We start from the raw sequence: 57,671 nt of genomic DNA on the forward strand, positions 1-57,671 counted from the left end.
AAAGAGGTGATGAACAATGGTTGTTCATCACCTCTTCTAGATCATGCGTTGCATAGATGCTCAAAGAGACAAATATCCCGTTAAATAGGTCATTTGTTTTGAGTGTGCAGATACAAAAAATCCGTACTTTAACAAGCACGGATTTTTTCACGAGCACTATGCAAGAAGATCGCAAATTGTGTACGATAACCGTTTTTGTTCTTAACCGTCTACATGTACACACTTAAATAAACCTCCATTTAGGTAAGTTTTTTAAGCTTATTCATGTAGATGAAGTATTTACTTCGTTAGTTAAGAACAGAAACCCTCACAAAACACATCTCCTAAACTGTAATTACTTTAAAAATACCAGAGTTGGAATATAATGTCAAGGACTAAATGACACGTTACAGCCCATTTCGAATATCTGTGACACTTTTCCCACCTCGAAACGCATGGCCAACCTTTATGGTCAAAATCGTATCAAAGCCTGATTTTTTGTAAACCTTCTCTACTCTTTCACTAATAGGAAGCACCCATAAACGCTCAACTTGTTTCTTTAGCATGTCTTCTTGAATATGGTGAATAAGCTGGCCAATTAGTCCTTTCCCTCTGTAATCTTCTAATGTGGCTACACTTTCTATTCTTGCATCTTGTTCAAATAAAAATACGCACGCAGTGGAACAAGGAATTCCATTATATTTTAGTATATAATGAACATAGCAATCTTGGGAAAACTCTTCCTTAAAGGCTTGTTCACGAATGGCCCCGCCAAGTTCATGGATTTGACACTCGATATCAATGGCATCCTGCATATTTTCAGCCGTTACCTTCTCAAATGTCACAAGTGGATTTGGCTCTATATCAATTTTTCGTGTCCACATTTGAATGGGGCTTTCAAATTCTTCAAAACCAAACCCTTTTTTCTTAAGCTTGTCAACAAATTTCTCTTGTCCTTCGTAGTTTGAAAGATAGAATCGTGGGATGATGTTTTTTCTCTCATAAAATGCAATTACTTCATTGATGATCTCGTCGAAATCATCTCCGTAAGTGGAAATATAGGCATGATTTGCATCATAATAATTTGGTTGATTTTCATTATAAAATAGTATCCCCCAACTTCTTTCTGCCTTCTTAGCAAAGGATGACACGTACGCAATATCTAGAGCTTCAATATATTTTTCAACCATATTCGTTTCCTCGCGTTCATTTTAATTTTTCGATTATCCCACCCTCATCATAGGGATTGGAATCGACGAAAAAGACCTTCCCCACATTTTTGAAAGATTTTACCGAGTTGATCGTGCAGGAACACGACAAAACGGGGGACATGGGCTGGGTTATCTATTGCCAAATGGATCGCAGATCTTCACGATGGACAAATCAATGTGGAAAGCAAACTGTATATGACTAGTACCTTTACTGTAAAACTACCTCTCAAAAGATAACTTGCAGGCAATTGCTCTACAAGTTTTTTTGTATCAAAGCTAAATTCAAAAATTTTTTTCGGTTTTTTCATTTTATTTTTGATTCTAAGAATTTATTTTCGATTCTACTTTTTTCGACCTAATCCGCCCCATCCTCACTACCTTCATATTTCAAAATAATTTCTCTTTCTTTCTATTTTCACCGTCTTTTCACCAAACCTATTAAATTAATAGCCATAGATATTCTATTGATGTTGAAGAGGATTTTAGAAGCTTATAGTAAAAAAGAGAAATAACCAAAAAGTGCCTTTCAATCGGAAGGCACTTTTCTACTATTCCTGCACAACAACATCATACCCTTGATCTTCTATTGCATCCTTTATCGCATCTTTTGATACTTTTGAAGAATCAAGCTCAACATCAACCGTTCCATTATCCAAATCAAACTTTACCTTTGAAACACCTTCTAATTTTCCAACACTTCCTTCCACTGCATTCACACAATGGTTACAAGACATGCCTTCAACTTTTAATGTGATTGTATCCATTCTATTTTCCTCCTATTTTTTCATTAGTCTTTGCACTGTCGTTAATAATTCATCAATAATTTCTTCATCACCTTCTTGAATTCGTTCAACAACACAAGTGCGTAGATGACCTTCAAGCAGTACTTTACTAACACCATTTAGTGCCGATTGTGTGGCAGAAATTTGCGTAATCACATCATCACAATATGTATCCTTTTCGATTAATGATTTAATACCGCGAATTTGGCCTTCAATGCGATTTAATCGAGTAATTAAGTTTTTCTTCACTTTATCAGAATGGTGACTCGTTCTATGTTCATGATGGTGACACTGTTCCTGAGAATCCTGCCCTGTACTCACTAAACACTCCCCCTTAATTCTCTCATTCTTGATATCCCACTCTTAACGGGCAGTAACACCCTACCTTAAGCTTCTGTTTTTACAAAGAGGGTAGGTGGGGATAACTGTCCGTAAAGGTCCGATTGGTTCAACTAACCATCATTCGGGGATGAAGCCCCACTGATGGAAGTTTCACTTTATTTTAATATACCCCCTGGGTCTCTTCAAAATTATCGTTCACATTTGTTTTCTGAGTATATAAAGCATGTCTTACTTACAAGTTGCTTATACATAAGGTAATACCATTATTTATAGGAGCGTGTGAATCAATGCGAACTTTACTAATCTTTTTTTCTCTTTTTAGCATACTCATTTTTTTAGTTGGCTGTGGCAGTTCTATCAACCAGCATGAACAAACAGAAGCAGCTGTGGAGGATTCGATAAAAACGGAGGCTATTTATATTGGGTTAATCGATTCTCATTCAATTGAAGTGATCATCAATCAAACACCAACAGCCATCCAAATATCTGAAGTACAATACAAAACTCTAGAGTTACTGGAAACAAATACACCTGTTACCATCACATACTACGTTCAAAAAAGCACCTCACAAAACATCTTAGAAAAAATCGAAATAACTGATTAACAATGAAAAGAGGAACAGTCTTAAACGTGAAACTGTCCCTCTTTTCCCCTAAATCTTTGTTTTCAACTGCTTGTCTAAATAAAATGTTCCTAATGGAATAAAAGCTAAAAATACTGCCCATACCGCCCAAAAGAAAGACCACCGTTTTGTAAAAAAGACAATGGCCACCATGATCACATAAGCAACAAATAGCATCCCATGCATTGCACCGACAATTGTGACCGCTAAAGGATAATCTAAAAAATACTTTAAAGGCATTGCAATTAGCAACAAAACCAAATAAGATATCCCCTCTAAATTTCCTGTAAACCGAAGTATTCCAACCGATGTATAAAACATCTTCTCACTCCATTTTTTATATCAATACTTCTATTATACAGGCTTGCTCTTTTTTGAAAACGATTAACTTTGACAATTTCATAACACTGTTACTTTGGAATAAATGATTCCTTTACTTTCCATACTAAAGAGGGAGGTGTACTTCTATGGAGTTTTTACATAAATACGGAGTTGAGCGGCAAGAGGATGGAGTCATCCTTACTCTTTATGTCTCTGATTTTGATACTGAATTTGCCAATGAACTAGGAACAAAAGTGACGTCTTCTCATCAAGAGGCAATCTGTGATTATGCTACTAGGAGATTTCCCCATTTAAAAATTAAAACTGTAAAAATAGTCTGTGGAGGAATAATGATTGGGATGTGCGCTTTTAAAGCGTTGGCACAACAAAAATCATCGGCAAATGCACCACCGCCAGAGCAAACATTCCAAACAACATTGCTTAATAAGCATGATTACTAATAGTCTCCATAAATCAAAAGGCAGAACCATTGGCCGGAATAAACGGAGTAAGAAATAAAAGGGGGGTAACTGCCCCCTTCCTTTCATGAGTACCAACTATACCTAAAAACCGAATCCTGTTCCCTAACCAGGGCCATAAGTACATGCTTCTACAATGATTAATAGGATAAATAATACAACTAATAAAGCAAAACTGCTGCCATGTTTATCACTCATTTCTATCACTTCCAAGGTCAATTACCCTAATACAGAATGTAAAAGCTTTAAGAAAGTGATATAGGCATTCTTTTCAGGTGAATTCATCGAACAGTCAACTGATTATTCATTTACCTTAAATTTGTTAATCGTTTCCTCCAATTCTATAATTGTTTTGGAAAGGGTTGATGCTAAATCTCCCAGCTCTTCAGCAGCTGCTGCTTGTTCCTCAGTTGTTGCGGTTACTTCTTGCGTTGTGGCTGAAGACACCTCTGCCACATCCACCATTTCACTTATGGCCTGCTCAACTTTTTCTTTGTTCATATTAATCTTACCGATCGAGGCTTCAATATAATCAATTTCATGAATAATGGAATTTGTTCCTTCTAAAATATTTTCAAATGCCTGCTGAGTATCATTTATGGAAGTTGATTGTTCCTTGAAAAGTGCAATGGTGGTTTTGACGAGCTCAACAGATTTTTTTGTTTGTGTTAAAATACTTGCAATAACCGTTTCAATTCTCATTGAGGAGCTCTTTGTTTGGTCAGCAAGCTTTCGGATTTCTTCAGCTACAACAGCAAAACCTCTTCCAGCAGCACCTGCTCTCGCAGCTTCAATGCTTGCATTTAGTGATAACAAATTTGTTTCTTCACTTACACTTTTAATCATTTTAACAATATCTTTGATTTGGACAATTTCTACATTTAATTGGTCCATTGTTGAATCAACCTGACTAATATTTGTCCCCATTTCTTTATTTTTTTCGGTTAGTACCTTTATTGTTTCGATAGATTGACTACTTAGCTTTTTGGTTGTCTCTGTAATGGCAGATACCTTGACCATATTACCCGCGACCTCATTGATTTCACTTGAGAGCTCTTTCATTTCACGGTTTGTTCTTTCAGAATAGTCGACTTGGCTAACAGCTCCCTTTGCCACCTCATCGATGGCGGTTGCGATTTGTTCTGATGCACTAGCTGATTCAGCGGAAATTCTCTTAAGCTCATTTGCACTATTCACTGCATAAGTCGAAACCTTCTTATTTTCTCGAATCATCAAGGTTATATTATCTATCATATGATTAAAGCTTTTCCCTAACTGACCTACTTCATTATTATATAAATCATTTGCTCTATGAGTTAGATCACCTTTTTCTGCTTCCTTCATAATTGCGACAATTTTATTAATTGGCTTAGTCATACTTCTTGCTAAAAAAATGCTGACAGCAACAGATAACAACATAAAGCCAAGAATAATCAAATAAACTAAATAAATAACGTTTTGAATTTCCTTCATTAAAAAGGATTTAGAAGTTGAAACAGCTACTTTCCAACCATTCTCTGTTTCTTTTACTGAAACAAGGTTGTCCACCGTATTCTTATGATCTTCAAACTTCATCCCTACTAATTCTGGTTTATTACTAGAAATGATCACTCCATCTTCATTATAAATCGAAATCTCTCTTGCCGAATTGTCTTGACCATTTTCATAAACCTCTTGAAATACTTCACCGTTTGCAACAAGAATAATTGTTCCAATCCGATCAAATTTTCGAAACAAATAAATATTCTCATAGTTGTTTTCGATCCCTGTTTTCCATGAAATGACACCTTTGGCGTTTTCAACTTCCTTACCATAAGGAGAGTTGTTGAAATCATCTAGAAAATAATCTTCCAGATTTTGTTCCCCATACACCGTATTCTCTCTATTGACAAAAAACATTGCTTTTGCGTTTTTATTTGAAAATGTAATATTAGAGAAAAACTCTGAGGCTGTTCGATCCTTTGTAATTTTTTCAAAGTCAGATAACCCTTCATTCGTTCGCAATGTTTCCATCAGGTCAATGTTTGAAAAAGGTACTAATGTTAAGTTATCCAGCTCTCTGAGAGCATTATTTACATTTTTGGTTACTTGAATAGTTATCTCCTGGTTCATTGTTGATACTTTATTTTCAATTGTATTTTTTGATACAAAATATACGACATTACCAATAATAATGCTTGGAATAAGAGTAAATAATAGCAAAAATAGAATAATCTTTGACTTAAGTGTCATTGCTTCTATATACCTCGGTACTTTTAACCTAAATCTTTTTCTTTTCTGAGATTCCGATTTTATTGGAACCCGTTTTTTCTGTCCTTTCAACCGTTTCGACACTGTTTCCGTCCCCCTTATAGTAAAAACAAATGAAGTCTAAACCTCCACATTTTGTCCTTACGTCGTAATCCCTTGATCATCCTCTCTGTGTATCCGTTTTCAATTATACAATATTTCCGACCAAATTCTTCATTTAATTTTAATTTTTTCAAATATTATAGTAAATTTATCACTTCTATTTTTTAATAAAAATCAAATCATTAGTTCTTTATACCTATACATTCCATTAAACTTAAGGTGGGTATTAACCTAATAATGATCTACAGTAAATAATTCTTACGCGTGCATTAATAGTATCCTAGCCGTAAATTAGTCGGACTCAAAAAAAAGACACCTTTCAAATTTGAAATGTGTCTTTTTTTTTCTTTTAACTTCTAACTTTTATTATCGAAAGCTAAAAAGATTTTCTTCGACTAAACCAATGACCAAGTAAATACAATCCAGTTAATATAAAAAATGAGTATGTAAGTTGCCAATCAATTTTCTTATATAAGTCAATCGTTTCTAATATTGGGAGACCCACATAAGCCCCAAATGCACCGTAAAAAACCGCTTTTATAAATGGATTAAATTGCGGCTTAAACTGTAACAAAAGCATAAATATTACTGGTAAAACAGATAATCTCAATGAAAAGCTTATAGTGGCTATTGGTATCACTTTTATTGGATATGCCCATTTCCCAAGACCAACTCCAATTACATCAAGAATTTCGGATATAACCATCAAAAGTAATCCTGCCGAAAATAACCGGGCAGAATCTTCCCGTTTACGAAATAATGCCCAGACAATCCAAGGAACAATAATCATTGCGAGTGCAATCCACCATTGCCATGTGAATAAAAAAGCATCCATGACTGCTTCAATCGTTAACTGTGTTGCATCACTGATTTTCTGGGTCGCTTTATCTATTTGATCTAGTCCTTCTTGATAAGTCATTGAAGCCACCTTCTTAAAGTTTAGATTATATATTAGTCTACACGTTGACTTTTGAACTATACTTTCAGTTAATCAAAAACTTTACTTAATAAGAAATGCTTAAAACGCCGAGTAGTTTTTACTCGGCGTATCTCATTTCATCTTTATGCACCACTAAAAAACTTATTTCTATCATCAAACAGCCATTGTCTTTTCTTGCTGCTCTTTTAATTCACGCTGCTTCTTTGATTTTCTAAAGTATAACAGTTCATACACAACGGGAATGACAACAAGTGTTAAAAGTGTCGCAACGCTTAATCCACCTATGACAACCACGGCTAAACTTGCAGATACTAAGTTACCCGCTTCAGCTTCTTTAAATAATAGTGGAAGCATGGCTGAAATTGTGGCAACAGCGGTCATGATGATCGGTCTCATTCGAATGGTTGCCGCTTCGACAATTGCATCACGAATCATCATGGTTTGTTCATTTTGTTTGACTCGATCTAGTAACACAATCGCATTTGTCACAACAATTCCGATTAGCATTAACGCTCCTAGTAATGCTGTAACATCAACTGTAATTCCACTGATGATAATCCCTAGTATCGCTCCAATAGCCGCAAGTGGTAGTGAAAATAAAATTGCGATCGGTGCACGAATCGTTTTAAAGGTAATGACCATGATGAGGAATACTATTCCGATTGATGCCAGCATCGTCATAAACAAATCATTAAAATCACTTGCTTGATCAGCATTTGCACCGCCAATAAATACTTCTACATCCTTTGGTACCTCAATGCCCTCTTCATCTTTACTTCCGAAAATTTCACTATTTACTTCTTCTGAAATAATCGACAGTTTCTCCGGGTCAACATTTGCTGTTACTCTTATATATTGTTTTCCATCTTTATGAAATGTACTTGTTGGTTCTTCTGTTTGTGTTAATTCAGCTACATCTGAAATGGTGGTCATCCCTGTAGCTGTCATAATTGGAACTTCTGATAGTTCCTTTTTTGTCTCTGGGGTGTACACTGGTTCTAGCATAACCATTGTTTGTTGATCATTAACCTCGATTGAGCCAAGTGGTGTTTTATTTAACATAACAGACGCTTGTTGGGCAATTTGATCAGCTTTTGCCATACTTGGATCGACTACAAATGAATAAACTGTTTTTGTTTCTTCTTGGTTGGTTGTAACTTTTTCAACTCCATCAATCTCTTTGACTTTCTTTTGAATATGTTCAGAAACAGTTACAAGCTCCTTAAGGTCATCACCGATTATATCAATTGTAATCGATGTATCTCCGCCTCCCATCATTGTCGCCTCAGTAACCTCTAACGTTGCACCGGTATATTGATCCTTTTGAGCAAGAACTTTTTCGATAAACGCAGTCATATCTGCCTCATCTTTTAATATCGCCATCATTTGAGTTTCCGTTGGGTTTCCGACAGCTCCATATTTGGCCGCATCAGCTGAGTTCCCGAGCTGAAGATACATATTTTCCAATTCTTCTTGTTCCAGGATATAGTTTTCGAGATTAACTGCCCCTTCTTTTACCTTCTCAATCGGTGTCTCGTTCGGGTATTCTAATGATACAAATACATAGTCTGCTTGAGTTTTATCCACCGATCCTTTAGGAAGAGCGATATATGTTCCAATAGAACCAGCAAAAAGAATGAGCGCTGTTAAAATGACAATCCATTTATGATTTAAAGACCATGTTAAAAATGCTGAAAAACGAGCTGATGGCTTATGCTCTTTCATTTTTGAGTTTTTTAGTAATCCAGCACTCATTACTGGAACAATCGTTAATGCTACAATCAAAGATGCTAACAATGAATACGTAATTGTTAACGCAAATGGTAATAAGAATTCTTGTAATCCCCCGTTAAGCAAACCTAGCGGCAAGAAAACAGCTACTGTTGTTAATGTAGACGAGGTAATGGCGGAACCAACTTCTTTTGTTGCATCAATGACCATGTTAACTGAAAATTTCTCTGTTTGTGCTCTTCTAAAAATATTTTCAATGACGACAATACTGTCATCAACAAGGCGGCCAACTGCTACAGCAACTCCACCGAGTGTTAAAATATTTAAAGTAACACCTGATTGGGCTAATAAAAATAGCGTAAAGCCCAAAGATAATGGTATTGATACGATCGTAATCAACGTTGATCGTAAATTGCGTAAAAACAGCATTATCACGATCGTTGCAAATAAAGCACCAAGCAATACCTCTTTGATCATACTGTGAACAGAAGATTCAACCATATCAGCAGATGCTAAAATGACGGTTGTTTCTAAATCATCGTACTTCTTGTTTATTTCTTCTGATACTTTTTCTGCTTCTTTACTAATAGTGACTGCATTTGACTGGCTGTCTTTTGTGATAACAAAGGTTAGTGCATCAGCACCATTTACTTTTGTTAAATTCCCTTCCTGCTTTTCAATTGAGATTGTTGCAACATCATTCAGTGACACGTTTGGAGCAATTTCGGTATTTTCAAGATTTTCCATCGTTTTTATGTTTCCAACAACTTTTATATTTGCTGCCTTGCCATCGACTGTATTTTCAGAAATAGCCGCAGCGGTGTTCTGACCTTGAAGCATGGTCATTATTTGTTCCATTGATACATTTTTTTCTGCCATCTTCTTTTCATTTAATGTGACAGAAACAAATGAAGGAATAATACCGTTCGTTTGGATATCTGCTACACCTTTAATCTCTTTAAACTGGGGAACAATTTCATCTTGCGCATATTGAACGGTTTCAGGATTGATTCCTTTATTAAACGTCAAAGCGATATAGGAAACCGGAATCATCGAAGTGTTTAACTGAACAATATTCGGCTTCATGACATTTTGCGGAAGTGTTACATTTGAGAGCGCCTCTTCAATCTCTCGTTTTGCTTCTTTTTTATCAACACTAGATTTTAAGTGAATATCAACAGACGAATATCCATCACCTGTGGTTGAAAACACATTCAGCTTTCCATTCACACTTTCAACAGCCTCTTCAATAGGCGTTGTCACCTGGTCCTCCATTGTATTCGCATCAACACCATTCCCCATTGTCACAACAGAAATAAACGGCTGATCTGCTGAAGGCAAAAATTCCATTGGAAGTCGGAAATAACTAAGTACCCCCATTACAAGAATTAGCGCAGACATTAAGAAAATGGCTGCTTTGTTTTTAAATGACCATTTTGTAAACCATGACATTTGATATGTCTCCTTTCAAATCTAATCATTTTTTGTTTTTGATGATTGAAACTGAAAAACTCCTTTCCTTATTAGGTCAAATGATTCACTATTAGTTCATGACTACAGACCTTATTCTAATTACAAAATGTGGAAACGATAATTGTCTTAAGGTGTAAAATCATCTAAGGCTTGAGATGTATATTAAATTTGAGTGGCAGCTGGTCGACCCGGGAAGTGGTTGCGTCAATATTAAAGGGGGTTGCATCTTTTCTTAGGAGCATTGCGTCATTATTAGGGGCTGTTGCGCCGTTTTATAGGGAACATGCGTCAAAATTGTGGACTATTGCGCCGTTTTGTAGGGAGCATACGTCAAAATTGTGGACTATTGCGCCGTTTTACTGGTTCGTTGCGTCAACCTAGGAAAAGTAGATCTTTCAGCAAATAAAAAAGACAGACTCGCTGTCTGCCTTTGTCATCATATTCAACGCTTTCTAGGAATGCTAAATCCATTATTAAGGGATGTAAATCCAATTTTAGGGTAATACTCCATTGCTTCCTGTGATGCAAGTAATAGGAGAGATACTTCCTCACCAATTTCATCTTGAAGGAGTTGAACAAGCTCTTTTCCGATACCTTGTTTTTGGTGTTCTTTATCGATGGCCAGGTCTGATAAATAGCAGCAATAGTTAAAGTCAGTAATTGCACGGGCAATACCGACGACTTTATCTTCATATCTAGCCGTAATGATGATATCAGCGTTGTCAATCATACGCTGTAATCTTGGTAAGTCATCTACAGGTCTTCTGATTCCTGATGCTTTAAAGACATGAGATAATTCTGACGCATTGATTTGATCATGGACTTTGTATGTATATTCCATTTTACCCTCTCTCCTCTTCCTATTTTTTCTAGTATATAGGAAAAAGACCCCCTTCTTCAATCTAAAGAAAGAGGTCTTTATTAAAACTTATTTATTTTCTAACACTTTAATAAACTCTCTCATATAATCAGGTAAATCTGGTGGACGTCGGCTTGAAACTAGATGACCATCAACCACCACAGCCTCATCAAGCCAAGTTGCACCTGCATTTTCCATATCATCACGAATTCCAGGTGTACTTGTTACTGTTTTTCCCTGTAAAATTTTCGCTGAGATTAACACCCAGCCTGCATGGCAAATTTGTCCGATTGGCTTTTTCTGTTCTTCCATATGCTGTGTTATGTCAATCACTTCTTTAAAGCGACGAAGCTTGTCCGGAGCCCAGCCACCCGGAACTAACAATGCATCATAGTCATTAGGATCGATTTCTTTAAAGTCAAAATCTGATGTCGCCGGCACACCATATTTCCCTTTGTAGGTAAAATTTGCTTCTTCACCTGCAAGGTGAACAGTAGCTCCTTCTTCACGTAATCGATGAATCGGGTACCACAGCTCTAAGTCTTCAAAGTCTTCATGGACAAAACTTAAGATCTTCTTACCAGATAATCTCATCTCTTTCCCTCCTCATCTTTGACAATAACGTAATTTCACGGTGCAGACAACTATGATCCCATATCGGCTAATAGATTTGCTGTATGTTGATCTGTAATCAATACATTAGCATACTTGCCTTTAAGTGCTCCATAAATAGCCTCTATTTTCTTAGGCCCGCCAGCAACCAAAATTGATTTTTCCTTTTTGGCAAGTTCATGAAGCTCAATACCGATTGTGCGATTATTTAGGCTTTCTACACAAATTTCACCATTTTTATCGAAGAAACGCGAGCAAATTTCTCCTGCTGCTTTAGACTGGATAAGATGCTGATCTTCCTTTGATAAATATTCTGCTTGTAAAAGAACAGAGTCTACAACCGGCGTACCGACACTAAAGATCGCAATATTCGCTTTTTTTCCTAAATCAAGGATTTTATGAATATGTCGATCCGCTTCAATCGCTTGTTTTACAACGATGTGATCAACAATGGCTGGTAGCGGTAACAAAAAGGTTTGGGTATGGAATGCCTCACCAAATAAATGAATGATCTCAGAAGCATAGGTTTTTGTTTCTGAATGACTTACCCCGCCATTTAGTTGAACGATGGTTGTATGACTTAATGGTCTTTGCTTAAGCTTCATCGCTACCTCATAAATGGTCGTTCCCCATGAGGTAGCAATAACATCATGATCTTTTACCACTTTATGAAGGTAATTAGCAGCTACTTCACCTAGCTGTTGTTTGATATAACGATTGTCATACTCTGATAGGGAGACAACGACAACTTCCTTTAAACCAAATTTTTCTTTAAGACGCTCCGTTAATAATTCATCAGCTTCCATTGGATTATTGATCTTAATCTCGACAATTCCTGAATCCTTTGCTTGTTTAAGTAATCTGGAAACAGTTGGTCTTGAAACATCCAATTTTTTCGCAATTTCCTGCTGACTATAATCTAATTGATAATAAAGTCTTGCAGCTTCAATAATTTTATTGAGTTTATCCTTTTCCATTTACAGCACCTAATTATCGTTTTTATAGGCTATTTCTTCAAACTTTGTTGCATTGTAATAAGTGTTAAGGAAGGTTAATTGAAGCTCCAGGATGCTCATCTTAAGTGGGGCGGGCGGTGAGCCTCCTCAGCGAATAGCGCCTGCGGGGTCTTACCTGTCCCGCTACTCACACAGAAGTCTTGCACCTTCCTCTACAATTAACCAAATCAGTTCTTCCTAACAGAACTTATGAAAAACAACAATCTTCTAGAAAAGAGCCTTTTTATATGACAAACGAGAGGCTGACAGTATACGTTCGTCAGCCTCTGTTGTTTGCATATATTATTCTGCGATTAATTTTTTTACACGAGCAACTACATTTTCAACAGTGAAGCCATATTCAGCTAGGATACGATTTGCTGGAGCAGATGCACCAAATGTATTGATAGCTAAAATATCACCTTCATCTCCTGTGTAACGATCCCATCCTAGTGGAGATGCCATTTCAATTGCAAGACGTTTTTTCACTTCTTTTGGAAGAACAGAACGCTTGTATTCAACAGATTGTTTTTCGAAGCGATCCCATGCAGGCATACTTACAACAGCAGCCTCAATCCCTTCTTTAGCTAAAGCTTGTTGTGCTTCTACTGCTAATCCTACCTCAGAACCTGATGCTAGTAAAAGAACGTCTGCTGTTTCTTTTCCTGCTGGTGAAACAACATATGCACCTTTTTGAACACCTTCATAAGCAGTATCTTTTGTTCCTTTAATTGTTGGTAGGTTTTGACGAGTTAATACTAAAGCAGTTGGAGTTGATTTTGATTCAATTGCTGTTTTCCATGCTGCTGCTGTTTCATTACCATCTGCCGGACGAACAACTGATAGATTTGGCATTGCACGTAATGATGCAAGCTGTTCTACTGGCTCATGTGTTGGGCCATCTTCCCCAACAGCAATACTGTCATGTGTAAATACATATGTTACTGGTAAATTCATAAGTGCTGCTAGTCGAATAGCTGGACGCAGGTAGTCAGAGAATACGAAGAATGTACCGCCAAAAACATGTAATCCACCGTGAAGCGCCATACCATTCAATGCTGCACCCATTGCAAATTCACGAACACCAAACCAGATATTACGGCCGCTGTAATCTTCACTAGTAAAGTCACCGCTACCGCTAATTGTCGTTTTGTTAGACCCAGCTAAATCTGCTGAACCGCCAAAGAAAGATGGTAGGTTTTTCGCGATTCCATTTAATACTTCTCCAGAAGAAGCACGTGATGCAAGGCTTGTTCCTTCTTCGTATACTGGAATATCTTTATCCCAACCTTCTGGAAGCTCACCACTGATAGCATCTTTGAATTGTTTTGCAAGCTCTGGATACTCTTTTTCATATCCTGCTACTAATTCGTTCCATTCATTTTCTTTTGCACTTCCAGCTTCTTTCACTGTTTTGTTAAAGTGATCATATACTTCAGCTGGAACGTGGAAATCCTCTTCAAATGTCCAATCATAAGCAGCTTTTGTTAATTTGATTTCATCTGCACCTAGTGGAGAACCATGTGAAGCAGATTTACCAGATTTGTTTGGAGAACCATATCCAATAGTTGTTTTTACTTCAATTAATGTAGGACGGTCTAAATCCTGCTTCGCTTGTTCAATAGCATTTGAAATTTCGTTCAAATCATTTCCGTCCTCTACACGGATGACTTGCCAGCCTTGTGCAGTAAAACGTTGTTCAACGTTTTCTGAGAATGAACGATCAAGATCACCATCTAGTGAAATATCGTTTGAATCATAAAGAACGACTAAACGTCCAAGTTTTAAATGTGCCGCTAATGAAGCTGCTTCTGAAGAAATACCTTCCATTAAATCTCCATCACCGCAGATTGCATATGTGAAATGATCAACAACATTGAAAGAAGGCTTGTTATAAGTTTCAGCCAAATGACGCTCAGCCATTGCCATCCCAACAGCCATTGCAATACCTTGTCCAAGTGGACCAGTCGTTGCATCTACCCCTGGTGTATGACCGTATTCTGGATGTCCAGGAGTTTTGCTGCCCCATTGTCTAAATGATTTTAAATCATCCATTGATACATCATAACCTGTTAGGTGAAGAAGGCTGTATAAAAGCATAGAACCATGTCCTGCTGATAAAACAAAGCGATCTCTGTTAAACCATTCCGGGTTCGAAGGATTTACATTCATAAATTTTGTCCAAAGCGTATAAGCCATAGGTGCTGCACCCATCGGCATACCCGGGTGACCTGAATTTGCTTTTTCAATTGCATCAATTGATAATGTACGGATCGTTTCAATTGATAATTTTTCTACTTTAGTTAATTCGCTCATTTTATTCCCTCCGAATTTGATATTTCTTGTAAAGCCACTTTTTTATTTTTTATGATCAATTGACCTGATGGTTGGTCTGCTGCAGACCATTCAACAATTGCTCTTTTCAATTGATTTGCAAGAAGTCGGTCTAATGCAGTCGGATAGGTTCCGCTACATTGTGATTCATCGATAACAACAACCTTCCAATCAAGATCAAATTCTCTAAAATGTTCTTCCAATGCAACAGGATCAACTGCTTGATCCATCATGAAAAAGGTGTACCCCTCATTGTTTAATTCCTTTTGTTTAATATGTTGTTTTAAGCGAGTAATACTAGAGGAATCAACTTGTTCAACTACTTCAGCTTCAACTGCCAGTGCGGTATCATGTAATAATGATGATGATTGCTTCCCAGGAATTTGAACGTTAAAAACGCGTACCTTTCCGTATGATAAGGAACTAGCTGTATCTCTCACTCTTTCAATATTTTCTACAATTGAATTTAGTGCTGTATCATAGCCTAATGTGAGCTCTGAATCCTTAATATTATTGAAGATACTAATTGGTACCTGCAAAAACTTGCCTGAGAAATCGTTCACATTAACTTTTGTATCCCCTAATAAAATAACCTGATCAAGCTCTATTAATTCACTAGCAAGTACGGATAAATGATCGTTCCATATGGTAATAGGAAAAGCATTGAATAAATAAGAATCCGCACCAAATGAATGATATGTATTCCTATTAAGTTCTTTTCGATATAACTGCTTAGTTGTATCGTTCCATTCAATTCCCATGACCGTATGACCTTGAACGGAAAGTTCTTCTACAAGGGTACGAACGATCTGTGCTGTACCTGCTGAAGCACAACCAAAATGAACTACACCTATTTTCATTATCGTAACCCCTTTATACGAAATTTCGTTCATTACTCAATGAACATTTGTTACGGATTTTAGTATAACATGAAGTACTAAGAAAGATAAATAGGCAAAAACCGAAATTATTTGAAATTTTACATTACGGCTGTTTTCGCAATCCTTGTTACTATAAAATTAGTGCTGATAAAGGTTGATTTCTGCTACAGGATGCTCATCTTAAGCTGGACGTGCGTTGAGCCTTCCCGGTGCCAGCGCCTTGAGCAGCTTAGGGCAAATAAGATGCAAATGAACAGATGACGTTTGTCTTCTATTCATTTACGGCAAAGCGCTGGCAGTCTAAAACCGCAACATCCTATTGCAACAACGATTGCACTTGCATGTCCTGTGCTTCAAAGCTGGATGTCGCAGCTTATCCACAGTACATGAATTTATAATTTCCTAGACGAACACAAAAATACCGACCCCAGTTTAAAATCCAGGTCGGTTATTCTTTATTTTCAGGTAATCGAATAACAAAAGAGGTTTGATGATCATCTGATTCACAAAAAATCGTACCACTATGTTTTTCAATGATCGTTTTACAAACGAATAATCCTATTCCAGTACCAGAACTTTTGGTTGTATAAAATGGTTCAAAGATTGTTCCCTTTGCTTCTTCAGGAATCTTTGGACCATTATTTGTTATAGTAAAGGAAATGGCATGTTGATGTTTATGACAAGTGATCCATAAATTACGTTCAATTGAATTCTCTTGCTTCAATGCATCAATAGAATTTAATATAATATTAACTAATACTTGCTTTATTTCATCCTTTACGGCTGTGATTTTACAGTCAGGGTCAATAGTCGTTGATACATTCACATCACCGTCTACAATACTTGGATATAGAAATGAAATTATATCACCAAATAGGCTTTCTAAGTGGATTTCTTCCTTAAGCTTTTCTGAAGTGTCAAGCTTTGACGCATGCAAAAACTGAGTTATCCTAAACTTCAGCTGATCTAACTCGTTCTCGATCGTATCCATATATTTTAGATTAGGATGTTCACTTTTCAACAACTTCATAAATCCCATTACAGATGTTAATGGATTTCTAAATTCATGTACAAAGCTTGAGGCCATCTGGCCAAGTAGTGATAACCGATCCTTGTGTGATTGGTTGACAAAAAGCATCTTTTCTTTTATCTCACTATCTTTTAACTCTGTATATCGTGTAACAGCAAAAAAACAATATCTGTCAAATAGATCATTAATTCTATCGATGATTGGTTGAAGGTCGTGGATAGAAACACCTGATTTTCCTACATATTTAATAAGTGTACTTCGCCCAATATTCATATTGTAAACAAATTCTCCAATATTACTTTTGCTTAACACTCGTTCTTTTGCTACATTACTAGCAAGATCTTTCAATTCTTGATCACTTATTGTCTGCAGCAATGATTTCTTGACCAATAGATACATGTGATATCCATTTTGCCCTACACGATCCTTGAAGATATCGTCATGTTGTATAATGACTTTTTCTAGCCACAAAGCTAAAAAATCATCCTGTGTTTCTTCCAAAAACTTGATTACCTTATCCTCAACAGAACACATTGTCCTAGATACCGAGTTCACTACTTTTCACCACTTTCATTGTGTGAATACCTTTAATGACAATTAGACAAAAACCGATAAAAATCCTTCTTTTTTATCACTTTATTCACATTTCTATAAAATATGTTACATTTTGAATAATTCTCATAATAATTTTTACAAACTTCTAACAATTCATACATTATATGTAAAAGAGATTCTACAAAAAGAATAGTCTTTAAAACTAAAAAAAGCCATGACTAATCATAGAATGAAGGTAGTCATGGCTCTATCCTTATTTTGTTTCACGGTGTAATGTATATCTTTTTAATCTTGGGCAATATTTTTTTAATTCAATACGATCTGGATTGTTCCGTTTATTTTTTGTTGTAATATAATTGCGATCACCTGTTTCAGTGCATGCTAGTGTAATTTTCACTCTCATTCTTTTTCCTCCCAATAATTAATTTTCTGCCGTAAAGGCAGGAAGTGGATCAGTGAACTGATTCCAGTCTTGTTGCATTTCCTCATCTGTAAGTAGACATTGATTAAGGGTAGCCTCGATTTCATCCCGGTTCATACCGACACCAATCATTACGATTTCTGTCATACGATCACCGTATAGATCGTCCCACTTTTCAAGTAACTCCGGTTCTTCTTTCAAAATTTGTGCTTGTTCTTCTTTTGGATATGTCGCAATCCATTCGCCCGCACCTTGAATCGTGATGGATGGACCAGCTTGTGAAAGAAGTCCTGTTATTTTGTTTCTGGAAGCAAGCCAGAAAAATCCTTTTGCACGAACGACATCCACTGGCCAGTTTTCCAGCCAAGCCATAAATCGTTCTGGATGAAATGGCCGTTTTTGCTTGTAAACAAAAGATGAAATTCCATACTCTTCTGTCTCTGGTATATGTTCATTCATTAGTTCTTGAATCCATCCTGCAGCTTGGCTTGCTTCTTCAAAATCAAATAAATGGGTATCTAATATTTCAGCTAGTGCAACATTCGAAAAACTAGTTTCGATAATTTTAGCTCCAGGATTTAATTTGTGAATCACCGCCCTTAATTCTTTAACATCCTCACGGTCCACCAAATCTGTTTTATTTAATATTAGGATGTTGGCAAATTCAATTTGATCAATGAGCAGATCCACGACTTCTCTCTTGTCAGATTCATTTGTTGCTTCCTTGCGGTCAAGCAAAGTTTCACCAGATGCGAAATCATGCCAAAACCGGTTTGCATCAACAACCGTAATCATTGCATCAAGAAAACAAATATCTGCTAAATTAATACCGAGCTCTTCATCGATATAGGAAAATGTTTGGGCCACTGGAATCGGTTCAGAAATTCCTGTCGATTCAATAACCAGATAATCAATATCTCCTTGCTCAACAAGCTTTTTCACTTCAATGATGAGATCCTCTCGTAATGTACAACAAATACATCCATTTTGTAGTTCAACAAGTTTTTCCTCCGTTCTAGAGAAGCCCCCCTGTTTAATAAGGGATGCATCAATATTAACCTCACTCATATCATTGACGATGACTGCAATACGCCTTTCTTCTCTGTTTGTTAAAATATGATTTAATAATGTTGTTTTCCCTGCTCCTAAATATCCACTTAACACAGTAACAGGAACTTTACGATTGGTCATTCCTAGTTCATCTCCTATAAATCGTCATTATTACGATTTTCATTTGATACTACTAACTATTCTTTCTGCTGCATGCCTAGCCCCGGAAATATTTCGAGCTACAGGTCCTATTTCCAGTTCTGCTAATGGACCTGAAACATACAAATGAGGACACCATTCTAAAGATGAATTAACAATTGGGTAGCCACATTCAGCACATTGCAAGTTTTCAACCTGTACCAATTGATCAATGAGCTTTCCTCCAGGTACATCAGGTTGAAATCCTGTTGCCAGCACAATTGTCTTGGCCTTTAGCGATGTGCCTTCTTCTTTTAAAGTCAGTTCATAACCTTCTCCGGCTTCAGTAGCACTCTGGATCTCACTAATGGAAATCGTAATTTGTCCATTATTCTCCAATTTCTTCAACTTCCTGTATAGTTCTCCTGGTATTGATCCTTTATTTCTCGCACTTTTTATGATTTGTCTTCGTTCCTGAAGGTTTGATGTCCTTTGAAAACCGGCTAAATACTTTGGTCCTAACCATCCGGGGTCACTATCAAAATCTTTTATGCGTAAATTATGCCTTGTTAAAAGTGTTACTCTGCCTGGAAATACCTCTGCGAGTTTTATCGTAATATGAGCAGCAGTCATTCCCCCTCCAACTACAATAAACGGCGGATCACTCAGTTTATTTTGTTCTAATTTTGGATTAGAAATATGAAGAATCTTTGAAGGATGACGTTCAAGTAATGGGAGAGCCCAATCAGGATATAAAAACTGCCCATTAATACTAATTGTTAATACTACATTCTTTCCTTCAATAATTGATTGATCCTCTAATTCAACATGCCATCGATCCTTCAATCTCTTACTCTTCCTTACAACACCTCTATGCCAAGCTCTTTCAATTTGAATATCCGATAAGACATACTCACAATGTTCATTAAATAATTCTAGTGATGGCCTTTTATAAGGGCCAAAAAAGCTAGTTTGATGAAAGTTCTTCTTAGCATATCTTTGTAGACTATAAGGATCGACATCAATATGATGAACAGATGGAGAACGAAGATGCTTCATTCCAATTAATCTTGTTCTTTTTTTCCACTCAAATAATGGCTCATCATGTAAATCTATGATCTTCATCTTATTAATTGAGGTTATTTTATGTTTAAGTAAATATGTAGCAATTGTACAACCGTGAATGCCGCCTCCAATAATAATCCAATCGTACACACTGATCTCCTTTTTTAAAACGTAATAATTACGATTTATATTTTAGAACATGATTATGAAAATTGCAAGCTCTTTTACATTCTTATACCCAACTTGATTAAATTACTATTAATAAACTATAGGAGTAACTTGGCTTGTTGCCAAACCGGAAGCTTTTTATCGATAAAATATTTCAAGCACAAAAAAATGCTGACAACAATGTGCCAGCATTTTTTGACATATTACATATTTACGCGTACAACACGTCCATTAAATTTTTGTGCCCAGTAGCCGCTAGACATATCAGCAATAGCAACTCCAGTTGAACTTTGTGATCCTATAAATTTGCCACCGCCTACATAGATACCAACATGTCCATCTGTTTTGTAAGTGTTAAAAAATACTAAGTCACCAGGCTGCATATTGCTTGTTGAAACCTGTTTACCGGCATATTTAAGCGAGTCAGTGCTTGCACCAACGCTCACTCCGATAGTAGAAAATGCCCAGTGAACAAATCCAGAACAATCAAAACGGCCGTTTGCTATATCATAAGAATTTCTTCCGCCACCAAATACATAGACGGAGTTCCCGATATACTTATAACCTGCACGAATTAAATCATTTACCGTTCCATTCGGATTTACAGGTGTTGACTCAACAGTTGAAGAAGACGTACTTTTTGCTAATTCAACAGATCCCGATGTTGAATTATTAGTAGAACCTTGAGTACTTGATGAGCTTTGATTATTTGTTGAGCTTTGTGCAGCAGCAGCTGCAGCTTCTTGAGCAGCTATATTTGCCTCTTTTTGCTTAAGGCTATTAATTGCCGCTAATTTCGCTGTTTCTTCATTTTTTAATTGTTCTCTTAATTGATCATTTTCACTTTTTTGTGAAAGAATATGCTCTTGCATTCCTTCTAATTCAGATTTCATCGCTTCTAAATCTGAAAGCGCTTCAACTTTTGAAACCTTCTTTTCATTTAATTTCTGCTCGTCCGCTTCTTGTTGCTGTATCATTGCACGGTCAGCTTCTACAATCTTTCCAACTGCCATTGCACGATTGACGAAATCGCTGAAGCTGGTAGATCCAAGTAATACATCCATATATTCTACATTACCGCCACTATGTTGGTAAGAAATAGCACGTTGTTTTAAAATTTCAGTTCTTTCTTTAATAGCTTGTTCTAGTTCAGCTATTTCACTGTTCATTGCTTCAATATCACTTTGAGTTGTTTTTATTTTTGATTCAGTTTCTTCTATTTTTTTTGTATTATCATTTATTGCTGCTTCAACATTTTCACTTTGCTTTTTTAATTCTTCCAACTCTTGTTGAATTTTCTCAACATCTTGAGTAGCGTCTTTAATATTTTCCTGAATTTCTGTACGCTCTGTGTTTTCAGCGTTAGCCGAAGGAATAGCAAATGAACTTCCTAATCCTATCATGACTGCTAAATTCATGATAACTAGTTTCTTTTTCGACATTCTCTTCCCTACTTTCGTTTCTCTCGTACAATCAGTATTTTTGCCTATGTATCTATTAAAAGTATTACTTTTTACTTACGTTTGTCACAATTAGTAGTATATCATCAAAAAATGACAAAAGTATGTATATAATATTACAGTTATGTTTCAAATATAACAAAAGACCTTATTATTCTACTAAAAATGGCACTTTTTACACTGTACCATACAAATAATTAGAATTCTACTATCTATCTATTAATTGAATCATTAAGGGCTAAATGGTTATTGTTTTGAGATTAGTTCGACCACAGTTATATCTGCCTGCTAAGAAAAGCGCAAGCTCCTTGATTTAGGAAACACGGTAAGCAAAGCAAACCGATGTTGACTTATCGTTGGGAGATGATCTGAAGTTTGATAGGCGATAGGCGCTGGCAGACTAAAACCGCAACATCCTGTTACATCAACTGCACTTGCACATCCTGTGCTTCGGAGCTACTACTAAAACTAAGTACAATATTTTAAACTTTCTTATCTTTCAATAAAAAACCTCCCACACCAAGTGGAAGGTTTAATTATCATGCTTATTAAATTATTTCAGGTGATGTTCTACAGCTTTGAGCCATGTTGTGGCCATAAGCATGTTTCCTGCGGAATTCATATGCACACCATCTGTAGTTAATTTGTAGCCATTGTTTTTTTCTAAATACTGAACAAATGCTTGATGTGTCGGCACGATTATTGCTTCAAATTGATTTGCCATTTCATTAACGACTTTAACGTATATTTTTAACATTTGATTACCTTGAGCTTGTAAATCTTCTTCTATTACAGTGGGTTCCATTAAAATAATACGTGCATTTGTATGTTTTTTTACTCTAGTAAGTAGTTCTTTATAGATTTTTTCAAATTCCTCTGCATCTACTTGTTCAATTTCCGGACGATCAAGTTGTCTCCACACATCATTGATACCAATTGAAATAGAGACATAGTCAGGATTAGGTTCAATTACATCTTGTTGCCACCTTGAGGCTAGGTCAGTAATACGATTGCCGCTAATCCCTTTATTTGTTATGTTAAATTTTTTTTGAGGATAAGTCGTAATTAAGTAATCGTGAATGATTCTTACATAACTTATTCCAATTTCTTCTGGATCTTCGCGCTTCCCTGATTCCGTAATACTGTCACCTATGAATAGTAATTTGATAGTGCCCATTTCCTCTCCCCCATTACCCTTTTGAATGTATAGATTTTTATTGAATACAGCACTCTCCTATTTTGGATAAAAAAATGATATATGAAACGTTTCGAGAAAAGTCTCCCATTTTCCTTTTCTTTTCTTACAAGATATTAAGTTATTTTTCAGTATGAGAATGAACTTCAAAAACGTTCCTTCCTTTTACTTCTCCGTTTACGATAATAGATAAAACATGCTTACCTGGATAATGTTTTCTTGTTGATAAATCTTTAAAGGAATGTTTTTTCACATATTGTTTTTTTTCACCTGGCTTAATCGTAATTTCCGATAGCTGAAATAGTTTACTCGAAGGCTTACCATTTGCCTTGATAAAATCAATCGAATATTCAACTCTTACTTTGCGTTGTTGTTCATCTGCTGATACTAATTGGAACGAAAAGGATATGGAATCTCCTATAAAAACATTGTTTGTGACTTCCAGATTTATTAGATCAATCTTTTTAACTGGACCTAAACCAAACAGCTCAAGAGCTTCTAAATTTCCCTTTTTAAGTAAGGTGCGTAATCCTTTTTTTAAAATCCAATCTGTTAATTCATTCTTTTCTTTCCATTTTTGTGCTAGTGAAAGGACGATTGCTGGATGGTCTTTAGAAATATCATTCATGTTATTTGCAACACTTTTTCTCACATATAGTGAAGGATCTTCCTTCAAGTTTTCTAATATCGGTAGAATCGGTGTTGGATCGTTTTTTAAACTACTTAATACGATTCCCCATGGAAGCCTTGGTCTAGAGCCTTCACTTGCTAATCTTCTAACATGCTCATTTGAATGACGGCTCCAGCTTAAAAATTGATTCATCATTTTCTCTTGGTCTTTTATGACAAAGGGGCGGACTGCAAATTCAGATGTTGAGTATTGCGTAAAATATTCAAGGGCAGCAATTGATACATCCCAATGATGTAACCCGTATACTTCAATGTAATCGGGAAAAATGATTCCTGCTAAACTACCTTTAAAATGGGGGGCTACCTCCTTTAATATACGAACTATATCTGTAAACTCCAGGTCTATTGTTGCATGACAACATTTAGAGATTCGCCGAACTCTCTGCTTTAATGTGAATTCATTCCACGCTCCAGCATATACGGATTTCTGAAACTTTGCTTGATCGAATGAAGGGTAAGCAACCTTCAATTCCTTTGAAAGTTCATCGATAAAACCTTGGTTAAAGATATTTCGAAGCTCCTCAGCCATATGCTCTCTCCTTAACTCATTGATTATTGCTTCATTATATCAAAACAAACCCAAATATTAGAAAAACCATGACTTTTATCTAAGTCATGGTTTTTCTAATGTTCGAGTATTAGTCAATCATTAATCCTATTGTTAGTTTTGTTCTGTTTTGAAAAGTTAACTCTAGTTCAATTGCTTCTTTAAAACCGGAAAGTGCCGTATTCCCTTCCATAATGGTTGGGGCTGTTATATCAATTGTCATTCCTTTTGAAAAAGCATTTGTACAAAGTCCACCTGAAATCATATTCCCAAGTTCCCCAGCAAATGATTTTAACATTTCTCCTTCAACTGCCATACCAAACATTATTTCACCTATATAACTAAAAAAATGGGTATCGGCTTTATAGAGAATCTTTCCTTTTATTGAACCCGTAATCCCAACTAAGACACCAAATCGACATGTTAACTCTGTATGTATCACAGGTGCAGTTATATTTTCATATGGAATCGGAAGAATCTGTTTTATAGACTCTATCATTGACTCGTGTAAACCTTCTAAAGTATTTGATACAGTCGTACTCAATACAAATCCCCCCTGTTTATTACGTATCGTTATAGAATTACAGCGTTAAATCTTCTTTTTATAAGCATACTTAACTACTAGTAGTATTACTGAGTCTTTTTTCTTATTATACAGTACATAGCTACTATTCACATCACAAACAGGACATTTGTTGTCACAATTTGTTTAGAAAAAATACTGGCTAGTCCTGGAGGCACACTAGCATTCATACTTATCTAGCTTTTTTTCAATCCATTGGTAGATATCACAAAAAACTTCTTGGCGATTCACTTCATTTAACATTTCATGCCGCCCATTTTCGTAAAACTTATAGTCTATATGTTGAATTCCATGTTTTCTTAATTGATTTATCATACTGACTACACCTTTTGTGTAACTCCCAACCGGATCCATATCTCCACTAAAAAGATAAAGCGGCACTCCCTTTTCCATTTTCTCTATTTGTTCAGCTTGATGAATCCTTTCAAGTCCATAGTATAAGTCTTGAAAAAAGCCTGTTGTACCTATTTTTCCACAGTAAGGATCATCTATATAGGCCGTAATGTGGTCAGAATCTCGTGTTAGCCATTCATATTCCGTATTAGCATTTTTAAATTTTTTATTATTGCTTCCAGTTGTTAATTTATGAAGAAATGGGCTTTCTGTTCGATTCCCCCACTTTTTCACCTGCCATTTTGCGAGTATTTTGGCAATCTTTAAGATAAAACCTGGATTTCCTCCAGTTCCAGATAAAATCACTCCGCACAGCCCTAATTGGTAGCGTTGTAAAAATCTGCGAACTAAAAAGGATCCCATGCTGTGTCCCATGAGAAACACAGGTAATCCAGGGTACTGCTCTTTTATGTGATCATAAACTTCCTTCAAATCATCAACAACTCTTTCAAATCCATTGGTTTCTGCAAAAAAACCATAAGCACTCGTTTTTTCACCTGTCTGTCCATGACCTCGATGATCATGACCAATTACGATGATTCCCTTGGAATTTAGATACTCAGCAAACGATTCATACCGTTTAATATGCTCTGACATTCCATGAGCAATCTGCAAGACTGCTTTTGGCTTCACCGTTTTCTCTTCCCATTTACATACAAACACTTGATGTGCATCAGACATAGATAACCAATTTTCACTTCTCATACCCTTCCCCCTCCCTTTAGTCTGTTCACATTTTAAAATGATTTTTCCCGTCAGGACTTGCGCTACTATTTCGTAAAGTTCCAAAGCTCTTTTTTAGATGTAGTTATAGCATCCGCCCCTGCCTCCAGTGCTTTTTCTACTTCATCTGTTGTCCGAATAAGCCCGCCTGCGAGGATTTTTGTCTGTGTGCGTTCCTTTACCTCTTTAATCATCCAAGGCATCGCCCCCGGTAATACCTCGATATAATCCGGCTTGGTTTTTTCTACTAAACGATAGCTGCGTTCTAAAGCATGGGAATCAATTAAAAACATCCTCTGAATCGCAACGACTCCTTTTTGCTTCGCCTTTAAAATGACATTTGATTTCGTGGAGATAAGTCCGTATGGCTGATACTCTTGACAAAGGTACTCTGTCGCAAAATCATCGCTTTTCAACCCATGTATTAAATCAACATGGTAAATAATTTTTTTCTGATGTTGTTCTGCTAACTTATGTAGATTAGCCAATTGTGATATATGGGTTTCTAAAAAAACTCCAATCTCATACTCACTTACTAAGAAACGCTCAAATTGTTTGATAGATGAAAAAGCAGGTAAAATCTTTTGCATAGGAACTCCTCACTTCATATTTATGTAAACTTAAACAGTATTATTTATCCCACTCTTAACCGGCAGGAAGAACCCCAACTCAAGCTTCTTTCTTTTACAAAGAGGCTGGCGGGATAACTGCCCGTAAAGGTCCATTAGTTTAACTTTATTTTTTTCATCATAAATCCTTGTTGTAAAATTGTCACCCTTTTATAAAGAATTTTATGTAGATGAAAAATACTTGGATAAATTAACCTCGTTTGTTAACAATATGAATTAGCATCCTTTCCGCTAGGAGGTTTTCATTGAAAACTCGCATTCCTAAACCATTGTCTAATTTAATAAAGGAAAAAAACAACAAGAGATTTGCTGAGAAATTATCGGCGATCCAGGAGATGAATAGCAGAACTCAAGACATAAAGAAGATCGAACAAATCTCTTCGAACCTTAAATGGAATTTAGAGCACATAAAAGAAGTAGTAGGAAATAGCAGCGATGTCGTTATAAGAGACTTTAAGGCTGGACAAAGCGGGGACATTCAGATAGGCATAATCTATACTGACGGATTAGCTGACAAAACACTTGTTCAGGATTTTGTATTAGAAACCCTAATGGTTCAAATCAGAGAAGCAAATTTTGATCCATTAACTGTTCAAACAAGCTTGTTTGAATTCATAAAGGCACGCTCTCTACCGACCGGTGAATTAATTGAAATTGAAAACTTTGAAGATCTCTTTTTCCACTTTTTATCTGGCGATACCATTCTATTAATTGACAATTTTACTAAGGGCTTAGCGATCGGATCAAGAGGCTGGGTAGATCGTGGTGTACAGGAGCCTTCTTCTCAGACTGTTGTTAGAGGTCCAAAAGACGGTTTTTCTGAAACGTTAAGAATCAATACTGCTTTAATAAGACGTCGAATCAAGGATCCAAATCTGTGGCTTGAGACAAAGCAGCTTGGAAAAAAGACAAAAACAGATGTTGGCATTATGTATTTAAAAGGCGTGGTAAACGAAAAAATTGTGAAAGAAGTACATTCCCGATTAGACAAAATTAAAATAGATGCCATCCTCGAAAGCGGATATATAGAAGAGCTAATACAGGATAAAACTTATACTCCTTTTCCTACAGTCTTCAATACAGAACGACCTGATACTGTCGCTGCTGCCATATTGGAAGGAAGGGTAGCAATCCTTGTTGACGGAACTCCTTTCGTTTTAATCGTTCCTGCTCTTTTAGTGAATTTTTTTCAGGCGAGTGAAGATTATTATCAACGAGCTGATATCGCAACACTGATTCGTTTACTTCGATATCTATCTTTTTTTCTTGCATTACTGACACCATCAGCCTATATTGCGGTGACAACCTTCCATCAGGAAATGCTTCCTACTCCTTTACTCATTAGTCTCGCAGCCCAACGAGATGGAGTCCCTTTTCCCGCAATTGTTGAGGCAATCATCATGGAGTTGACCTTTGAAATATTACGAGAGGCTGGGGTTCGAATGCCTAGAGCTGTCGGTTCTGCTATCTCAATTGTTGGAGCATTGGTTATCGGACAGGCAGCAGTAGAGGCTGGGATTGTGACGGCAACAATGGTTATCGTTGTTTCCTTAACAGCCATTAGCAGCTTTGTATCACCTACTTTTAATATGGGTATTGCTGTTCGAATTCTAAGGTTTGGATTTATGATCCTTGCTGGAACGTTCGGTTTATTTGGCATTATTTTAGGCTTAATTGCTATGGTCCTCCATCTTAATAGCTTAAGGTCCTTTGGTATTCCTTATTTATCGCCGAATGCTCCATTTATATTACAGGATCAAAAAGACAACTTTTTTCGCTTTCCACATTGGGCTTTATTTACGCGCCCTCGGTTAATCAATCAAAAAGACAGGGATCGAGAAGATACTTCTTCCCCTAAGCCTCCTACTACTAGTTAAGGAGTTAATCTAAATGAAAAAGAAGCTGTTCATTGTTTTTTTCATGCTCCTTCTCACAACAGGTTGCTGGAGTAAAAAAGATCTAAACGAACTCGCAATCGTAACGGCAATAGGTATTGATAAAACAGAAGACGGTTATTCCGTTTCCATTCAAGTATTAAACCCATCAGAGCTTGCTGGAAATACAAGCTCAGGTCGTACTGAAGTTGTTAGGTTTATAAAATCAGGGGATACCATATTCGAAACTTTAAGGAAGTTATCAATGGATTCTCCCAGAAGAATATATTTAGCACATCTTCGCGAGGTTGTCTTTGGAGAGGAAATTGCTAGAGATGGAATAGGAAAAGCACTAGATTTTATTTCTAGAGATCATGAGATGCGAACTGATTTTTATATTACGGTTGCTAAAGGCTCAACCGCAGCTGATATCCTTAATATTCAAACAGCAATTGAAAAAGTTCCGGCAAATAAACTATTTAACGCACTTGAAACCTCTGAAAAAGTTTGGGCAGCAACAAAAACAGTACAGCTGGATGAATTAATTAATAGTATTGTGAGTAAAGGTAAAGAACCAGTTTTAACAGGCATCTATTATTACGGTAACTCAGAATATGGAAGCAATATTGAAAATGTCCACAATGTTTCACCCGAAACAGGATTAAGACTTGATTATCTTGCTGTCTTCAAAAAAGATAAGCTAATTGGTTGGCTTAATATGAATGAGAGCAAAGGCTTCAACTATATAACTGATACGATAAAGAATACAGTGATAACGATCGAAACAAATGAAGGCAAAGTCTCTATTGAAGCACTCCGTTCTAAAACCAAAGTACACGGAAAAATGAAAAAAGGCAAACCAGTTATAGACATCACGATCGATACAGAAGGAAACCTTGCTGATGTTGAAAGTAGTATTGATTTATCAAAACCCGAGATTATAGATAAATTAGAAAAGGAATTTCAAAACAATATTAAAGAAAAAGTGCAAACCTCAATTAAAAAGGTACAAGAGGAATTTCAAAGTGATATTTTTGGCTTTGGGGAAGTGATTCATCGAGCTGATCCAAGAGCTTGGAAAGAAATTGAGGATAATTGGGATGAAATGTTCACTAATTTAGATGTAAACGTTGAAGTGAAAGCAGACATTCGCAGGTTAGGTACAATTACTGAATCGTTCCAGAAGGAGATAAAGGAGTAAACAATACATGTGGTCAATTGTTGGAATTCTACTTATAGGATTAACCGTATTTATTATTGATGTTAAACCTCTCATAAAAGGGAAAAATTATCGCGAGATCTTCATTTATAGTTCCCTATTATTGAGTGGACTAGCACTATCTAGCTTACTAATACTCAAAGTGAGAATTCCAACACCACTTGATTTCATAAAAACTATATACATGCCTTTTATTTCATTTATTGAACGTCTTTTGTCATAGAGGTGATCGTCAAACATGCTTGAAGAAGGGAAAATTAATGCTGGAGAATTTGAGACAATTGTTATTACTTTCACTTTAGGAAGTTCCATCCTAGTTGCACCATCCTTACTTGCTTCAAATGCCAAACAAGATGCATGGATTGCTTCTATTCTTTCGTTAATCATAGGACTAAGTTTTATTTTTCTATATCATAAGCTATTATCCCTTTATCCAAAAATGACATTTGTGGAATTTTCAGAAGCGATTTTAGGAAAATGGGCCGGAGGTTTCGTATCATTTTTATTTCTCTCTTATTTTTTTATTGTTTCTGCAGGGTTACTTAGAGAGATTGGGGATTTCCTTACAACACAAATTATGGTAGAAACACCTATTCAAATGGTCATGATCTCTTTTATTATCATTTGTATGGCAGGTGTTAAATTGGGAATTGAAGTTATCTGTCGAACAGCGGTTATTTTTTTTCCGTGGATGACTCTCTTGCTATTATTGTTATTTCTATTTCTTATTCCTGAAATAAAATTATCAAATATTCAACCTATCTTTGGTGAAGGGTTGAAAGCTATTAGTAGAGCTACTTATAGTAATTTGGGACTCCCTTATTTAGAATTAATCATTTTTTTAATGATCACACCATATATAACGGACAAAGTGAAGCTGAAAAAAGCCTTCTATAAAGGAACGATTATTGGAGGAGTCGTTTTAGGTATCCTTATTATTTTTAGCATCCTTGTACTTGGAGCTGATTTTTCTGCAAGGAACGCCTACCCATCTTATATTTTAGGAAAGAAAATTAGCCTTGGTACAGTTCTCGAAAGAATGGAAGTCATCGTTGCGATCATTTGGTTTTTCTCGATGTTCTTTAAGCTTACCATCTGCTATTACGGAATCACGCTCGGAATAGCACAAGTATTTCGACTAAAAAACTATAAAATCTTAGTTTCTCCTTTAGCCTTTTTAATTGTCACCTTTGCTATTATTTTATATCCGGATATTGTTTACTTTCAGGATTTTATTGCTCATACATGGACCCCTTATTCCTTATCAATATGCTTTTTCCTTCCTTTTATATTATTGATTGTAGCTCAGGTTAAGAAAATGAAAACATACACCAAAAGGGAAAGGTAAGGTTCTATGGAGAATGCAAAAATATCCGCGATTCAGTTAGTCATTATTATTTATATTTTTGTTGTCGGTACAACTGTTATCTTCCCACTAGCTGCTGATGCTAAACAGGCAGCCTGGATTTCGATTTTAATCGGTTTGCTTAGTGGATTTCCATTGCTTTTTATGTATCATTATTTATACAAATTGTATCCAAGTCTTGTTTTGACTGAATATTGCAAGAAAATTCTTGGTAAATATATAGGAACTGCTGTTGGTCTATCCTACGTTTTGTTTTTTTTATATGGTGCAGCACGTGATGTGCGGGACGCCATGGAATTAGCGCCCCTGTTTTTACATGAAACTCCCGTGTCAGCCATTGGAATTATGTTTTTACTACCTGTTTTATATGGGTTATTTTTAGGAATAGAAGTATTACTGAGAACAAGTGAAATCTTTATTGTTTATCTTGTTATAACTGGTGCATTAATGATTTTATTTATTTTTCTATCTGATATCTTTCAAGTTGAAAATTTACTACCTGTTTTAGAGCCAGGATGGAAAACAATCATTCGTACCACATTTAAAGAACCTTGGATGGCACCTTTTGGAGAGGTTGTTTGTTTTACGATGATATTCGCCTATCTCAATAAGCCAAAACATCAACTTAAAGCATCATTTTTGGGAGTAATGATTGGAGGACTTTCTTTAGCTTTTTTTCACTTTTTAACAATTGCTGTTTTAGGGGCTGATACTAGAGGTCGTTCCATTTCACCATTTCTTAGAATGGTTCAAAAAATTGATATAGCTGATATTATTCAAAGGCTTGATGCGCTCTTTATGATATGGCTACTTGTTAATGATTTTTTTAAAGTCGCTATTTTTATGTATGCAGCAGTGATTGGCGGGGCAACGCTATTTAAAGTCTCTAAAAATGTGCTGATTTTGCCATTTGGAACTCTTGTATTTTTCACTGCGATATATTTTGCAGATGATTATTCCTCTCATATGGCGCAAAGTGATTTTGTTCTTACTTATATTTATCCTATTTTTGCATTATGCTTTCCGCTTCTTTTATGTTTTGTTGGCTTTACTAGACAAAAGATAAATAAAAGGCAGAATTCTTCTTAATACCTCAAGAGATTCGCGCATTTTGTCGTTTTTTGTCTAATCGTAAATATATTTTAAAAATCGCAAATAAAATTTCATAATCGAAAATTAGATCACAAAATAGCAAATATATCCTGATAATCACAAATAAGTGTTTTATCAGACAAAAAAAGACCATAGGAAGGATTTTACTATTCTCCTTCCTATGGTCTTTTTTAAAAGGAATGGTGCTTTTCCATTACTTGTTTATACTCACTTTCTAATTCATGCAATGTTAATTCATATAATTGGCGATTATCTGAGGATTTAAAGCAATTTAGCTTTAACAACTGTTGAATGATCTGATCCTTTTGAAAGACAATGGCTTCCTTCATTTTATCACCCATTTCCTTCACTTTCTGTGAAAAACCTTACATTAGTTGACTTTCCGCTATCTTATTTAAATGTTCTGTTAACATTATTTTCAACTCATTTGATTTTTTCAACCTATTTGTTGCTTCTAAAAAGAAGTTCTCATCTCCATGTCCAAGAGACTGATCAACCTGATATTTTAGATGGTTAATGTGTAACTCCAGATCCATTAAGGAGAAAATATGCCCATTAATAAAGTATTTTTCTAAATCCTCTAGTGCCATATAAAATTGTTTATCAGAATTCAAATAAACCATATTATACCAGCCCTGATCAAGTACATATGTACGCTCATTCGTGACCTCTAAAAAATCTCCTCGTTTGATTGTCAACATATCCTCATGCTCTCCATCTGGACAGAAACACTCGACAAAATGTTGAAATTGGTCATTCACGATAAAATAATGATGCATTGTGTATAAACTCCTCTCTTAATGAAAATCGTTATCTTTATAAAAATCTTTACATTGTTGTGTTAAAGGACATTCAAAGCATCCTTGATTAGATTCATTAACAAGGCGTTTCAAATGGTTGAGGTATTGTACTCCCTTTGGAATATCATGTTCGTTTGGATAAAGGATAGACACTTTCCCATCGATTAACGATACAATTTCAATCTTTTCTGGTAGGATGCCCAAAGCATCATAAAAGAAAACAGACACAAGATGGTTATACTTCTCCATCAAATGCTGATCAGCTTCCAAAAGGAATTTTTTTATTGAAAATGATTTGGTTGACCATTCTGCAAGTTCGATGGTGATGGATAGCTGTGTTTCTATTTCCTGTACATATGTATATAGCTTTTCATATAAAAACAGGGGCGGCTGCTGGAAATTTGTTGAAAGAAACTGCAGCAAATGGTCTGTTATTTTCGCTAAAACCACATAATACTCTTCCCTGGACTGAAAAAGATTAAACCTAACATGCCAAAAATGGTCAATTAACTTTAAAGCTGTTAACTTAGTTTGCTCTCCTAATGGAAGCTGATAATATGTATGGACAATTTTATTGATTACATATTGAATATCTTGTCTCCACATTCGTTCATTTTCGTGTAGGAGCTGATAATAGTAAACTTGATAAGGACATGTAATAAAAGACTCTAAATGATCTTGCACCATATATTTCTCTACTATCTGTTTGTTTTCGTTTATCATTTAGAGTGCACTTCCTCTCCAAAATAATGATAATGATTATCATTATCTCTTCTTTATTCTAATTGAAAATCGTTATCAATGTCAAGGTTAGATGTTTCTTATCCTATTTATAAAAGTAGAAAAAAGACCAGTCATATCATGACTGATCCCTAGGTTAGTTCATTAATTTCTTTATCATTTTCAAGCTGTTTTTTGCATTTGGATAACGAAAACTAAAATCAAAACGATTGGTTTGCTTGAGAACACTTTTATAGTGGGAAAAGGTTTGGAAGCTTGCTTCACCATGGTAAGTTCCCATTCCACTTTCACCAACTCCTCCAAAAGGCAGGTATGGTGTAGCGATATGCATAATTGTATCGTTAATACACCCACCACCAAATGAAGTAGATTCGGTAACTTGCTTTTCTACATCCTCGTTTGTTGTAAAAAGGTACAACGCTAACGGCTTTGGACGGCTATTAATAAAATCAAGGGATTCTTGTAGATCACTATATTCCAAAATCGGAAGGATTGGCCCGAAAATCTCATCTGTCATCAAAGGGGATGTAAGATCATGCGGTTCAATAAGAGTTGGATTTATTTTTAAAAGACGTTCATCTGATTGGCCGCCAAACAATATCGTACCATCTGATAAATATCCCTTTAATCGATGAAAGTGACGAGCATTCACTATTTTTGTGAAGTCTTCATTTTCCATTGCATTTTCCCCGTAAAAGTCGAGGATGACCTTTTTTAACTCTTTAATAAATGGCTGTTTTATCTCCTTGTGGAGGAAAAGGTAATCTGGAGCAATACAAGTTTGACCGGCATTTATTAGCTTGCCAAACGCAATTCTTTTTGCAGCTAGTTCGAGATTAGCGGTCTTATCAACAATACATGGACTTTTTCCGCCAAGCTCTAACGTAATCGGGATTAGTCTTTTGGCAGCAGCCTCCATGACAATTTTCCCCACTGGGGCACTACCAGTAAAAAAGAAATAATCAAAAGGTTGATCTAATAAATAACGGGTCGTTTCGACCCCGCCTTCTAGTACAGCGATATAAGCAGGATCAAAGACTTCTTGAATTAGCTTGGAAAGCAATGATGATGTATGTGGTGTTAATTCTGATGGCTTAAGTATTGCTGTATTTCCAGCTGCAATAGCTCCGACTAGTGGAGCGAGCTGAAGCTGAAACGGATAATTCCAAGGTGCAATAATCAGTGTAACACCAAAGGGCTCAGCAACTCTTATTCCTTTAGAACCTATATGTGTTTTTGCTGTTTTTACTTTCTCAGGCTTCATCCATTTATCTAAATGTTTTAATGTAAATTTTATTTCCTCTAATAAAAATCCAATTTCGGTGACATATGCTTCTGTTTCTGATTTATTTAAATCAAGTTTAAGCGCATGACATATTTCTTTTTCGTTATTTCGAACTTGTTCAGCTAGGGTTTCAAGCATTTTTTTTCTGAAATCCTCTGATTTTGTTTGACCAGTACGAAAGAAGTTTTTTTGAAGTTGAACAGCTTCTGTAACTGATTCATGTGTCTGTTCGTTTATCTGAACCATGACTTATTCCTCCTATAAGAGATGATCACCTGTTAATATAGGCCTCTTCTATTAACAAAGTCAAAGTTTTACATAGTTTCTGCTTTCTTTTTTTGAATAGGTGCTTTTTGATATCCCCATTTTAAGGATAAGATCATGCCAATTAAACCTGCTGTACCTGCAGTTAGAAATACAGGAAAAAATGTACCTTCTTCCGTAAATAAACCCGCGATAAATGGACCTAGAAAAATACCTATCGCATACACAGCTTGGAACAGCCCCATCGCTGTGGCACGTTTTCTATTCGGGATGGTTTGGATCGCCATTCCCATTAACAAGGGGATCGTCATTCCTTGGGCAAACCCATTTAAAGCCTGAGTAAGATAAAGAACTCCCAGGTCTTTTACAAACGGTATCATCGAGGAAAACACAAATGTACCTAGAAATCCCACAACCAATATAGACCATTTTTGAAAATGCCCAGCAAAATATCTTCCAGTCATGATTGGCGCAATGGCATGAGGAATCATAAAACTGAGTACTAAGTAAATCAAGCTATCCTTAGAGGCGCCAATTTCCAGTGCGTAATTAGGTGTAAATCCGAACATCGTAATAAACAGTACTGCATGAGCAATGGCAGATAATGTTGCTGCTTTTAAGACAATCGACTCCTTCATTACTTCATGTAGTTCATTCATTTCGATTTTTTTCGTCTCCGTTTTCCTTGTTGATTCTTTCATTCGAAATGCTAACACAATCCCTACAACCCCAAGGATTCCCCCTAACCAAAAGGGAGATTTCCACCCCCAATGGGTGACAAGATACCCACTTACGGCCATACTTATAAGCTGGGAAGCAACAGTAATAAACTGTATATTTCCCATCGCCCTTGTTGTGTCCTCCCGCTTAAAATAACTCGCATATAAAACGGTAAAAGCAACCCACATCGATGCTGTAATCCCAGATATAAACCTTGATACCAGTGCGAATCCCAAGCTATCAGTTAAGGCAAAACCCAGGCAACTAATCACGCCTGTAACAAGGCCGGCAATCACAAACGGCTTCCGAATTTGCAATCGGTCTGACACAACTCCAACGGGAAGTCGCAATAAAATTTGCATAATGCCATAGCTTCCTACGATAAAGCCAACTAATGTATAGGTTCCACCTAGAAAGTCCAGATATGAAACAAAAACAGGAACATAAATATAGAGTGTAAACCAATAAATAAAGGTAATTAAAATAAACAAAGTATGATCATAGAATGAGAGCTTTTTAACTTCTATTTCATTAGTCAAAATATACCTCCTAATTTCTTTATGTATCTAATTTATCTTATCTACTTTCTACATTTATTAAATACTAAAAATGGAAAAAAGAGAAGAAAATCAACTTACTAGTGATTTCCTTCTCTTTAATAAACATATTTTAGAAATACAATAACCAAATCACAACAACTAGAACAATTCGATAAATAGCAAATGGCATTAGTTTAATTTTGTTAATCAATTTTAAGAAAAATCGAATTGACAGCAATGCAAAAACGAAGGCACTAATAAATCCAGCGATAAAGAATGGCATGGCATCTAATGTGAAGTACTGCCAGTTTTTAAGAAGAGAAATTCCGCTAGCTCCCGCCATAATTGGGACAGCCATAATAAATGTGAAATCGGCTGCTGCACGGTGGCTCATACCTAATAACACACCACCTGAAATTGTCGATCCTGAACGGGAGAAGCCCGGCCATAATGAAAGACACTGAATAAGTCCGACTGATAGTGCTTGCTTGTACGTAATTTGGTCAACTGTTTCAATCTTTGGTTCCTTGGGACCAAAGATGTCAGCTGCAATCATTAAAACAGCACCTACAATTAATCCAATTAGCACTGTTTCAATTGAGAATAAATGTTCGTCGATATAATCTTCAAACAAAACTCCCAACACACCTGCCGGAATTAACCCAACAATAACTTGTGTTAGCTTTAAACGATTTTGTGCAATCGTTTTTGGTGCATTTTTGCTTAATCTGTCTAATCCAAGCATTTGAATAAATCTGTCCTTAAATACGACGACAACTGCTAAAATAGAACCTAGTTGAATAACTATTTTAAATGTATTTGCAACATATTTTGTTAAAAATTCTTCTGATTGTAACCACATATCATCAACAATTATCATATGACCTGTTGAAGAAACGGGTGCAAATTCTGTTAATCCTTCTACCAAGCCTAATATAACAGCCTTTAAGAGTGTAATAAAATCCATCTTTTAAGCTCCTATCATTCTTTTTTTCGATAAACCACAAATGTAAGTATACCTTAAAAGAAACGAGGTGGAACTTAATTTTTTCTTAAGATTACTCTTTTACAAACTCCTTTGTACTTCTAACTGTGTCAATTGGGCGAACCATTTTTTCAATTTGCTCACGCTTTGGTTCTAAAAAAGGCGGTAGTGAAAGCTTTTCTCCTAATGTTTCGTAAGGCTCATCCCCCATAAATCCAGGTCCGTCTGTTGCAAATTCAAATAAAATGTTAGGGGCAACTCTTGCATATAATGATTCAAAGAAGTGCCTGTTTACATAGCCGGATGTCTGAAAACCAATGCTTTCCATACGATCAATCCACTCTTGTAGCACTTCACCGTTTTCTACACGGAAGGCTGCATGGTGAACTGTTCCAAAGCCTTGAATTCCTTGAGGCAGCATCATATTATGTTCGACAATGACCTGTGCTCCATTTCCACCTTCGCCAACTTCGAATAAATGGAAGGATCCTTCTTGAGCAATTTCTTTAAATAAGAGAGCTTTTTCAAGCACTTCCTTTAATTGATCAAAATTTGAGATTCGGATGAAGATTGGACCTAACCCTGTGATGGCATGTTCTAAAGGAATCGGACCTTTTTGCCAAGGTGTACCTGAAGCAATCCCCTTATTATACTCATCAGAAATCAACTGATATTGCTGGTCATCAAAATCAACAAAGGATAATGTTTTCTTTCCAAATTGTTCTTTTATTCCCGTATGCTTCACTCCTAAACGATCAAAGCGTTTAACCCAATAGTCTAATGATGCATCTGTTGGGACGCGAAACGAGGTTTTTGAAATTTCATTTGTTCCATGAATCCCCTTTGGAATTCCCGGAAAGTCGAAGAATGTCATATCTGTTCCTGCACTACCTGCATCATCTGCGAAGAATAAATGATAGGTTTGAATATCATCTTGATTCACTGTTTTTTTCACCAAGCGCATGCCAAGCACATATGTGAAAAATTCATAGTTTTTTTCTGCACTACTAGTAATTGCTGTTACATGGTGTATTCCTTTTAAATGGTTCATATTCATCCTCCGTTATCTTTATGATATCTATTAGTATGCTTGAAATTCGCGGATATATAATCTATTTAATTCAAATATCTTGAATTGGAGATAATATACCATCAAATATTCTATGATGCAAGCAATTGAAATATTAAATTGCAAAAAACGTATTTGCAAAAAAGACCATTCACAAAAATAGTTAATAACATGCAAGAAAATGTGAAAAATTGCAAGAAAAAAGACAAGGATCTCTCCTTGTCCCTAATTATCAATCGTGAAAATTTGTACCATCTGTTGTTTCTTTAATAATACCTGCGCGGATTACGAAGTCACCGAAGTGCTCGTTTTCTTCACGTTCTTTCGCATAGCGAGGAAGAATGACACTTAGTTCTTTTAATATTTCCTCTTCACCGATGTTTTCACGATACATTTTGCTTAAACGAGTTCCGTCATGTGCAGCACCTAGGTACATATTGTATTTACCAGGAGCTTTTCCGATAAAGCCAATTTCACCTAGTGCGTGGCGCGCGCATCCATTTGGACAGCCAGTCATACGGATCGTGATTTCTTTATCATTAAGACCATTTTGATCAACAATTTCATCGATTTTATCGATCAATGTTGGCAGATAGCGTTCTGCTTCAGCCATTGCTAAGCCACATGTTGGCAATGCTACACATGCAAGCGCGCTGCGGCGTAATGCAGAGTAATGCTTACCATCAGTTAGACCGTATTTTTCGATAAGCTCGTTAATTTTTTTCTTTTTCTGAGTTGATACATTAGCAATGATCAGGTTTTGATTTGCTGTTAAACGGAAGTCGCCTTTGTGGATCTTAGCGATTTCTCTTATCCCAGTCATTAGCTTGTAATCATCATAGTCTGTTACACGTCCGCCTTCAACGAATAGCGTGAAATTCCATTTTCCTTTCACACCTTTTACCCAACCATAGCGGTCTCCGTTATGGTCAAAGTTAAATGGTTTCGCTGCATCAAGACTCCAACCAAGACGATTATGGAGTTCAGCTACCACATTTTCTAATCCAAGACGATCTACAGTATATTTAAAACGAGCATTTTTACGTACAGAACGATTACCATAATCACGTTGAATCGTAATGATTTTTTCAGCTACATCATAGATTTGTTCCGGTTTACAGAAGCCGATTACTTTTGCAAGCTGTGGATATGTTGCCTTATCACCGTGTGACATTCCCATTCCGCCGCCAATCGCTACGTTAAAACCAACAAGCTTGTCGTCTTCAACAATCGCGATAAATCCTAAGTCCTGAGAGAAAATATCCACATCATTTGATGGTGGTACGGCAATTCCAATTTTAAACTTACGTGGTAAATAAAGCGGGCCATACATTGGCTCAACTTCTTCAGTATCAGGTGTACCCGCAACTTTTTCTTCATCTAGCCAAATTTCATGGTAGGCTCTTGTACGTGGTAACAAGTCATCGCTTAACTTTTTAGACCATTCATATACCTCTTGATGAACGTTTGATTGATATGGATTTGCCACACACATCACATTACGGTTTACATCTCCGCATGCGGCAATTGTATCCATTAAAGAAGCATGAATACCTTGAATCGTTTTTTTCATATTCCATTTTAAAATACCGTGCAATTGGAACGTCATTCGGGTTGTGAGCTTTAGTGTTCCATTTCCATATTTATTGGCAAGGTCATCCATCACAAGCCACTGATCAGGTGTTGCAACCCCACCTGGTAATCGAACACGCAGCATAAATTGATAAGCTGGCTCTAATTTTTGTTTTTGACGTTCATTACGAAGATCACGGTCATCCTGCAAATAGCTACCATGATGCTTCATAAGGCGGTTATCATCATCAGAAATTCCTGCGCTTAGTCGATCAAGCATGGATTCTTTTAGAGTGCCGCGCAAGTAGTCACTTTCTTCTTTAATACGTTCAACATCACTTGGAGCGCCTTCAGGTGCTTTTAATATTTGGTTCGCCATGTTCTAGAAAAACTCCTTTCAATCAAAGATCAATATACATCGCGCTGGTAGCGTTTCGATTGCTGCATGTCGGCAAGGTAGCTTTCAGCTTTTTCACGGCTTAAGCCGCCTTCTTTTTCAATAATGTCAATAAGGGTATTATGCACATCATGTGCCATATGCTTTTCATCACCGCAGATATAAACAACGGCACCTTCTTCAAGCCATTCGAATAATTCTTTACTGTGCTCTAGCATACGGTGTTGTACATACACTTTCTCCTCTGTATCACGGGAGAACGCAACATCCATTTTTGTTAAAACTCCATCTTTTAACCATTTTTGCCATTCTGTTTGGTAAAGGAAGTCTGTTACAAAATGTTGATCTCCAAAGAACATCCAGGACTTACCTTCTGCCCCGATCTCTTCCCGCTCTTGCATAAATGCACGGAAAGGTGCTACACCTGTACCAGGTCCAACCATAATGATCGGTGTATCCGGATTTTCTGGAAGTTTAAAGTTTTGATTATGTTGTACATAAACCGGTAATGTATCACCTGGCTGCAGGCGTTCTGCTGTTAAAATTGAAGCTACACCTTTACGCTTGCGACCATGCGCTTCATAACGAACTGCGCCAATTGTCAAGTGAACTTCTTCCGGATTTGCCGCTAGACTGCTGGAAATAGAATACAAACGAGCAGGCATTTTACGTAAAATGCTAACAAAGTCCTGTGCCGAAACATCCCATGGCCCAAAATCACGAAGTAAATCTAATAAATCACGTCCATCAATATATGCTTTTAATTCATCAATTTTCTCCGGAGCAACAAGTGCTTTTAAGTCCTTATTTGATGAAAGCTGTGCTGCCTTTTCAATAAGCGGCTTCGTTAATACAGTGATTTCAAGCTTTTTGCTTAAAGCTTCTTTTAAAGTGACATCCTCTTTATTCACTGTAACCTTTTGATTTCCATCCCATTTTGTTGCTTCTAAAATCATATCAACAAGTTCAGGGTCATTTTCAGGATACACGCCTAGGCTGTCACCCGGTTCATAAGTTAGTCCGGAACCTTCAAGAGATAACTCTAAATGACGTGTTTCTTTATTAGAGCCGCGCCCATTTAAATTAATGTTTTCAAGAACTTCTGCTTTAAATGGGTTTGTACGAGAATAGGCTGATTCAACTGCTGGAGCTGAAGCAACAGTTGAAGCAGATTCCACACTTGCAGACTGTGCTTCACTTAACCCCGCATACACGCCTTCAATCCATTCTGCTGCAGGCTCATCAAAGTCAAGATCACAGTCAATACGTGGGTATAAACGAATTCCACCAAGGTCTTCTAAACGTTGATCAAATTCTTTTCCTGTTTGACAGAAAAATTCATACGAGCTATCGCCAAGTGATAATACAGAATATCGAAGATCATCTAGCTTTGGAGCTCGTTTTCCATGTAAAAACTCATGGAATGATAATGCATTATCTGGCGGATCTCCTTCACCATGCGTACTCACGACGATGAGAAGATTCTCCACTTTTTTCAGATTGTTTGGTTTAAAATCACTCATTGATGATACAGTAACATTGTATCCGCGTTCTTCAAGTGTTTTTCCCGACTTTTCAGCAATACCTTGAGCATTACCTGTTTGAGAACCATAAAGAATTGTAACATTTTTTGATACTGGCTTTACATTAGCTTGAGCTACTGCTTCTGCTACCGGTGCCTCAGGAGCAGCCTGAACACTAACAGAACCAGACTGAGTAGCAGCTAAATATCCGCTCAACCAGACTTTTTGAGATTCTGTCAAAGTTGGCAGAAGACGATTGAGGAGCTCTGCTTGCTCCTGATTAAACGGACTGTTCATTACCTGAAGTTGCAACAAAATCCACCTCACAAAGAAATATACTTGTACAAACTATTTCATAATTCCTAGTTTCCATCATTTTTTGCTCACATACAAGTAAAAAATATAATTCATTTTAACACAACTCACTATTCCTATCAATAAAGTTGGTTTTAATTGTGTAAAGAATTAAAAAATTTGTGTCAAATTTGAAAAGCGCAAGGCGCCCGCCTATCGGCGACAATCATAAGTCAAGTAGGAATAGAAGGTGTTCTTTACCTTCAATTCCTACTTGACTAGACCCTAGAGCCGATGGCGCCTGGAGCTAGACACCGAAACTAAGTACAAAACTTATAAATTCTGATATTATAATAAAAGTTAATACATCCTTTATTTTTGCCTTTACTAGTTATAGACCCAACACCAAAAAACCCCCTATTAGCCTGTGCTACTAGAGGGTCTTTATACTAGCCTTCAATATCACGTTGTCGGTATCCAATAAAACCGATAGCGATAAGAACAACTGCAATACTAGTTAATACGCTGATTGAAACATAGTTCATTTCCTCGACAGGAAGCTGTGGGACGTGACCGAATGGTGAGAGATTTCCCATCCATTCAGGGAATTGAAGCATCGTCCCTAAATAGACAACGAAGAATGAATACCCTAAATAAAGCCACGAAAATCCAGAGAATTGAGGTTTTACGCCCATCATGAATGCTGATAAACCTGTAATAACCCATATAGCTGGTAAATAGGCCATTGCAGCTTTGAATAGGAGACTAAAAGCAATAGGGTCCTCCATTACACTTGCCGCTGCAGCCCATAGTCCAAGGATGGCTAAAAATAACATCACGAAACCAAGTAAAATGGAAAGAAGTAAGTAACTTCCCAGTAGTGAGTTTCGAGAAACAGCGCGTGAAAGTAAGTGCTCTGTTCGATTTCGTTTTTCTTCTCCTTTTAGTTTAAGCAAAAACATTAATGCAGGAATTGTACAGATCATCGAAATAACAGACATTAACATAGAAACAAATTGTTCCGTTAACGTTAAACCCTCAACAGGAGTTAACATTTGACTGATCATCTCATTATTGGAAAAAAACGATTCTAAATCACCGAATACTGAGCCGTAGGATACACCTAAAATGAACATTCCGATTGCCCAGGTGATAATCCCAGTTCGTTGGATTCTAAATGCTAGACCTATAGGGCTTTGCATTAAACGTGTAGCGTGCTTGCGCCCTGGCTTAGCAGGAATAAAGCCCGCATCCAAATCACGAATCGTATTTAAATAATAAGCAAGGATGAAGATAACGATAGAGAACAAAATCGTTAACCCAACTGGCCACCAGTAATTGTTTACATACACCTCTGTTTTTAATCCCCAGCCTAAAGGTGAAAACCAAGAAATAGTTTCATTGCTCACATCACCGATTGCCCGAATTAAATAAGAAATTCCAAGTACAGCAAAAGAAAGACCTATTGTTCCTCTAGCATTTGATGATAGTTGAGCGAATAGAGCCGTAACAGCGCTAAAGAAAATGCCTGTTGCACCAAGAACTGCACCATATAAAAGAGAGCCTTCCAGGTTCATACTGGCGATCTGTAAACTGTACAAACCTAAACCAATGATCACCGCTAGTAAAATATTCATTGCAACTAACACAATGATTGTTGCACTTAAAGTTGAAAGACGCCCAACCGGAAGGGAACGAATAAGTTCTATTCTCCCTTCTTCTTCATCTGCCCGAGTATGTCTTGTCACAAGTAAAATACTCATAATCGCAACGACAATGGCCGTAAATAATAACATTTGGTGAGCCATCATTGGACCTTCAGTATAATGGTCTAAACCATAACCTGGCCCTACCATCGCTGTCATAGCTGGATTCTTCATCGTTTCTGCAATCGCTTGTCTCTCTTGCTCTGTTTGATATAACCCTGTAAAAGCCGTAGCGGTTATAACAGTGATGAAAGATAATGTGATGAGCCAGATTGGAATACGGATACGATCTCTCCTTAATAAGAAGCGAGTCATTGTTCCAGTCTTACTATAAAGCTGATTCCACATTAAGCTCTACCTCCCGCTCTTAGTTTCATCATAATGACGCATAAACAAATCTTCTAAAGTTGGCGGTGTACTTTCTAATTTAACAAGGCCAAATTGTGAAACATAACGGATAACCTCATCAAGCTCCTTGCCATCTACTTGAAAAGAAAAAGCACAGTCCTTGCCATCTATTTCATAAACACCTTTCATTTTTTCAAGCCCTAGAATCGGTTGCTTTGTTTGAAGGACTAGATTGGTCCTTGTTAGATGACGAAGCTGATCAAGTGTACCTGTTTCGATAATCTCACCTTGTCGAATGATCCCTACCCGATCGCAAAGTCTCTCTACCTCTGATAAAATGTGGCTTGAAAGTAACACACTTTTTCCATTCCTCTTTACTTCCATAACACACTCTTGAAATACTTTTTCCATTAAAGGGTCAAGCCCTGATGTTGGTTCATCTAATATATAGAGATCAGCATCAGACGAGAAGGCTGAAATTAACGCAACTTTTTGACGGTTTCCCTTTGAATACGTACGACATTTCTTCCTTGGATCCAAATTAAACCGTTGTATTAATTCTTCCCTGCGTTTTTTATTCGTTGATCCACGCAGCTTCATAAACAAGTCGATAACCTCACCACCCGTCAGGTTTGGCCATAGGTTTACATCTCCTGGCACATACGCTATATGCTTATGAATATCAACTGCATCTTTCCAAGCGTCCTTTCCGAAGATCTTCACTTGACCTCCAGATGCTTTTAATATCCCTAATAATATCCGAATTGTGGTTGACTTACCTGCTCCATTTGGACCAATAAATCCATATACTTCTCCCTGATTGACTTCAATATTTACACCATTTAATACCGTGGATTTTCCAAATTTCTTTGATACATTTATTGCATTAAGGATTGTCATGTTACTCCCCCTCTAATATAAGTTACTTAGTTTTGAAATATTTTAACTTATATATTTCATAATATACAAAAATATATACTTTTTCAAGATCTTTTGAACTCATTCATTTGTTATATTTCATAATTTTGATTAAACTATATAAAGAGGTGAAGAAAATTTGGACGGATTTCAACGGCGAAGAGAACAAAAGAAGCAAAACATACTAGAAGCAGCATTGCTTTTATTTATGGATCTTGGTGTACAAAAGGTTTCTATTTCAGATATAGCAAAAAAGGCAAACGTTTCACAGGTAACCATTTACAATTATTTCGAAAGCAAGCATAATCTCGTACATGAGGTATTTCTATATTATATTGATAAGGCTACAAATAATTTTGAAAAGGTTATTTTTAGTGACATGCCATTCCCTGAGAAAATTAAAATGCTTATTTTTAATAAAAAAGAAATAGCGAGCAGTATTAACGAGGAATTTTATCAATATTTAATGAAGGAATACTCTTCAGAAGGTAATTATATAGAAAAAATATATGCGGAGAAGGCAGTTCCTTACCTCAATCTTTTATTTAAAGAGGGAAAAGAAAACGGGTATATCGATCAAAATTTATCAGAAGAAGCAATGTTATTTTATATTTACATGTTAAAAGATTATATACAGAGGGAGGAGGTTTATCAGAAGATTTTACCTCTTACTGAGGATATTACGAATATTTTCTTCTATGGAATCATGGGAAAGGGCGGGAATCATAAAATCGAGTAGGCGCATGAATATAATTCATGCGCCACTTATCCCACTCTTAACTGACTGTAAGATCCTCACTTATGGTAGTTTTACTTTATCTCACCTGTTAATCACTCGCTCAATATGAATTGTTAAATATAATTTCTCATCATTTGTTAATTCATAATCAAATTGTTTTTTTACATAGTCGTTAATTTTTTCGGTGCATTCATAGGCATCTTTATGTTTGTTTTTTACAGCCTCGAAAAGGAAATCGTCTTCACTTTCCATATAGGTTTTACTGTACAATCTTTGTGCGAAAAACTTTAAATGGGTAACAAACCGAAAGAAATTTAATGAGTCTTCATTAAAATCGATGCTAAAGTGATATTTGACGATCTTTAGAATGTCTTGCATCGTTTTTGTAATGTTTACGATGTTCGGCATTTCCTCATTCAGCTCTGCATTTACAATATGCATGGCAATAAAGCCTGCTTCATCCTCTGGAAGTGTAACATGAAGTTTATTCTTTATCATATTTAGAGCCTCTAACCCAATAGAGAATTCATCTTTATATAATTTCTTGATCTCCCATAATAATGCATTTTTGATATCAAGGCCCTTATTGTTTCTTTCTATCGCAAAGTTGATATGGTCTGTTAATGAAACATAGATACTGTCGCTCAATTCTCTTCCTAGCTTTTCTTTTGCCAATTGGATAATTTCTTCCGTTACTTCCATTAATTCAAGTGAAACTTCATAGAGAAGAGTTTTAAAACGATCTGACATATCTTTGTTTTTTAAAGTAAAAACCTTTTCTATTTTTTCTTCTTCTATTTCATCACCAGGTTTTTTTTGGAAAGCTAGCCCCTTCCCCATAACAACAAGTTCTATATTTTCTTCATTAAAAGCACTTACAACATTATTGTTATAAACTTTTTCTATTTTCATACGATCACCTAAATCATGTGTAATGGGTTCATCCGAAGACCTTTTAAAAAACAGTTTTTCTCTTATAATCTCTTTTAATTAAAGTGTATTATACGGCATTTTAGGTTCATTTTCATCTAGGAGATTCCGGTTTACTATGGTAAAAGCTTATAGGACAAAGGCTGTTTTGATAAGAGAAGAAGGAAAGCCCTCACACTGGGCTTTCCTGAAAGTCATTTTTTTATAAGTCTTCTCCATTTGTTGCGATCACGTTTTTGTACCAATCAAAGCTTTTCTTTTTATATCTGTTGTTTGTCCCTTTTCCTTCACTATCACGATCTACATAGATAAAGCCATATCTCTTTCTAAGCTCAGCAGTTGACGCACTAACAAGGTCAATTGGGCCCCAAGATGTGTATCCTATGATTTCAACACCATCACCGATTGCATTTTTCATTTCGCGAATATGGGCATCAAGATATTCAATTCGATAATCATCCTGAATTGATCCATCTTCTTCGACTTTATCTACAGCACCAAGTCCATTTTCAACGATGAACAATGGTTTTTGATAACGATCATACAGTTGGTTACAAACTGTTCTTAATCCCACAGGATCAATTTGCCATCCCCATTCTGATGCTTGTAGGTATGGATTTTTTACACCAGCTAAAAGATTTCCAGCTGTTTTTTCATCTTGATGTTCAGGAGCTGTACTAGCTACAAATGACATGTAATAGCTAAAACCAATATAATCAACCGTATTATGTTGAAGCAGCTCCAAGTCTCCGTCAGCCATTTCAATTTGAATATTATTTTCGTTGAAATAATTTAACATATAACGAGGGTAATAGCCTCTTGATTGAACATCTGAGAAGAATAATGTTTTACGATCTTGCGAAAGCGCCGCAAACATGTCCTCCGGCTTTGACGTATAAGGATACGTAACCATGGATGCAATCATGCATCCGATTTGTGAGCCAGGTATGATTTCATGTCCAGCTTTTACCGCAAGAGCACTTGCTAAAAATTGATGGTGAGCCGCTTGGTAAATGTCTTGTTCATTTTTTTTACCATCTTCAAATAAAAGCCCTCCGCCTGTAAATGGTGCGTGCAACAGGACGTTAATCTCATTAAATGTCATATAGTATTTCACTTTGTCTTTAAAGCGAGTGAAAATGGTTTTTGCTAATCGTTCATAGAATCCTACTAATTGTCGATTCTTCCAGCCGCCATATTTTTTCACTAAGCCTAATGGCATTTCATAATGTGAAATTGTAATAACTGGTTCAATATTATATTTTAGTAGCTCATCGATCATATTTTCATAAAATTGAAGACCTTTTTCATTTGGCTCTACCTCATCACCATTTGGAAATAAGCGTGTCCATGAGATTGAGAAACGAAATGCTTTAAAACCCATTTCTGCAAATAAAGCAATATCTTCTTTATATTTGTGATAGAAATCAATTGCTTCATGATATAAGTTAAATTGCTCCATCGAAAAATCCGGTGGACTCATGATCCCATTCGGAGATACATCTGCTGTTGAAAGTCCTTTTCCGTCCTCTTGATAAGCACCTTCTAGTTGGTTAGCAGCAACTGCTCCTCCCCATAAAAATCCTTCTGGAAATTTTCTTGTGTTTGTATTCATTCATATCACCTTTCCATTTTTATTTCTGAACTAAACCTACTTGATTAAAACTCTTCTCCGTTACTTTCAATTACTTTTTTATACCAATTAAAGCTCTTCTTTTTCGACCTTGCGAGTGTACCTTGTCCATCATTATCTTTATCAACGTATATATATCCATAGCGCTTTTTCATTTCACCTGATGATGCACTAACAATATCAATTGGACCCCAGCTTGTATATCCAATGATTTCCACACCATCTTTGATTGCTTCTGACATTTCTGCAACATGCTTTCTTAAATAATCAATCCGGTAATCATCATGGACTTCGCCATCTGTTGTCACTTCGTCTACTGCACCTAATCCATTTTCTACAACAAATAAAGGCTTTTGATATCGATCATATAATTGATTTGCTGTTATTCTGAATCCCTTAGGATCAATTGTCCAGCCCCATTCGGATTTTTCTAAATAAGGATTTTCAATTGAGCCAAATACATTACCTGCTGTCATATTATTTACTTCTGGATCTGTGCTTGTCGCACGGCTAGCATAGTAACTAAATCCAATATAATCGACTGTATGATTTTTTAAGAGCTCTTCGTCTCCATCTTTCATTTCAATTGTTAAGTTGAGATCTTTAAAGAATCTTTTTGCATAGCCTGGATATTCACCCCGTGATTGAACATCAATGAAGAAAAATGATTCACGGTCTTTGTCCATTGCATCCCAAACATCTTCAGGATTACATGTATATGGGTATGTCATCCCTGCTGCCAGCATACAGCCGATCTTTGCTTCTGGGATGATTTCATGACATGCTTTAACAGCAAGTGCACTTGCAACCAACTGATGGTGGGCAGCTTGGTATTGAATTTGTTTTTTATTGTCTCCTTCTTTGAAAACTAGGCCAGCACCTACGAAAGGTAAATGGAGCAACATATTAATTTCGTTGAATGTCATCCAATACTTTACTTTGTCTTTATAACGTTTAAATAGAGTAGTAGCATATGTTTCAAAAAAAGAAACAAGCTTGCGGTTTCTCCAACTTCCATATGTTTCAACTAAATGAACAGGTACATCAAAGTGAGCAATTGTCACGACTGGTTCAATATTGTATTTTTTTAATTCATCAAATAAATCGTCATAAAATTTTAGGCCAGCCTCATTTGGCTGATGGTCATCCCCATTTGGAAAAATACGTGCCCATGACACAGATACGCGTAAAGCCTTGAACCCCATTTCGGCAAAAAGAGCAATATCCTCTTTATATCGATGGTAAAAATCAATTGCTTCATGTGATGGATAAAATTCACCCTCAAGTGGTTTGAATGATGGTAGATTACCAAACATAATATCCCAGCGTTTTTTTCCAGTTGGCAGTAAATCAACTGTTGTTAATCCTTTACCATCTTCTAGATAAGCACCTTCTGTTTGATTTGCAGCAATCGCACCGCCCCATAAAAATCCTTTTGGAAATGTCATTTGTTACTCTCCTTTCAATTTGAAGAGGAAAGAAAATTGCTCTTTCCTCTTGAGGTCATTACTTCGCGTTTAGATTGAATAATTGATCACCAAAACTAATTTGTTTTTCACTTGTTGATTGTACGTTGAAATCCTTATAATTTGTCACAACAACTGGAGTTGTAACAGGTAATCCAGTTGCTTTGATTTTTTCAATATCAAATTCAATTAATAATTGTCCTTTTTCAACACGGGCACCTTGGCTTGTATGAGCAGAGAAATATTTCCCTTCAAGTTTCACAGTATCCATTCCAATATGGATTAATATTTCCGCTCCTTGATCCGTTTTAATCCCAATTGCATGGTTTGTCGGGAAAAGTGCTGTAACTGTACCTGAAGCAGGTGCAACTAGTTTCCCTATTGAAGGTTCAATCGCTACACCATCTCCAAGTGCCCCAGATGCAAACGCTTCATCTTTAATTTCAGATAGCACCTTCACTTCACCTTTTAGCGGACTTACGATTTCTTCAACTGAAGCATTTGTTACTGTTGTTGCTGCAGCTTCGTTTTGAGCAGTTTCAGTTGCTTCGTTTTTACCTTTGCCCATTCCAAATAAATACGTAAGAACGAAACCTAAAGCAAATGCGACAACGAATGAGATTAATGCTCCCCATAATGCAAATGTAACTCCATCAGTTGGGCTAATCATCGCTGGGATAACAAAGATCCCGAGACCACCTATCATATATAGGTTTGTTCCAACTGCACCGATGATTCCCCCGCCAATACCGGCTGCAATACAGCTAATGATAAATGGCTTTTTAAGAGGTAATGTGATTCCATAGATTGCCGGCTCTGTTACGCCGAAGATACCTGAGATGAATGCTGGTATACTTAATGTTTTTAATTTTTGTTGCTTTGTTTTTACATACACTGCAAGAACAGCACCAATTTGTGCAAATGAAGCAGCTAATGTCGTTGCTAATACTGGATCTGCTCCCATTGTTGAAATGTTATTGATTGCAATTGGCACAAGACCCCAGTGAAGTCCAAAAATAACTAATAACTGCCATAAACCTCCAACAAAAATACCTGCGATCATTGGGCTTAAGTTGTAGATGAATAGTGTAGCCATACCTAATAAATTTCCTGCCCATGTAGATATTGGACCAATAATGATAAATGTGAGCGGTACCACAATTAGTAATGTAAACATTGGTACTAAGAATGCTTTTACAACATCTGGAATGATTTTTCTTAAACGTTTTTCAACAACTGCTGCAAAATAAGCTGCAAGAATAATCGGAATAACTGATGATGCATAACTCATTAAAATAACTGGTACACCTAAAAATGTAATATAAATTGGTGATTCAAACATTGTGCCAGCAAATAATGTATAAAGTGGTTCACCCTGTGTTAAGCCTGATAAGGTCGGATAAACGAGTGATCCCCCAATCGCCATCCCGATGAATGGGCTTCCGCCAAACTTTTTAATCGCCGTATACCCTAAGAAAATAGGGAAGAAGTAAAATAGTGAGTCACCAACTGCATTTAGAATTTGATATGTTCCTGATGTTGACTCTAACCATCCCATTGCAATAAAAAGAGCATTAAAACCTTTGATCATCCCTGTTGCTGCTAGCACCCCAAGAACTGGTGTAAAGATACTTGAAATAATATCGATGAAGCCTGATTTTTGCTTTTCATCCTCATCAACAGGGGCTTGAGCTTGTAACCCACTCACTTCAAGAACCGCTTTATAAACATCCGGTACATGGTTCCCAATAACGACTTGATATTGTCCGCCACTTTTCATGACAGTTACAACACCATCCATATTTTTTAGAACATCTGTATTTGCTTTACTTTCATCTTTTAACTTAAATCGTAATCTAGTAATACAATGCACGATACTGGAAACGTTTTCTTTTCCGCCGACATTTAATAGAATATCTTTAGCCAACTGCTCATATTTCACGATTTGTCCCTTCTTTCTTGATGTTTTTAGGCAAATAAAAAACCTGAGCCAAATAGACTACACCTATTGCTTATCGCGATTCGCAATTATCGTGTGTCTATTCAGTCCAGGTTATGCCCACTTAAGGTAACATTCCTAAAACGGAATATTGTTTATTTACTTGTTATATGTAATTTATCATGGGTCCAGCAGATTGTCAACGCTTTCTTATCTATTCTTTTATTAAATTATAGATCTTTCGGATCAAAATAGTAATCTATCTATTTTCTTAAGTAGGATGAAACGGTGACTAGCTGTGCTCCGTTTTCCCATTATAATACTCTTTACGTTAATTGCTTACTGCCTTCATTTCGATAAGATGTATCAGCGATTTTTTCAACTTGTAATTGACCATTTTCAAAGCTTACGACTGAAACACTACAGTTTTCATGTACTTTGAATTCTTTACTCTGTGTTACCTGAATGATGTAATTTCCGATCGTGACTCCATGTGAAAAAATAAGAATATTCCCACCCTCTGAAGCATGTTTTTCTACGATTTCTTTTACAGCTTCTTCTGTTCTAGTAAAAAGCTGTGCATATGATTCACCTTCAGGAGCTGAAGCATTGACATCAAGGCTGAATAATTTGTCAAGAACATCACCATATAGCTTTGGAATTTCATCCTCTAACAAAGCTTCTAATATACCAAAATTCATTTCCTTCAGTCTTTTATCAATGGTTAACGGAATATCTCTATCACCTATCGCATATTTAGCCGTATCTTGAACTCGCTGGCTGTCGCTTGAGTAAGCCGCAATAAAAGGAATATGAGATAAACCTCTTCCAACAGATTTTGCTTGTGATATTCCTTTTTCAGTTAGTGGTGAATCACAAAAACCTTGCATACGTCTTTCAACATTATATTGCGTTTCTCCATGGCGTACAAAATAAAGTGTTACTTTGTTTTCACTAGTCAAGATTGAACACGTCCTTTTATATGTATCTTATTGGCATTTTAGCATACTCCACTCATAAATCTACCTAAAAAACAGCCTTACTACTCTAAGATAGTAAGACTGTTTATAACATTTACATTTGATGCTCAACTTTTACTCGTTTAATAAACAGTGAAATGATGAAACCAATCACTGCCATGATAATCGCGAATAAAAATGCATCTTGAACTCCTGCAGTAAATGCAAGAAGTGGATTTAAAGGATTTGCCTTGTCTTCAACAGTACTCATAAATCCTTCTGCACCAGAAGATAAAATCGAAATCGCGATTGCCGTTCCAATCGCTCCGGCAACCTGCTGCAAAGTATTCATAATCGCTGTTCCATCCGGATATAATTCACGCGGCAATTGATTCAAACCATTTGTTTGCGCCGGCATCATAACCATTGAAATTCCAACCATTGTAATGATGTGCAGTGCTATGATAAAGGCTGAGCTCGTATCAATTGTAATCGTCGAGAATCCAAGCATCGCTCCAATTAAAATCAGGATCCCGATCATAACAAGCCATTTTGGACCAAACTTATCAAACAACCCACCCATTACAGGTGAAAGAATTCCATTAATGATCCCTCCTGGCAATAAAAGAAGCCCAGCAGCAAACGTAGTTAAAGCTAGTGATGTTTGTAAGTAAAGTGGTAATAAAATCATTGTGGAAAGCAATACCATCATACAAACAAGAATTAAAAGCAACCCAATCGTAAACATCGGATATTTAAACGCACGTAAATTAAGCATTGGCTGCTCCATTTTTATTTGTCTAACCGAAAATAAAACCAATGAAACTGTACCAATAACAATAGAAGCAATCACAGTTGGGCTTCCCCAACCGCCTCCTTCTCCAGCACTGCTAAATCCAAAGACAATTCCTCCAAATCCAATAGTGGATAACACAATTGAAAGAATATCAATTTTAGGCTTAGTTGGTGTTGTAACATTTTGCATAAAGAACAATCCAAAGATAAGAGCTCCAATTAATAACGGAAGAGAAATCCAGAAAATCCAATGCCATGTCAGGTTATTAAGGATAAGTCCTGAAATTGTTGGACCAACTGCTGGTGCAAACATAATAACTAGACCAATGATTCCCATGATTCTTCCACGCTTATGTGGTGGTACAACTAAGAGAATCGTGTTAAACATTAGCGGAAGCAATAATGCTGTTCCAACTGCCTGAACAACACGTGCAACCATTAAAACGGCAAAGCTTGGAGCAATCGCCGCTATAAACGTTCCAATAATCGATGCAACAAGTGCAGTATTAAATAATTGCCTTGTTGTAAACCATTGCATAATAAGTCCTGATACAGGAACTAAGATACCAAGTGTAAGTAAATAACCAGTTGTTAGCCATTGTGCCGTTGTTTCATGAATACCAAAATTCTCAATTAAGTTTGTTAAAGCCATATTAAGGGCTGTTTCACTAAACAAGCCGATAAAACCAGCAACAACAAATGAGATGATAATTGGAACAACACGCAAATCACTTACATCTACATCTCCAGTTTTCATTTGTGTATTACCCATTTCCATTCTGTTTCCTCCTACATAAATCTCTCTCTAATTTTTTTAAAATAGCAACGGTAACTGTTTTGCGATCGCACGTAACGGATCGCCATGTTGATATGTGATCGACAAGATACATGCCCCTTCTATCATTGCCGTAATTGTTACGCCCAATTCTTTGGCTCTCTCTTTTTCGAATCCATATTGTTCAAGTATGTGAGCATATTTGGATTGCCAATCTTTAAAAACCATTTCACATGCGTGACGAAGCTTTTCATGTGTTGATGCTGTTTCTGAAGCAATTAATCCGATCGATAGCCCCTCCACACAATCTTTTTTATCAAAGACAGCGGCTATATTATTGATATAAGATTGAAACGCTTCTTTTGCTGAATTTTTCCCACTTAGGTCTTTCTCAGCTCCCTCCAACACAAGCTCCCTCATCACAGAAATCGCTTCTAAAGCAATTTCTTCCTTCCCATTTGGGAAATGATAATAAATTGAACCTTTTGGAGCACCGCTTTCCTCGATTATTTGATTAAGCCCTGTTCCGTTAAAACCTTGCCGTTGAAATAAGCGTGTTGCGCTCTGCAAGATCATGTCCTTCGTGTCCTGCTTTCTCTTCATATGATGCTCACCTCAAAATTATAACAACCGGTCTAGAAAATAGTATAGGAATTTAAAGAATTAGTCAATTGATATGTTAACCTTTAAATAGTAAAAAGATAAAAAAGACAGGACTCATGGTCTTGTCTTCTTGTCTCTTCATTATTCATCTTTAATCGTCTTTAATGGTTTATTATTCTTTTTTAAAGCAAATCGGTATTTCTCTCCTTTTTCTATTTGAGTGACCTGTGAATCATGTACGGTAATTTGTACAGTTCCAAATTCAAGATTTTCTAAGAAACTAACAATTTTATCAATTACTTCTTTATCGATTTTATTTTTTGAAGACAACTAAATCCTCTCCCTTCAATAAACTCACACGATTTAAAAGTAAATCTTCCAAAGTTGTTCTTTCAAGAACATAGGCTATTGTATCTCTTACAAGAGACCAAAGTGGCTTTAAATGGCAACCTGCTTCTAATGGACAAGGTTCATATTTGGTTATAGATGCACATCCCATTGGTGACAATGGACCTTCTAAGTCACGGATAACCTCACCTATATTGATTTCATTTGAATTCTTATGAAGGTAATAACCTCCCTTTGCTCCCCTTTTACTCTTTACATAATCAAGCTTTTTTAATTGGAGCAGAATTTGTTCTAAATAATTAATTGTAACAAGTGTTTTCTCGGATATTTCTTGAATTGTGATAACGGTACCTTGTTGTTGTCCTAACACTAATAAGGCACGTAATGCGTATTCCCCTTTACTAGAAACCTTCATATTTCCTCCCTGCAATGTCGAGTAAATGACTCGACTTTCATTTTTCAAAGTTGAGTATAATAGTCAACTTTAATCCATATTACATAACTTATTTTATGTTTCATCATCCAATACCAAGTATTTCTATAAGAATTATTTACTTTATCATATTATGTATCTCATACTAACGCAACCACTTATTTGCAAATAATCCCACTATTTTTATTTTTCTCCCTAAACGTTAAGCTCTCTCAAATTGTTCGCAAAGAAAAAGTATAGTTCATGATGGTGGCGGCGGAATTTAATTTGTAAATCTAAAAACCAAACAGGCTTATACCTGTTTGGTTTTTTATCATTGTCCTAGTGCTTCTTCCACAAATTTATTTTCAATGACTTTTGATGTATCAAGCTGTTTATCAATACCTCCAACTGTGTATAAGAAGTCCGCTTGATCTTGATGTGCTTTTGCAAATTCCTCTGTTGTTGGAGTTAAGATAGGATCTGAATTTTCTAAGACAGATCGAATAATGTTTACATCGACTTTTTGTGCCTCAGCTAAATCCCTAGATACTCCTTCAATATCCTCAACAAAATACTGACGAACCTCTTCATATGTTCTCAAGAATAGCACTGTTAAATCTGGATGTTCCTCTGTAAACTTTGTTCTTGCAACCAAAAAACTTGGTGCATTAATATTTAAGTCTTCTCCGGTTACTAAAACCTTTGCACCTTGAAATACAGCCGTAGTAGCATATGGCTCCCATATTGACCAAGCATCAATCGATCCGTTATCTAAAGCTGGCCTGGCTTCATCGGGTTGAAGTTGGATGATTTCAATGTCACTATCCTTTAATCCCGCCTGATCTAAAGCCATATATAAAAAATGATAAGCACTGCTCCCCTTTGCTACTCCAATTTTCTTTCCCTTTAATTCTTTTAACTTCTTAATAGAGCTACCTTTAGGTACAACAATAGAATTCCCTTTCTTCCCATCACTAAGGACAGCAATCGCCTTAAAATCAACATTACCCGATTGTCCTGCGATTACAGGAGTTCCTCCCACGGCACCAAAATCTAACCTCCCTGATGCAAGTGCCTCAAAATGCGGCGGCCCGCTCGCAAATTCATTCCATGTAACTTTTACTCCAACTTTCTCAAATGCCTTTTCAAAGTATTGTTTCTCCCTAGCATAAGGGAGGATTCCAGTCTTTCCTTGAACACCAATGTTGATGACAACGTTCTGACTCTCTTTACCTTCAACTGAAGCTTCAGAAGATACTTTTTCACTAGATATATTGCCGCAAGCGCTTAATACTAACAATAATGCGATGAATGGAAAGCCAAAAATTATTTTCAATTTCAATGACATAAACAAATCACTCTCCAATTTTCCATATATGTTTAGTTGGATTTAGTGTAATGAAAATTCCTTTCCTTATCCTTGAAAATTATCTTGCCATTTTAAGAGTCTTCTCTCAAACATTCGAACAAACGAATCTGATACTTTACCAAATACTGCAAAAATAATAATACCTACAAAAACGATTGATGTTTGAGAAAATTGTCTAGCGTCCATAATAAGATAGCCAACACCTTGACTTGATCCCATTAATTCCGCTGCTACTAATGCCAACCATGAAACACCTATTGAAAGCCTTAAACCCAATAATATATTAGGTAAAGCAGCTGGTAGAATTAACAGAGTCATTTGCTTCCATCTATTAAACTCTAATACTTTTGCTACCGCGAAAAGTTTAGAATCCACACCACGTATTCCAAGAAACGTGTTCACATAT

Annotated in this window: 54 protein-coding genes (1 of these 54 running past the window's edge); 9 read left to right on the forward strand and 45 right to left on the reverse strand. The window is 36.3% G+C overall.

Features of this window, described 5'->3' with window-relative positions:
- Positions 1 to 386: 386 nt before the first annotated feature.
- The gene (locus AC4GZ8_RS20205; RefSeq protein WP_491083711.1) at positions 387 to 1,169 is read right to left on the reverse strand and encodes a GNAT family N-acetyltransferase; all 783 of its coding nucleotides are present in this window, start codon (positions 1,167 to 1,169) and stop codon (positions 387 to 389) included.
- Between the two features lie 85 nt (positions 1,170 to 1,254).
- Between AC4GZ8_RS20205 and AC4GZ8_RS20210 the strand changes: the two genes are divergently transcribed.
- Positions 1,255 to 1,389, forward strand: coding sequence for a hypothetical protein (locus AC4GZ8_RS20210; RefSeq protein ID WP_491083811.1), 135 nt, complete (start codon positions 1,255 to 1,257; stop codon positions 1,387 to 1,389).
- Between the two features lie 349 nt (positions 1,390 to 1,738).
- On the opposite strand, the gene copZ is transcribed toward AC4GZ8_RS20210, so the two are convergent.
- Positions 1,739 to 1,954, reverse strand: a complete 216-nt coding sequence (copZ, locus tag AC4GZ8_RS20215) for a copper chaperone CopZ (RefSeq protein ID WP_491083712.1) — start codon at positions 1,952 to 1,954, stop codon at positions 1,739 to 1,741.
- A gap of 12 nt (positions 1,955 to 1,966) precedes the next feature.
- A complete protein-coding gene (locus AC4GZ8_RS20220; protein WP_491083713.1) occupies positions 1,967 to 2,293 on the reverse strand; it encodes a metal-sensitive transcriptional regulator in 327 nt (108 codons plus the stop codon).
- A 308-nt stretch (positions 2,294 to 2,601) separates the two neighbouring features.
- Here AC4GZ8_RS20220 and AC4GZ8_RS20225 point away from each other — a divergent pair, with 308 nt between their 5' ends.
- Positions 2,602 to 2,919 (forward strand): LytA/YqiH family protein, encoded by a 318-nt coding sequence (locus AC4GZ8_RS20225; RefSeq protein WP_491083714.1) that lies wholly within the window; start codon positions 2,602 to 2,604, stop codon positions 2,917 to 2,919.
- Between the two features lie 48 nt (positions 2,920 to 2,967).
- Here AC4GZ8_RS20225 and AC4GZ8_RS20230 read toward each other — a convergent pair whose 3' ends face one another.
- Entirely contained in the window at positions 2,968 to 3,258 is a 291-nt protein-coding gene (locus AC4GZ8_RS20230) for a DUF3817 domain-containing protein (RefSeq protein ID WP_491083715.1), read from the reverse strand.
- Positions 3,259 to 3,404: 146 nt separating this feature from the next.
- On the opposite strand from AC4GZ8_RS20230, the gene AC4GZ8_RS20235 reads away from it, so the two are divergent.
- The gene (locus AC4GZ8_RS20235; RefSeq protein ID WP_491083716.1) at positions 3,405 to 3,719 is read left to right on the forward strand and encodes a hypothetical protein; all 315 of its coding nucleotides are present in this window, start codon (positions 3,405 to 3,407) and stop codon (positions 3,717 to 3,719) included.
- A 123-nt stretch (positions 3,720 to 3,842) separates the two neighbouring features.
- On the opposite strand, the gene AC4GZ8_RS20240 is transcribed toward AC4GZ8_RS20235, so the two are convergent.
- The 19 genes from AC4GZ8_RS20240 to AC4GZ8_RS20330 form a co-directional block, all read right to left on the reverse strand.
- Positions 3,843 to 3,935: a YjcZ family sporulation protein gene (locus tag AC4GZ8_RS20240; protein ID WP_491083717.1), complete on the reverse strand. Its 93-nt coding sequence runs from the start codon at positions 3,933 to 3,935 to the stop codon at positions 3,843 to 3,845.
- Between the two features lie 102 nt (positions 3,936 to 4,037).
- Positions 4,038 to 6,071 carry a methyl-accepting chemotaxis protein gene (locus AC4GZ8_RS20245; RefSeq protein WP_491083718.1) on the reverse strand — a complete coding sequence of 678 codons (2,034 nt, stop codon included), beginning with the start codon at positions 6,069 to 6,071 and terminating at the stop codon, positions 4,038 to 4,040.
- Positions 6,072 to 6,465: 394 nt separating this feature from the next.
- Complete coding sequence (locus AC4GZ8_RS20250) at positions 6,466 to 7,008, reverse strand: CBO0543 family protein (protein ID WP_491083719.1); 543 nt, start codon at positions 7,006 to 7,008, stop codon at positions 6,466 to 6,468.
- Between the two features lie 174 nt (positions 7,009 to 7,182).
- A complete protein-coding gene (locus AC4GZ8_RS20255) occupies positions 7,183 to 10,212 on the reverse strand; it encodes an efflux RND transporter permease subunit (protein WP_491083720.1) in 3,030 nt (1,009 codons plus the stop codon).
- Between the two features lie 463 nt (positions 10,213 to 10,675).
- Positions 10,676 to 11,074: a GNAT family N-acetyltransferase gene (locus AC4GZ8_RS20260; RefSeq protein ID WP_491083721.1), complete on the reverse strand. Its 399-nt coding sequence runs from the start codon at positions 11,072 to 11,074 to the stop codon at positions 10,676 to 10,678.
- Positions 11,075 to 11,161: 87 nt separating this feature from the next.
- Entirely contained in the window at positions 11,162 to 11,686 is a 525-nt protein-coding gene (locus AC4GZ8_RS20265; protein ID WP_491083722.1) for a type 1 glutamine amidotransferase domain-containing protein, read from the reverse strand.
- 50 nt (positions 11,687 to 11,736) lie between these two features.
- A complete protein-coding gene (gene deoR / locus AC4GZ8_RS20270; RefSeq protein WP_491083723.1) occupies positions 11,737 to 12,681 on the reverse strand; it encodes a DNA-binding transcriptional repressor DeoR in 945 nt (314 codons plus the stop codon).
- A gap of 321 nt (positions 12,682 to 13,002) precedes the next feature.
- Positions 13,003 to 15,015 carry a transketolase gene (gene tkt / locus AC4GZ8_RS20275; protein ID WP_491083724.1) on the reverse strand — a complete coding sequence of 671 codons (2,013 nt, stop codon included), beginning with the start codon at positions 15,013 to 15,015 and terminating at the stop codon, positions 13,003 to 13,005.
- Positions 15,012 to 15,893 (reverse strand): 6-phosphofructokinase, encoded by an 882-nt coding sequence (locus AC4GZ8_RS20280; protein WP_491083725.1) that lies wholly within the window; start codon positions 15,891 to 15,893, stop codon positions 15,012 to 15,014. The genes tkt and AC4GZ8_RS20280 overlap by 4 nt, the downstream gene beginning before the upstream one ends.
- Before the next feature lie 469 nt (positions 15,894 to 16,362).
- Positions 16,363 to 17,499, reverse strand: coding sequence for a histidine kinase N-terminal domain-containing protein (locus AC4GZ8_RS20285; RefSeq protein ID WP_491083726.1), 1,137 nt, complete (start codon positions 17,497 to 17,499; stop codon positions 16,363 to 16,365).
- 253 nt (positions 17,500 to 17,752) lie between these two features.
- Positions 17,753 to 17,902, reverse strand: a complete 150-nt coding sequence (gene rpmG / locus AC4GZ8_RS20290; protein ID WP_079504591.1) for a 50S ribosomal protein L33 — start codon at positions 17,900 to 17,902, stop codon at positions 17,753 to 17,755.
- A gap of 18 nt (positions 17,903 to 17,920) precedes the next feature.
- Positions 17,921 to 19,111, reverse strand: a complete 1,191-nt coding sequence (locus AC4GZ8_RS20295; protein WP_491083727.1) for a GTP-binding protein — start codon at positions 19,109 to 19,111, stop codon at positions 17,921 to 17,923.
- Positions 19,112 to 19,150: 39 nt separating this feature from the next.
- On the reverse strand, positions 19,151 to 20,323 hold the full coding sequence (locus tag AC4GZ8_RS20300; RefSeq protein ID WP_491083728.1) for an FAD-dependent oxidoreductase: 1,173 nt from the start codon (positions 20,321 to 20,323) through the stop codon (positions 19,151 to 19,153).
- Positions 20,324 to 20,544: 221 nt separating this feature from the next.
- On the reverse strand, positions 20,545 to 21,783 hold the full coding sequence (locus AC4GZ8_RS20305; RefSeq protein WP_491083729.1) for a coiled-coil domain-containing protein: 1,239 nt from the start codon (positions 21,781 to 21,783) through the stop codon (positions 20,545 to 20,547).
- Between the two features lie 571 nt (positions 21,784 to 22,354).
- A complete protein-coding gene (locus AC4GZ8_RS20310) occupies positions 22,355 to 22,978 on the reverse strand; it encodes an SGNH/GDSL hydrolase family protein (RefSeq protein ID WP_491083730.1) in 624 nt (207 codons plus the stop codon).
- A 139-nt stretch (positions 22,979 to 23,117) separates the two neighbouring features.
- Entirely contained in the window at positions 23,118 to 24,215 is a 1,098-nt protein-coding gene (locus AC4GZ8_RS20315) for a DNA alkylation repair protein (RefSeq protein WP_491083731.1), read from the reverse strand.
- Positions 24,216 to 24,324: 109 nt separating this feature from the next.
- Entirely contained in the window at positions 24,325 to 24,777 is a 453-nt protein-coding gene (locus AC4GZ8_RS20320; RefSeq protein WP_491083732.1) for a chemotaxis protein CheX, read from the reverse strand.
- Positions 24,778 to 24,975: 198 nt separating this feature from the next.
- Positions 24,976 to 25,914: an alpha/beta hydrolase gene (locus AC4GZ8_RS20325; protein ID WP_491083733.1), complete on the reverse strand. Its 939-nt coding sequence runs from the start codon at positions 25,912 to 25,914 to the stop codon at positions 24,976 to 24,978.
- Positions 25,915 to 25,979: 65 nt separating this feature from the next.
- The gene (locus AC4GZ8_RS20330) at positions 25,980 to 26,522 is read right to left on the reverse strand and encodes a glycerol-3-phosphate responsive antiterminator (protein WP_491083734.1); all 543 of its coding nucleotides are present in this window, start codon (positions 26,520 to 26,522) and stop codon (positions 25,980 to 25,982) included.
- Between the two features lie 374 nt (positions 26,523 to 26,896).
- Between AC4GZ8_RS20330 and AC4GZ8_RS20335 the strand changes: the two genes are divergently transcribed.
- The 5 genes from AC4GZ8_RS20335 to AC4GZ8_RS20355 are packed head-to-tail and all read left to right on the forward strand — an operon-like array spanning position 26,897 to position 32,109.
- Positions 26,897 to 28,438, forward strand: a complete 1,542-nt coding sequence (locus AC4GZ8_RS20335) for a spore germination protein (protein WP_491083812.1) — start codon at positions 26,897 to 26,899, stop codon at positions 28,436 to 28,438.
- 13 nt (positions 28,439 to 28,451) lie between these two features.
- Positions 28,452 to 29,636, forward strand: a complete 1,185-nt coding sequence (locus AC4GZ8_RS20340) for a Ger(x)C family spore germination protein (RefSeq protein ID WP_491083735.1) — start codon at positions 28,452 to 28,454, stop codon at positions 29,634 to 29,636.
- 7 nt (positions 29,637 to 29,643) lie between these two features.
- Positions 29,644 to 29,877, forward strand: coding sequence for a hypothetical protein (locus AC4GZ8_RS20345; RefSeq protein ID WP_491083736.1), 234 nt, complete (start codon positions 29,644 to 29,646; stop codon positions 29,875 to 29,877).
- Positions 29,878 to 29,892: 15 nt separating this feature from the next.
- The gene (locus AC4GZ8_RS20350; protein ID WP_491083737.1) at positions 29,893 to 31,002 is read left to right on the forward strand and encodes a GerAB/ArcD/ProY family transporter; all 1,110 of its coding nucleotides are present in this window, start codon (positions 29,893 to 29,895) and stop codon (positions 31,000 to 31,002) included.
- A gap of 6 nt (positions 31,003 to 31,008) precedes the next feature.
- Positions 31,009 to 32,109 carry a GerAB/ArcD/ProY family transporter gene (locus tag AC4GZ8_RS20355; RefSeq protein ID WP_491083738.1) on the forward strand — a complete coding sequence of 367 codons (1,101 nt, stop codon included), beginning with the start codon at positions 31,009 to 31,011 and terminating at the stop codon, positions 32,107 to 32,109.
- A gap of 194 nt (positions 32,110 to 32,303) precedes the next feature.
- Here AC4GZ8_RS20355 and AC4GZ8_RS20360 read toward each other — a convergent pair whose 3' ends face one another.
- From AC4GZ8_RS20360 to AC4GZ8_RS20410, 11 genes are all read right to left on the reverse strand, one after another.
- Positions 32,304 to 32,474 carry a Fur-regulated basic protein FbpA gene (locus AC4GZ8_RS20360; RefSeq protein ID WP_491083739.1) on the reverse strand — a complete coding sequence of 57 codons (171 nt, stop codon included), beginning with the start codon at positions 32,472 to 32,474 and terminating at the stop codon, positions 32,304 to 32,306.
- Positions 32,475 to 32,498: 24 nt separating this feature from the next.
- Positions 32,499 to 32,912, reverse strand: coding sequence for a hypothetical protein (locus tag AC4GZ8_RS20365; protein ID WP_491083740.1), 414 nt, complete (start codon positions 32,910 to 32,912; stop codon positions 32,499 to 32,501).
- Between the two features lie 18 nt (positions 32,913 to 32,930).
- Positions 32,931 to 33,656: a hypothetical protein gene (locus tag AC4GZ8_RS20370; RefSeq protein ID WP_491083741.1), complete on the reverse strand. Its 726-nt coding sequence runs from the start codon at positions 33,654 to 33,656 to the stop codon at positions 32,931 to 32,933.
- A 154-nt stretch (positions 33,657 to 33,810) separates the two neighbouring features.
- A complete protein-coding gene (locus AC4GZ8_RS20375) occupies positions 33,811 to 35,205 on the reverse strand; it encodes an aldehyde dehydrogenase (RefSeq protein WP_491083742.1) in 1,395 nt (464 codons plus the stop codon).
- Positions 35,206 to 35,273: 68 nt separating this feature from the next.
- Positions 35,274 to 36,482, reverse strand: a complete 1,209-nt coding sequence (locus AC4GZ8_RS20380) for an MFS transporter (protein ID WP_491083743.1) — start codon at positions 36,480 to 36,482, stop codon at positions 35,274 to 35,276.
- A gap of 130 nt (positions 36,483 to 36,612) precedes the next feature.
- Positions 36,613 to 37,449 (reverse strand): undecaprenyl-diphosphate phosphatase, encoded by an 837-nt coding sequence (locus AC4GZ8_RS20385; RefSeq protein ID WP_491083744.1) that lies wholly within the window; start codon positions 37,447 to 37,449, stop codon positions 36,613 to 36,615.
- A 91-nt stretch (positions 37,450 to 37,540) separates the two neighbouring features.
- The gene (locus AC4GZ8_RS20390) at positions 37,541 to 38,518 is read right to left on the reverse strand and encodes a ring-cleaving dioxygenase (protein ID WP_491083745.1); all 978 of its coding nucleotides are present in this window, start codon (positions 38,516 to 38,518) and stop codon (positions 37,541 to 37,543) included.
- Between the two features lie 250 nt (positions 38,519 to 38,768).
- The gene (gene cysI, locus AC4GZ8_RS20395) at positions 38,769 to 40,487 is read right to left on the reverse strand and encodes an assimilatory sulfite reductase (NADPH) hemoprotein subunit (RefSeq protein WP_491083746.1); all 1,719 of its coding nucleotides are present in this window, start codon (positions 40,485 to 40,487) and stop codon (positions 38,769 to 38,771) included.
- 29 nt (positions 40,488 to 40,516) lie between these two features.
- The gene (locus AC4GZ8_RS20400; RefSeq protein ID WP_491083747.1) at positions 40,517 to 42,340 is read right to left on the reverse strand and encodes an assimilatory sulfite reductase (NADPH) flavoprotein subunit; all 1,824 of its coding nucleotides are present in this window, start codon (positions 42,338 to 42,340) and stop codon (positions 40,517 to 40,519) included.
- Positions 42,341 to 42,771: 431 nt separating this feature from the next.
- Complete coding sequence (locus tag AC4GZ8_RS20405) at positions 42,772 to 44,376, reverse strand: ABC transporter permease (RefSeq protein WP_491083748.1); 1,605 nt, start codon at positions 44,374 to 44,376, stop codon at positions 42,772 to 42,774.
- 6 nt (positions 44,377 to 44,382) lie between these two features.
- Positions 44,383 to 45,276, reverse strand: a complete 894-nt coding sequence (locus AC4GZ8_RS20410; protein WP_491083749.1) for an ABC transporter ATP-binding protein — start codon at positions 45,274 to 45,276, stop codon at positions 44,383 to 44,385.
- 157 nt (positions 45,277 to 45,433) lie between these two features.
- Between AC4GZ8_RS20410 and AC4GZ8_RS20415 the strand changes: the two genes are divergently transcribed.
- The gene (locus AC4GZ8_RS20415) at positions 45,434 to 46,033 is read left to right on the forward strand and encodes a TetR/AcrR family transcriptional regulator (protein WP_491083750.1); all 600 of its coding nucleotides are present in this window, start codon (positions 45,434 to 45,436) and stop codon (positions 46,031 to 46,033) included.
- Positions 46,034 to 46,114: 81 nt separating this feature from the next.
- Here AC4GZ8_RS20415 and licT read toward each other — a convergent pair whose 3' ends face one another.
- The 11 genes from licT to AC4GZ8_RS20470 all read right to left on the reverse strand — a co-directional run.
- A complete protein-coding gene (licT, locus tag AC4GZ8_RS20420) occupies positions 46,115 to 46,945 on the reverse strand; it encodes a BglG family transcription antiterminator LicT (RefSeq protein WP_491083751.1) in 831 nt (276 codons plus the stop codon).
- 220 nt (positions 46,946 to 47,165) lie between these two features.
- Complete coding sequence (gene bglH, locus AC4GZ8_RS20425) at positions 47,166 to 48,578, reverse strand: aryl-phospho-beta-d-glucosidase (protein ID WP_491083752.1); 1,413 nt, start codon at positions 48,576 to 48,578, stop codon at positions 47,166 to 47,168.
- Between the two features lie 44 nt (positions 48,579 to 48,622).
- On the reverse strand, positions 48,623 to 50,044 hold the full coding sequence (locus tag AC4GZ8_RS20430) for a 6-phospho-beta-glucosidase (RefSeq protein ID WP_491083753.1): 1,422 nt from the start codon (positions 50,042 to 50,044) through the stop codon (positions 48,623 to 48,625).
- Between the two features lie 58 nt (positions 50,045 to 50,102).
- Positions 50,103 to 52,004 (reverse strand): beta-glucoside-specific PTS transporter subunit IIABC, encoded by a 1,902-nt coding sequence (locus AC4GZ8_RS20435; protein ID WP_491083754.1) that lies wholly within the window; start codon positions 52,002 to 52,004, stop codon positions 50,103 to 50,105.
- 323 nt (positions 52,005 to 52,327) lie between these two features.
- A complete protein-coding gene (locus AC4GZ8_RS20440; RefSeq protein ID WP_491083755.1) occupies positions 52,328 to 52,963 on the reverse strand; it encodes a histidine phosphatase family protein in 636 nt (211 codons plus the stop codon).
- Between the two features lie 112 nt (positions 52,964 to 53,075).
- Entirely contained in the window at positions 53,076 to 54,512 is a 1,437-nt protein-coding gene (locus tag AC4GZ8_RS20445; protein ID WP_491083813.1) for a DHA2 family efflux MFS transporter permease subunit, read from the reverse strand.
- Positions 54,513 to 54,569: 57 nt separating this feature from the next.
- Positions 54,570 to 55,133, reverse strand: coding sequence for a TetR/AcrR family transcriptional regulator (locus AC4GZ8_RS20450; protein ID WP_491083756.1), 564 nt, complete (start codon positions 55,131 to 55,133; stop codon positions 54,570 to 54,572).
- Positions 55,134 to 55,274: 141 nt separating this feature from the next.
- On the reverse strand, positions 55,275 to 55,463 hold the full coding sequence (locus AC4GZ8_RS20455) for a YezD family protein (RefSeq protein ID WP_491083757.1): 189 nt from the start codon (positions 55,461 to 55,463) through the stop codon (positions 55,275 to 55,277).
- Positions 55,447 to 55,896, reverse strand: a complete 450-nt coding sequence (locus tag AC4GZ8_RS20460) for an RrF2 family transcriptional regulator (RefSeq protein WP_491083758.1) — start codon at positions 55,894 to 55,896, stop codon at positions 55,447 to 55,449. The genes AC4GZ8_RS20455 and AC4GZ8_RS20460 overlap by 17 nt, the downstream gene beginning before the upstream one ends.
- A 331-nt stretch (positions 55,897 to 56,227) precedes the next feature.
- Positions 56,228 to 57,244 (reverse strand): aliphatic sulfonate ABC transporter substrate-binding protein, encoded by a 1,017-nt coding sequence (locus AC4GZ8_RS20465; RefSeq protein WP_491083759.1) that lies wholly within the window; start codon positions 57,242 to 57,244, stop codon positions 56,228 to 56,230.
- A gap of 66 nt (positions 57,245 to 57,310) precedes the next feature.
- On the reverse strand, positions 57,311 to 57,671 hold the end of the coding sequence (locus tag AC4GZ8_RS20470) for an ABC transporter permease (RefSeq protein ID WP_491083760.1). 479 nt of this gene lie beyond the right edge of the window; only the last 361 of its 840 coding nucleotides appear in the window; its start codon lies beyond the right edge, outside the window; it ends in the stop codon at positions 57,311 to 57,313.

The sequence above is a fragment of the Metabacillus sp. RB-C-LZQ-3-1 genome, from assembly GCF_058315175.1.

Coding starts and splice junctions, on each gene's coding strand:
- AC4GZ8_RS20205 (WP_491083711.1), bottom strand. CDS start 1,169: ATGGTTGAAAAATATATTGAAGCTCTAGATATTGCGTACGTGTCATCC.
- copZ (WP_491083712.1), bottom strand. CDS start 1,954: ATGGATACAATCACATTAAAAGTTGAAGGCATGTCTTGTAACCATTGT.
- AC4GZ8_RS20225 (WP_491083714.1), top strand. CDS start 2,602: ATGCGAACTTTACTAATCTTTTTTTCTCTTTTTAGCATACTCATTTTT.
- AC4GZ8_RS20230 (WP_491083715.1), bottom strand. CDS start 3,258: ATGTTTTATACATCGGTTGGAATACTTCGGTTTACAGGAAATTTAGAG.
- AC4GZ8_RS20235 (WP_491083716.1), top strand. CDS start 3,405: ATGGAGTTTTTACATAAATACGGAGTTGAGCGGCAAGAGGATGGAGTC.
- AC4GZ8_RS20240 (WP_491083717.1), bottom strand. CDS start 3,935: ATGAGTGATAAACATGGCAGCAGTTTTGCTTTATTAGTTGTATTATTT.
- AC4GZ8_RS20250 (WP_491083719.1), bottom strand. CDS start 7,008: ATGACTTATCAAGAAGGACTAGATCAAATAGATAAAGCGACCCAGAAA.
- AC4GZ8_RS20255 (WP_491083720.1), bottom strand. CDS start 10,212: ATGTCATGGTTTACAAAATGGTCATTTAAAAACAAAGCAGCCATTTTC.
- AC4GZ8_RS20260 (WP_491083721.1), bottom strand. CDS start 11,074: ATGGAATATACATACAAAGTCCATGATCAAATCAATGCGTCAGAATTA.
- AC4GZ8_RS20265 (WP_491083722.1), bottom strand. CDS start 11,686: ATGAGATTATCTGGTAAGAAGATCTTAAGTTTTGTCCATGAAGACTTT.
- deoR (WP_491083723.1), bottom strand. CDS start 12,681: ATGGAAAAGGATAAACTCAATAAAATTATTGAAGCTGCAAGACTTTAT.
- tkt (WP_491083724.1), bottom strand. CDS start 15,015: ATGAGCGAATTAACTAAAGTAGAAAAATTATCAATTGAAACGATCCGT.
- AC4GZ8_RS20280 (WP_491083725.1), bottom strand. CDS start 15,893: ATGAAAATAGGTGTAGTTCATTTTGGTTGTGCTTCAGCAGGTACAGCA.
- rpmG (WP_079504591.1), bottom strand. CDS start 17,902: ATGAGAGTGAAAATTACACTAGCATGCACTGAAACAGGTGATCGCAAT.
- AC4GZ8_RS20295 (WP_491083727.1), bottom strand. CDS start 19,111: ATGACCAATCGTAAAGTTCCTGTTACTGTGTTAAGTGGATATTTAGGA.
- AC4GZ8_RS20305 (WP_491083729.1), bottom strand. CDS start 21,783: ATGTCGAAAAAGAAACTAGTTATCATGAATTTAGCAGTCATGATAGGA.
- AC4GZ8_RS20310 (WP_491083730.1), bottom strand. CDS start 22,978: ATGGGCACTATCAAATTACTATTCATAGGTGACAGTATTACGGAATCA.
- AC4GZ8_RS20315 (WP_491083731.1), bottom strand. CDS start 24,215: ATGGCTGAGGAGCTTCGAAATATCTTTAACCAAGGTTTTATCGATGAA.
- AC4GZ8_RS20325 (WP_491083733.1), bottom strand. CDS start 25,914: ATGAGAAGTGAAAATTGGTTATCTATGTCTGATGCACATCAAGTGTTT.
- AC4GZ8_RS20330 (WP_491083734.1), bottom strand. CDS start 26,522: ATGCAAAAGATTTTACCTGCTTTTTCATCTATCAAACAATTTGAGCGT.
- AC4GZ8_RS20335 (WP_491083812.1), top strand. CDS start 26,897: ATGAATAGCAGAACTCAAGACATAAAGAAGATCGAACAAATCTCTTCG.
- AC4GZ8_RS20340 (WP_491083735.1), top strand. CDS start 28,452: ATGAAAAAGAAGCTGTTCATTGTTTTTTTCATGCTCCTTCTCACAACA.
- AC4GZ8_RS20345 (WP_491083736.1), top strand. CDS start 29,644: ATGTGGTCAATTGTTGGAATTCTACTTATAGGATTAACCGTATTTATT.
- AC4GZ8_RS20350 (WP_491083737.1), top strand. CDS start 29,893: ATGCTTGAAGAAGGGAAAATTAATGCTGGAGAATTTGAGACAATTGTT.
- AC4GZ8_RS20355 (WP_491083738.1), top strand. CDS start 31,009: ATGGAGAATGCAAAAATATCCGCGATTCAGTTAGTCATTATTATTTAT.
- AC4GZ8_RS20360 (WP_491083739.1), bottom strand. CDS start 32,474: ATGGGTGATAAAATGAAGGAAGCCATTGTCTTTCAAAAGGATCAGATC.
- AC4GZ8_RS20365 (WP_491083740.1), bottom strand. CDS start 32,912: ATGCATCATTATTTTATCGTGAATGACCAATTTCAACATTTTGTCGAG.
- AC4GZ8_RS20370 (WP_491083741.1), bottom strand. CDS start 33,656: ATGATAAACGAAAACAAACAGATAGTAGAGAAATATATGGTGCAAGAT.
- AC4GZ8_RS20375 (WP_491083742.1), bottom strand. CDS start 35,205: ATGGTTCAGATAAACGAACAGACACATGAATCAGTTACAGAAGCTGTT.
- AC4GZ8_RS20385 (WP_491083744.1), bottom strand. CDS start 37,449: ATGGATTTTATTACACTCTTAAAGGCTGTTATATTAGGCTTGGTAGAA.
- AC4GZ8_RS20390 (WP_491083745.1), bottom strand. CDS start 38,518: ATGAACCATTTAAAAGGAATACACCATGTAACAGCAATTACTAGTAGT.
- cysI (WP_491083746.1), bottom strand. CDS start 40,487: ATGGCGAACCAAATATTAAAAGCACCTGAAGGCGCTCCAAGTGATGTT.
- AC4GZ8_RS20405 (WP_491083748.1), bottom strand. CDS start 44,376: ATGTGGAATCAGCTTTATAGTAAGACTGGAACAATGACTCGCTTCTTA.
- AC4GZ8_RS20410 (WP_491083749.1), bottom strand. CDS start 45,276: ATGACAATCCTTAATGCAATAAATGTATCAAAGAAATTTGGAAAATCC.
- licT (WP_491083751.1), bottom strand. CDS start 46,945: ATGAAAATAGAAAAAGTTTATAACAATAATGTTGTAAGTGCTTTTAAT.
- bglH (WP_491083752.1), bottom strand. CDS start 48,578: ATGAATACAAACACAAGAAAATTTCCAGAAGGATTTTTATGGGGAGGA.
- AC4GZ8_RS20430 (WP_491083753.1), bottom strand. CDS start 50,044: ATGACATTTCCAAAAGGATTTTTATGGGGCGGTGCGATTGCTGCAAAT.
- AC4GZ8_RS20445 (WP_491083813.1), bottom strand. CDS start 54,512: ATGAAAACTGGAGATGTAGATGTAAGTGATTTGCGTGTTGTTCCAATT.
- AC4GZ8_RS20450 (WP_491083756.1), bottom strand. CDS start 55,133: ATGAAGAGAAAGCAGGACACGAAGGACATGATCTTGCAGAGCGCAACA.
- AC4GZ8_RS20460 (WP_491083758.1), bottom strand. CDS start 55,896: ATGAAGGTTTCTAGTAAAGGGGAATACGCATTACGTGCCTTATTAGTG.
- AC4GZ8_RS20465 (WP_491083759.1), bottom strand. CDS start 57,244: ATGTCATTGAAATTGAAAATAATTTTTGGCTTTCCATTCATCGCATTA.